Source organism: Pseudomonas sp. MHK4 (assembly GCF_054600775.1).
This window is the reverse complement of sequence record NZ_BAAIAK010000003.1, coordinates 54,835-111,337: the sequence shown is the minus strand read 5'-3', so window position 1 is coordinate 111,337 and position 56,503 is coordinate 54,835. Positions and strand designations below refer to the sequence as shown.

General features: G+C 59.9%; 51 protein-coding genes (2 of these 51 running past the window's edge). 23 read left to right on the top strand and 28 right to left on the bottom strand.

Translation table 11 applies throughout. The features are described from left to right. The 3 genes from ACYP2Q_RS09140 to ACYP2Q_RS09130 all read left to right on the top strand — a co-directional run. Nucleotides 1-552, top strand: partial view of a metallophosphoesterase gene (locus ACYP2Q_RS09140; protein WP_459730187.1) — the 3' portion only. The gene continues 183 nt to the left of window position 1, outside the view; the window shows 552 of its 735 coding nt (coding positions 184-735); its start codon lies beyond the left edge, outside the window; the stop codon is at nucleotides 550-552. A 282-nt stretch (nucleotides 553-834) separates the two neighbouring features. After that, nucleotides 835-1,992, top strand: a complete 1,158-nt coding sequence (locus ACYP2Q_RS09135) for a hypothetical protein (protein WP_459730186.1) — start codon at nucleotides 835-837, stop codon at nucleotides 1,990-1,992. 212 nt (nucleotides 1,993-2,204) lie between these two features. Further along, nucleotides 2,205-4,580: a TOTE conflict system archaeo-eukaryotic primase domain-containing protein gene (locus tag ACYP2Q_RS09130; protein ID WP_459730185.1), complete on the top strand. Its 2,376-nt coding sequence runs from the start codon at nucleotides 2,205-2,207 to the stop codon at nucleotides 4,578-4,580. A gap of 61 nt (nucleotides 4,581-4,641) precedes the next feature. On the opposite strand, the gene ACYP2Q_RS09125 is transcribed toward ACYP2Q_RS09130, so the two are convergent. The 7 genes from ACYP2Q_RS09125 to glyQ all read right to left on the bottom strand — a co-directional run bounded on the left by ACYP2Q_RS09125 (nucleotide 4,642) and on the right by glyQ (nucleotide 13,190). Further along, nucleotides 4,642-5,616, bottom strand: a complete 975-nt coding sequence (locus tag ACYP2Q_RS09125) for a plasmid partitioning protein RepB C-terminal domain-containing protein (protein ID WP_459730184.1) — start codon at nucleotides 5,614-5,616, stop codon at nucleotides 4,642-4,644. Continuing rightward, entirely contained in the window at nucleotides 5,616-6,524 is a 909-nt protein-coding gene (locus ACYP2Q_RS09120) for a plasmid partitioning protein RepB C-terminal domain-containing protein (RefSeq protein ID WP_459730183.1), read from the bottom strand. Before ACYP2Q_RS09120 ends, ACYP2Q_RS09125 begins: the two co-directional genes overlap by 1 nt. Beyond that, on the bottom strand, nucleotides 6,521-8,128 hold the full coding sequence (locus ACYP2Q_RS09115) for a recombinase family protein (RefSeq protein WP_459730182.1): 1,608 nt from the start codon (nucleotides 8,126-8,128) through the stop codon (nucleotides 6,521-6,523). The genes ACYP2Q_RS09120 and ACYP2Q_RS09115 overlap by 4 nt, the downstream gene beginning before the upstream one ends. Before the next feature lie 670 nt (nucleotides 8,129-8,798). Then, complete coding sequence (locus ACYP2Q_RS09110; protein ID WP_459730181.1) at nucleotides 8,799-9,578, bottom strand: lysophospholipid acyltransferase family protein; 780 nt, start codon at nucleotides 9,576-9,578, stop codon at nucleotides 8,799-8,801. Nucleotides 9,579-9,645: 67 nt separating this feature from the next. After that, the gene (gmhB, locus tag ACYP2Q_RS09105; protein WP_323607369.1) at nucleotides 9,646-10,179 is read right to left on the bottom strand and encodes a D-glycero-beta-D-manno-heptose 1,7-bisphosphate 7-phosphatase; all 534 of its coding nucleotides are present in this window, start codon (nucleotides 10,177-10,179) and stop codon (nucleotides 9,646-9,648) included. Between the two features lie 6 nt (nucleotides 10,180-10,185). Continuing rightward, nucleotides 10,186-12,240: a glycine--tRNA ligase subunit beta gene (glyS, locus tag ACYP2Q_RS09100; protein ID WP_459730180.1), complete on the bottom strand. Its 2,055-nt coding sequence runs from the start codon at nucleotides 12,238-12,240 to the stop codon at nucleotides 10,186-10,188. Continuing rightward, nucleotides 12,237-13,190: a glycine--tRNA ligase subunit alpha gene (glyQ, locus tag ACYP2Q_RS09095; RefSeq protein WP_003213601.1), complete on the bottom strand. Its 954-nt coding sequence runs from the start codon at nucleotides 13,188-13,190 to the stop codon at nucleotides 12,237-12,239. Before glyQ ends, glyS begins: the two co-directional genes overlap by 4 nt. A gap of 81 nt (nucleotides 13,191-13,271) precedes the next feature. Here glyQ and tag point away from each other — a divergent pair, with 81 nt between their 5' ends. Further along, a complete protein-coding gene (tag, locus tag ACYP2Q_RS09090; RefSeq protein ID WP_459730179.1) occupies nucleotides 13,272-13,829 on the top strand; it encodes a DNA-3-methyladenine glycosylase I in 558 nt (185 codons plus the stop codon). Nucleotides 13,830-13,869: 40 nt separating this feature from the next. Next, a complete protein-coding gene (locus tag ACYP2Q_RS09085; RefSeq protein WP_046818624.1) occupies nucleotides 13,870-14,757 on the top strand; it encodes a lysophospholipid acyltransferase in 888 nt (295 codons plus the stop codon). 68 nt (nucleotides 14,758-14,825) lie between these two features. Here the strand turns inward: ACYP2Q_RS09085 and ACYP2Q_RS09080 are convergent, their stop codons facing one another. The 5 genes from ACYP2Q_RS09080 to def all read right to left on the bottom strand — a co-directional run bounded on the left by ACYP2Q_RS09080 (nucleotide 14,826) and on the right by def (nucleotide 19,483). Continuing rightward, a complete protein-coding gene (locus tag ACYP2Q_RS09080; RefSeq protein WP_459730178.1) occupies nucleotides 14,826-15,140 on the bottom strand; it encodes a tetratricopeptide repeat protein in 315 nt (104 codons plus the stop codon). A 105-nt stretch (nucleotides 15,141-15,245) separates the two neighbouring features. Then, the gene (trkA, locus tag ACYP2Q_RS09075) at nucleotides 15,246-16,619 is read right to left on the bottom strand and encodes a Trk system potassium transporter TrkA (protein ID WP_046818627.1); all 1,374 of its coding nucleotides are present in this window, start codon (nucleotides 16,617-16,619) and stop codon (nucleotides 15,246-15,248) included. A gap of 22 nt (nucleotides 16,620-16,641) precedes the next feature. Next, on the bottom strand, nucleotides 16,642-17,952 hold the full coding sequence (rsmB, locus tag ACYP2Q_RS09070) for a 16S rRNA (cytosine(967)-C(5))-methyltransferase RsmB (protein WP_459730177.1): 1,311 nt from the start codon (nucleotides 17,950-17,952) through the stop codon (nucleotides 16,642-16,644). Then, the gene (gene fmt / locus ACYP2Q_RS09065) at nucleotides 17,949-18,908 is read right to left on the bottom strand and encodes a methionyl-tRNA formyltransferase (protein ID WP_459730176.1); all 960 of its coding nucleotides are present in this window, start codon (nucleotides 18,906-18,908) and stop codon (nucleotides 17,949-17,951) included. The genes rsmB and fmt overlap by 4 nt, the downstream gene beginning before the upstream one ends. 68 nt (nucleotides 18,909-18,976) lie before the next feature. Next, complete coding sequence (gene def, locus ACYP2Q_RS09060; RefSeq protein WP_046818630.1) at nucleotides 18,977-19,483, bottom strand: peptide deformylase; 507 nt, start codon at nucleotides 19,481-19,483, stop codon at nucleotides 18,977-18,979. A gap of 171 nt (nucleotides 19,484-19,654) precedes the next feature. On the opposite strand from def, the gene ACYP2Q_RS09055 reads away from it, so the two are divergent. From ACYP2Q_RS09055 to ACYP2Q_RS09045, 3 genes are all read left to right on the top strand, one after another. Further along, the gene (locus ACYP2Q_RS09055; RefSeq protein ID WP_459730175.1) at nucleotides 19,655-20,680 is read left to right on the top strand and encodes a LysM peptidoglycan-binding domain-containing protein; all 1,026 of its coding nucleotides are present in this window, start codon (nucleotides 19,655-19,657) and stop codon (nucleotides 20,678-20,680) included. An 80-nt stretch (nucleotides 20,681-20,760) separates the two neighbouring features. Then, complete coding sequence (gene dprA, locus ACYP2Q_RS09050; protein ID WP_459730174.1) at nucleotides 20,761-21,867, top strand: DNA-processing protein DprA; 1,107 nt, start codon at nucleotides 20,761-20,763, stop codon at nucleotides 21,865-21,867. 54 nt (nucleotides 21,868-21,921) lie between these two features. Then, entirely contained in the window at nucleotides 21,922-22,479 is a 558-nt protein-coding gene (locus ACYP2Q_RS09045; protein WP_459730173.1) for an L-threonylcarbamoyladenylate synthase, read from the top strand. Nucleotides 22,480-22,561: 82 nt separating this feature from the next. On the opposite strand, the gene ACYP2Q_RS09040 is transcribed toward ACYP2Q_RS09045, so the two are convergent. Further along, nucleotides 22,562-23,539 carry an NADPH:quinone reductase gene (locus ACYP2Q_RS09040; protein ID WP_459730172.1) on the bottom strand — a complete coding sequence of 326 codons (978 nt, stop codon included), beginning with the start codon at nucleotides 23,537-23,539 and terminating at the stop codon, nucleotides 22,562-22,564. Between the two features lie 163 nt (nucleotides 23,540-23,702). Between ACYP2Q_RS09040 and hemF the strand changes: the two genes are divergently transcribed. Both hemF and aroE read left to right on the top strand, forming a co-directional pair. Further along, on the top strand, nucleotides 23,703-24,617 hold the full coding sequence (gene hemF, locus ACYP2Q_RS09035; protein ID WP_459730171.1) for an oxygen-dependent coproporphyrinogen oxidase: 915 nt from the start codon (nucleotides 23,703-23,705) through the stop codon (nucleotides 24,615-24,617). 12 nt (nucleotides 24,618-24,629) lie between these two features. Further along, a complete protein-coding gene (gene aroE, locus ACYP2Q_RS09030) occupies nucleotides 24,630-25,457 on the top strand; it encodes a shikimate dehydrogenase (protein WP_459730170.1) in 828 nt (275 codons plus the stop codon). Between the two features lie 73 nt (nucleotides 25,458-25,530). Here the strand turns inward: aroE and ACYP2Q_RS09025 are convergent, their stop codons facing one another. From ACYP2Q_RS09025 to betC, 3 genes are all read right to left on the bottom strand, one after another. Then, entirely contained in the window at nucleotides 25,531-27,099 is a 1,569-nt protein-coding gene (locus tag ACYP2Q_RS09025) for a SulP family inorganic anion transporter (RefSeq protein WP_459730169.1), read from the bottom strand. A 151-nt stretch (nucleotides 27,100-27,250) separates the two neighbouring features. After that, entirely contained in the window at nucleotides 27,251-28,171 is a 921-nt protein-coding gene (gene choX, locus ACYP2Q_RS09020) for a choline ABC transporter substrate-binding protein (protein ID WP_459730168.1), read from the bottom strand. Between the two features lie 16 nt (nucleotides 28,172-28,187). Next, nucleotides 28,188-29,702 (bottom strand): choline-sulfatase, encoded by a 1,515-nt coding sequence (betC, locus tag ACYP2Q_RS09015; protein ID WP_459730167.1) that lies wholly within the window; start codon nucleotides 29,700-29,702, stop codon nucleotides 28,188-28,190. Nucleotides 29,703-29,816: 114 nt separating this feature from the next. Here betC and ACYP2Q_RS09010 point away from each other — a divergent pair, with 114 nt between their 5' ends. Next, the gene (locus ACYP2Q_RS09010) at nucleotides 29,817-30,767 is read left to right on the top strand and encodes a choline sulfate utilization transcriptional regulator (RefSeq protein ID WP_459730166.1); all 951 of its coding nucleotides are present in this window, start codon (nucleotides 29,817-29,819) and stop codon (nucleotides 30,765-30,767) included. Here the strand turns inward: ACYP2Q_RS09010 and ACYP2Q_RS09005 are convergent. Next, nucleotides 30,764-31,426: an NAD(P)-dependent oxidoreductase gene (locus ACYP2Q_RS09005; RefSeq protein ID WP_459730165.1), complete on the bottom strand. Its 663-nt coding sequence runs from the start codon at nucleotides 31,424-31,426 to the stop codon at nucleotides 30,764-30,766. The two genes, ACYP2Q_RS09010 and ACYP2Q_RS09005, sit on opposite strands and share 4 nt — an antisense overlap. An 83-nt stretch (nucleotides 31,427-31,509) precedes the next feature. On the opposite strand from ACYP2Q_RS09005, the gene ACYP2Q_RS09000 reads away from it, so the two are divergent. Then, a complete protein-coding gene (locus tag ACYP2Q_RS09000) occupies nucleotides 31,510-31,836 on the top strand; it encodes a DOPA 4,5-dioxygenase family protein (protein ID WP_459730164.1) in 327 nt (108 codons plus the stop codon). On the opposite strand, the gene ACYP2Q_RS08995 is transcribed toward ACYP2Q_RS09000, so the two are convergent. Continuing rightward, entirely contained in the window at nucleotides 31,837-32,238 is a 402-nt protein-coding gene (locus tag ACYP2Q_RS08995; protein WP_459730163.1) for a GFA family protein, read from the bottom strand. It lies immediately after the preceding gene. Between the two features lie 322 nt (nucleotides 32,239-32,560). Here ACYP2Q_RS08995 and ACYP2Q_RS08990 point away from each other — a divergent pair, with 322 nt between their 5' ends. The 9 genes from ACYP2Q_RS08990 to ACYP2Q_RS08950 all read left to right on the top strand — a co-directional run bounded on the left by ACYP2Q_RS08990 (nucleotide 32,561) and on the right by ACYP2Q_RS08950 (nucleotide 42,899). Beyond that, a complete protein-coding gene (locus tag ACYP2Q_RS08990; RefSeq protein WP_459730162.1) occupies nucleotides 32,561-33,868 on the top strand; it encodes a CitMHS family transporter in 1,308 nt (435 codons plus the stop codon). Between the two features lie 85 nt (nucleotides 33,869-33,953). Beyond that, a complete protein-coding gene (locus ACYP2Q_RS08985) occupies nucleotides 33,954-34,721 on the top strand; it encodes a TerC family protein (RefSeq protein WP_459730161.1) in 768 nt (255 codons plus the stop codon). A gap of 292 nt (nucleotides 34,722-35,013) precedes the next feature. Continuing rightward, on the top strand, nucleotides 35,014-36,672 hold the full coding sequence (locus ACYP2Q_RS08980; RefSeq protein WP_459730160.1) for a Na/Pi cotransporter family protein: 1,659 nt from the start codon (nucleotides 35,014-35,016) through the stop codon (nucleotides 36,670-36,672). Nucleotides 36,673-36,863: 191 nt separating this feature from the next. Beyond that, nucleotides 36,864-38,240 (top strand): M16 family metallopeptidase, encoded by a 1,377-nt coding sequence (locus tag ACYP2Q_RS08975; protein WP_459730159.1) that lies wholly within the window; start codon nucleotides 36,864-36,866, stop codon nucleotides 38,238-38,240. Nucleotides 38,241-38,304: 64 nt separating this feature from the next. Beyond that, nucleotides 38,305-39,333, top strand: coding sequence for a DUF5924 family protein (locus ACYP2Q_RS08970; protein ID WP_459730158.1), 1,029 nt, complete (start codon nucleotides 38,305-38,307; stop codon nucleotides 39,331-39,333). Nucleotides 39,334-39,387: 54 nt separating this feature from the next. Then, complete coding sequence (locus tag ACYP2Q_RS08965) at nucleotides 39,388-40,536, top strand: ABC transporter permease (protein ID WP_459730157.1); 1,149 nt, start codon at nucleotides 39,388-39,390, stop codon at nucleotides 40,534-40,536. Continuing rightward, the gene (locus ACYP2Q_RS08960; RefSeq protein WP_459730156.1) at nucleotides 40,533-41,336 is read left to right on the top strand and encodes an ABC transporter ATP-binding protein; all 804 of its coding nucleotides are present in this window, start codon (nucleotides 40,533-40,535) and stop codon (nucleotides 41,334-41,336) included. The genes ACYP2Q_RS08965 and ACYP2Q_RS08960 overlap by 4 nt, the downstream gene beginning before the upstream one ends. Nucleotide 41,337: 1 nt before the next feature. Continuing rightward, nucleotides 41,338-42,276: an MlaD family protein gene (locus tag ACYP2Q_RS08955; protein ID WP_459730155.1), complete on the top strand. Its 939-nt coding sequence runs from the start codon at nucleotides 41,338-41,340 to the stop codon at nucleotides 42,274-42,276. Continuing rightward, entirely contained in the window at nucleotides 42,273-42,899 is a 627-nt protein-coding gene (locus ACYP2Q_RS08950; RefSeq protein WP_459730154.1) for an ABC-type transport auxiliary lipoprotein family protein, read from the top strand. The genes ACYP2Q_RS08955 and ACYP2Q_RS08950 overlap by 4 nt, the downstream gene beginning before the upstream one ends. Nucleotides 42,900-42,982: 83 nt before the next feature. Here the strand turns inward: ACYP2Q_RS08950 and ACYP2Q_RS08945 are convergent, their stop codons facing one another. The 5 genes from ACYP2Q_RS08945 to ACYP2Q_RS08925 form a co-directional block, all read right to left on the bottom strand. Continuing rightward, on the bottom strand, nucleotides 42,983-44,212 hold the full coding sequence (locus ACYP2Q_RS08945) for a nucleoside recognition domain-containing protein (RefSeq protein WP_459730153.1): 1,230 nt from the start codon (nucleotides 44,210-44,212) through the stop codon (nucleotides 42,983-42,985). 192 nt (nucleotides 44,213-44,404) lie between these two features. Next, a complete protein-coding gene (gene gltP / locus ACYP2Q_RS08940; protein WP_459730152.1) occupies nucleotides 44,405-45,736 on the bottom strand; it encodes a glutamate/aspartate:proton symporter GltP in 1,332 nt (443 codons plus the stop codon). A 670-nt stretch (nucleotides 45,737-46,406) separates the two neighbouring features. Continuing rightward, nucleotides 46,407-46,871, bottom strand: coding sequence for an inhibitor of vertebrate lysozyme family protein (locus tag ACYP2Q_RS08935; protein ID WP_459730151.1), 465 nt, complete (start codon nucleotides 46,869-46,871; stop codon nucleotides 46,407-46,409). Nucleotides 46,872-46,873: 2 nt separating this feature from the next. After that, a complete protein-coding gene (locus tag ACYP2Q_RS08930) occupies nucleotides 46,874-47,038 on the bottom strand; it encodes a DUF1328 domain-containing protein (RefSeq protein ID WP_003170804.1) in 165 nt (54 codons plus the stop codon). A 71-nt stretch (nucleotides 47,039-47,109) separates the two neighbouring features. Next, the gene (locus tag ACYP2Q_RS08925) at nucleotides 47,110-47,397 is read right to left on the bottom strand and encodes a hypothetical protein (protein WP_459730150.1); all 288 of its coding nucleotides are present in this window, start codon (nucleotides 47,395-47,397) and stop codon (nucleotides 47,110-47,112) included. 432 nt (nucleotides 47,398-47,829) lie between these two features. On the opposite strand from ACYP2Q_RS08925, the gene algB reads away from it, so the two are divergent. Beyond that, nucleotides 47,830-49,176, top strand: coding sequence for a sigma-54-dependent response regulator transcription factor AlgB (gene algB, locus ACYP2Q_RS08920; RefSeq protein WP_459730149.1), 1,347 nt, complete (start codon nucleotides 47,830-47,832; stop codon nucleotides 49,174-49,176). Nucleotides 49,177-49,186: 10 nt separating this feature from the next. Next, nucleotides 49,187-50,977: a KinB sensor domain-containing domain gene (locus ACYP2Q_RS08915; protein ID WP_459730148.1), complete on the top strand. Its 1,791-nt coding sequence runs from the start codon at nucleotides 49,187-49,189 to the stop codon at nucleotides 50,975-50,977. A 7-nt stretch (nucleotides 50,978-50,984) separates the two neighbouring features. On the opposite strand, the gene ACYP2Q_RS08910 is transcribed toward ACYP2Q_RS08915, so the two are convergent. From ACYP2Q_RS08910 to ACYP2Q_RS08890, 5 genes are all read right to left on the bottom strand, one after another. Continuing rightward, the gene (locus ACYP2Q_RS08910) at nucleotides 50,985-52,598 is read right to left on the bottom strand and encodes an EAL domain-containing protein (RefSeq protein ID WP_459730147.1); all 1,614 of its coding nucleotides are present in this window, start codon (nucleotides 52,596-52,598) and stop codon (nucleotides 50,985-50,987) included. A 75-nt stretch (nucleotides 52,599-52,673) separates the two neighbouring features. Beyond that, nucleotides 52,674-53,453 carry an N-acetylmuramoyl-L-alanine amidase gene (locus tag ACYP2Q_RS08905; RefSeq protein WP_459730146.1) on the bottom strand — a complete coding sequence of 260 codons (780 nt, stop codon included), beginning with the start codon at nucleotides 53,451-53,453 and terminating at the stop codon, nucleotides 52,674-52,676. 102 nt (nucleotides 53,454-53,555) lie between these two features. After that, on the bottom strand, nucleotides 53,556-55,466 hold the full coding sequence (locus ACYP2Q_RS08900) for a GGDEF domain-containing protein (protein ID WP_459730145.1): 1,911 nt from the start codon (nucleotides 55,464-55,466) through the stop codon (nucleotides 53,556-53,558). Then, nucleotides 55,467-56,342 carry an endonuclease/exonuclease/phosphatase family protein gene (locus tag ACYP2Q_RS08895; protein WP_459730144.1) on the bottom strand — a complete coding sequence of 292 codons (876 nt, stop codon included), beginning with the start codon at nucleotides 56,340-56,342 and terminating at the stop codon, nucleotides 55,467-55,469. It abuts the gene before it with no gap. Between the two features lie 14 nt (nucleotides 56,343-56,356). Continuing rightward, nucleotides 56,357-56,503 carry the end of a thiol:disulfide interchange protein DsbA/DsbL gene (locus tag ACYP2Q_RS08890; RefSeq protein WP_459730143.1) on the bottom strand. Its footprint extends 495 nt past the window's final position, so the window shows 147 of its 642 coding nt (coding positions 496-642); its start codon lies off the right edge, out of view; the stop codon is at nucleotides 56,357-56,359.

Below are 56,503 nucleotides of genomic sequence, written 5' to 3'. Positions count from 1 at the left end.
GGACACCTCAGCCGCACGCTGGAAAAGTTGCGGGCGTTGCAAACCCCGCGCGTGCAAGTGCTCGAGCGCGATGAAGTGATCATCGATGGCGTGCGTTTTCTCGGCACGACGGCCTGGACGGACTACGCCGTGACGGGCAATGCCGCGCGCGCGCAACGACTGGCGCAGGCGCAGATGACGGATTTTCGCCGTATTCGCACCGCCGGTTACCGCCGGGTGCGCCCGGCCGATTTCATGGAACTGAACCATCAGGCGCTGACCTGGCTGCGAGAACGGTTGGCGGTGGCGTATGCCGGCCCCACGGTGGTGATCACGCACCATGCCCCGTCACTGCGTTCCCTGCAGAACAGTCCGTATGCCGGTACCGATCTCGACGCGGCGTATGCCAACGCGTGGGAACGGCTGATGGGGCCCACCATTAATCTGTGGGTGCACGGGCATGTGCATGAGGCCGAGGATTACGTCCTCGCGGGTACGCGGATGGTGTGCAACCCGCGCGGTTATCCCGGGGAAGCCACCGGCTTTGAGCCGGGGTTGCTCCTCACCGTCTGAGCCGGTCGGGGTGTGCCGGTGGCCATCAGGGGATTCGAACCGCCCTGCGCATAACCGGCAAAAGGTTAAACCCGGTTGGTGTGACCCAGCGGCGGGCATCCACTGGCGCCGATTGCACATTTTCGGAAGCCCTTACTGGCCGGCCCAGGCGATGTAACTCAGGTGCGCCCTTTTATGGCTCGCGGCTTTCCGTTGAAGGGTGAACCGGTGATATTGGCATGACGGTAAAACGGTGGAAATCAACGTGTGTTTTGCTAGCGGCTGAGCATTGAGGAGCCGATCATGGAGCAATATGATCGTGGTTTGCTGCTGGAGCAGGTCTGGACTGACCCCGTGTCAGTGGTCGCGCCCCAGTATGGGCTGTCTGACGTCGGACTCAAAAAGTTGTGTGCAAGACTGCAGATACCGACGCCCATGCGAGGGTATTGGGCAAAACGTAAAGCCGGTAAGCGCGTGCCGCCTCAACCCCCACTCCGGGATTACACCGGGCCTGCGCGCTACCTATGGCATCACGCTGTGGTGCCGGCCCCGCCATCCAAAGTGCCCGCCATCGAGTCGGTTGATCCCCGGCTGCAAACGGTCATCGAATATGAGCAACTGCCGACTCACCGGATACGCGTGGCAGAGCGGCTGACCAATCCCCATGTCTATGTCGTGCAGACGCGGGAGGCGTTGCGTCATCCCGTCTTGGATCAGCGTGGCATGCCCTTCCCCAGTCGTCGTCAGCGGGCACTGGATATGAAGGTTTCGGCTGCCATGCAGCCTCGGGCGCTTCGTATTGCTGACGCCTTGATCAAAGCCTTCGAGACCCGGGGGTATCCAGTGCTCATGGGTGATCGATGCAACGTCGAAATATTCGGGATACAGATTGGTCTGCGCTTTTTCGAGCCAACCAAGCGTTCTGAGGGCAGTCCACCGCCGCGTGCCTTGGCGCGAAATGAACGCATCCATTGGAGTTCGATATCGTCGCCGCAGTACGTTCCCACAGGCCAGCTTCATGTTCTGGGCGATGCAGGGTATGGCGGGAAAGTTATGGACTCCACCCATACGCCTGTTGAGCAGCAGCTCAACAAGCTGATCATCATGATGGTTCGGCGCGCCGTCGAGCTGTTGATCGGGCAGGAAGAGCGGGCCATTGCTGAAGTGGGGCGTCGGATACAACGCGATGAAGCCTTAGCCAAAAAGGCGGAGCAGGATGCCGAGCGAGAAAAACTACAGCGGCTTGAAGAGGACGCCCACTATTGGCGACGGGCCAATGCGCTTCGCGAGTATCTTGTCGAGTTAGAAAAAGTAACTTACGGTGCCGGAGCCCCGACGCAAGTGCAGTTTGCCTATTTACAGTGGGCTAAGGCCAAAGCGGATTGGCTTGATCCCCTTATCCATAAGTCGGACGGGCTGCTGGATCTGGAGATTACAATACCCAACCACTATGGCTGGTAGAGGGCGTTCTCCGTGGGGTGCCCGCGCATTTCACTCAGCACCGTCAGCCATTGTTTACGAGCGCCGCCACGTTTGGCTTAAAGGCCCACCACTCATAGCGTTGCTGGTCATGAACATCACTGTTTGGCCGCTGTAGACCATGGCGAAATTGGCTTCTCAGACCAACGTAGAAAATCGTGGAAGGACGAGACACGGGATTGAATAGAGACCCCATGACTGAATCTGATTCACTGGCACAGTTACAGGCAGAAAATGCCCGATTGATTGCTTTGCTGGAAGCCAATGCTATCGAGTGGCGTCTGCCAGTCGCCGTGTCCGTCGTGCCCATTTCAGTGATCGAGTTGCCCGCCCAGCATCTGGGAACCGAGGCCAAGCTCAAGCTGTTTCAGCGCTTGTTTCGAGGACGCACTGATGTGTACCCACAACGCTGGGAGAGCAAAGCCGGTAAGGCAGGATATTCACCGGCCTGTGCCAATGAATGGCGCCCAGGTGTTTGTCAGAAGCCGAAAATAAAGTGTGGTGACTGCAGCTTCCGCCAATTGGTACCGCTTAATGACCAGGTGCTTTATCGGCATTTGGCGGGCGAAATAGTCGCAGGCGTTTACCCCCTGCTAACCGATGACACCTGTTATTTCCTTGCCGTGGATTTTGACGAGGCCGACTGGCGTGAAGACTTGCTGGGCTTTGCCCAATCCTGTCACGAGCTGGGTGTACCCGTGGCTTTGGAAATCTCTCGCTCGGGCAATGGTGCTCATGCATGGATTTTTTTCGCCAAAGCGGTCACTGCCCAAGACGCTAGGCGGCTGGGCACGGCGATTATTAGCCATACCTGCGCTCGGACTCGACAACTAAAGCTGAGTTCGTATGACCGACTGTTCCCGAACCAGGACAGAATGCCGAAAGGCGGCTTCGGCAACCTGATCGCACTGCCCTTGCAAAAGAAAGCCCGCGAGCACGGATGCAGCGTCTTCGTGGACGATGAACTGAAACCGTATGCCGATCAGTGGGCATTCCTGGCCAGCATCCAGTCTATGGCTGTGGAGGATATCGATCCGGCCATCGTGTGTGCGACCGGTCATGCCCACCCTCTGGACGTAACGTTTGTCGCGGAGGAAGACCAGCCGGAGCCGTGGAAGACCCCCCGCGAACAACAGCTATCCTGCCCAATGCCGGCAACGTTGACCGTTACGTTGGCCAACCTGATCTACTTCGAAAAGACCGAGCTACCCCAGGCACTGGCTAATCGATTGATCAGGCTGGCCGCGTTTCAGAATCCAGAGTTTTATAAGGCGCAGGCGATGCGTCTGTCGGTCTGGAACAAGCCCCGTATCATCGGCTGTGCCGAGAACTTCCCCAAGCACATCGCGCTGCCTCGCGGTTGCCTGGATGCCGCGTTGGAGCTTCTGAACGATAACGGTATTGCCCCGATTGTTCAGGATGAGCGTTTTGCCGGAGAGCCGATCAACCTTAACTTCGCCGGTTCATTGCGGGAGGATCAGGAGACTGCTGTAGCGGCGATACTGCAACACGATGCAGGCATCCTGTGCGCCCCAACCGCATTTGGCAAAACCGTGGCAGCTGCCGCGCTGATTGCACGCCGGGGCGTTAACACGCTGGTGCTCGTCCATCGAACTGACCTGCTTCGACAATGGCAGGAGCGTTTGCAGATGTTTCTTGGCCTCGGCAAAGGTCTCGTCGGCACAATCGGCGGTGGTAAGGCCAAGCCGACTGGGGTCATCGATATAGCCGTGATGCAGTCGTTGTCACGGCAAGGAGAGGTGAGCGATCAGGTGAAAAATTATGGGCAGGTCATTGTTGATGAATGCCATCACCTGTCGGCATTTTCGTTTGAAGCGATCCTTAAAAGTGTTCGGGCAAAATACGTGCTTGGCCTGACAGCCACACCGGTACGCCGTGATGGACAGCACCCCATCATATTTATGCAGTGTGGGCCGATTCGACATACGGCAAGCAGGTCAACAAGTGCCCCGAGCGATTTGATGGTGGAAACTCGACTGTTGCCAGGCCAGATCCATGTGCCCGAGGGCGCGGGTATTCAGGAAGTATTCCGGCATCTGGCTGACAATATTGAGCGTACCCAGCGGGTCACGTTCGAAGTGGAAAAAGCCTTTAACGAAGGGCGTAAGGTGCTGGTGTTGACGGAACGAACTGATCACTTGAGCGCCATTGAAGCGGCACTCGTTGGTCGTGTGCAGAACCTGTTTACCTTGCACGGGCGAATGTCGAAAAAGCAGCGTTTGGCGCTAACGGATGAGTTGGCTGCTCTGTCTCCAGATGCCCCTCGGGTACTCTTGGCCACCGGTAAGCTGGTCGGGGAAGGCTTTGACCACCCTCCTTTGGATACCTTGGTGCTGGCGATGCCCATTTCTTGGAAGGGCACACTTCAGCAGTATGCTGGGCGTTTGCATCGGGAGCATGCGAGCAAAGCGGACGTGCGCATAATCGACTTCATCGATGCAGGGCATCCCGCGCTGATGCGAATGTGGGATAAGCGCCAAAGTGGGTACCGGGCGATGGGTTACCGACTTGAAGATACCTCCAGCTCAATGGAGCTGTTTCGAGCTTGAGCGATGAGTTCATGGCCTTCAAACGAGACTGCTCAAATCCTGAGCGTTCGGCTCAATCGATCTATTTTGTCGGTTCGGCAGCGGGATCCGGGAGAGCAGTTTCTAGTTCGTCACTTCCCCAAGGTAGTTCTGTCAGCTCGGCGATGGATTGGAATTCTTTCAGGTATTCAGGTTGGTGCTTGGCCAGCCACCGGACAACTGCAGCGTTGGCGAGAAGCTCGGTTAGATAGCCTTTGATGACCGTGAGATGAAGTACATCTGGCCCGTAGTCCTCCTCGACTGTTTTGATCTGCATTTGCAAGGCAGCAAGCTCACGCTCCAGACGAGCGATTGATTCCGCTGAAATTTGCTGATCTGGAAGGGACTTTCTTGGTACTGCCAGTTGGTCTGATGGCGTGGCAGCCAAAAGGGCTTTAGCAAGCAGGACTGAGAAATTTTTGTTTCCAATCATCAACTCCGCCGCTTCAATTTGTCTCAGTGGTTTCATCTGCCTTAGAAGATTGAATACGTTTGCTGGGCAGTCGGTGTCACCCAGAAGCATTATGGCTTCCGCACAAATGCCATTAAGCAGACGAAACTTCTGCTTGATTGTCTGTGGTGATAACCCAAGGGCTTTACCAAGTCGCTCCGCCGAGACCCCGCGCTCCATCGCGCGCACAATCATTTTGTTGCTTTGTACGGCAGAAAGTTTGTTCGTACGTTTGTTGTAGGAGTACGTGTCATCGTCAGTGGCCACGAGACAATCAACGTCTAACTCGCCCAAATCCTTTAGCGCCTCAATACGCAGATGGCCATCAAGTAAAAAATAATGCCCATTGCGGCCAGGAACTGGCGTAACAGCCGGAGGCTCGACCAATCCCACATCCTGGATCGAAGCGAGAATTTGTTGGTACTTGGTACTTTCTTTTACTGCTGGGCGGGAGATTTTAAGGGGTAGAATATTGGCCACTTTGACTCGAACGCACTCATCCAAAAAAGCATTGGTCGGAATGTGGTTCGGCTTGGGGTTAGTGGACTCGTGTGTTGGGTCAGGCATCACAACCCCCTTCCATTCCAAAGTCGGGCCTGTATCAGTTTCGGCAATGAGTTCAGATGCTCTGTATAAAGCAGCTTTTCGAAATCACTGACGGATAAGAGATCTTTGATAGCCTGAATGGCGAAAACTACCCGGTCATGGGTAAACGCTGCCTTTTTCACCATCAGGCGTTGTCGTTCGGCCTCCCGTTCGAACAGGCGTCTCAGGTCTGCGGGCGTTATTCTTTTCTTTTTATTCTGGCTACCTGCGCCTAGCGAGCTCCCCCGAACGAGCTTGTCCCTCTTGGCCCGCAGCTCGAGAAGGTGTCGTAGTTTCGTAATTTTCTTTCCTTTTATTCCGCGCTCGTAGGCGTCAGTAAGTACATTTTGAATGTCGCTTTCAGTACTGCGGGCTATGTCTGTGGCCATGCTCAGAGGAATCAGCCCAGTTTCAACCGCCGACAGGAGCTTTTCTTCTCCCCGTTCGAGAAGCCCAACAATCATGCTGACCCATGATGCCGTGGTGCCGATTATTTTTGCGATGTCCGCATCTGACTTGCCCCGCTCCTTCAAACGACCGACCTCGTTCATCAGATCTATCGGGCGGTGATGCCTTCGAGCTACGTTCTCCACCAAACTCATCACAAGACAGTCTTCTTCCACAGCATCAATCACAAATGCTGGAATCTCTTTGGCTTCCAGAGCGAGGAACGCTTCGAGGCGACCTTGCCCGCACACGAGGTCATAGTTGAGTGGCCCTTGGGGCGAGGCTTTTCGGCTTAGGGTGATAGGGCGCTTGAGGCCCACTGTTTTGATATTCTCGATCAGCTCGCGGTGAACCTTCTTGTTTCTCGTGCGAGGGTTCAGGATGTGGATTTGTGAGATGGGAATGAGTGCAACATGGTCACGTACAGTTGATGGGACGGTCATTGGCAAGCCTCTTTCAGGGAGCAACGCGCAGCAAGCCCATCCAGTACATCCAGCGTTGCGAAACGGTAACTGTCTATTAAGGGGCTGTTTTCTTCGGCCATTCTTTTTGGCCATGTCCCCATGTCTATACTGGGAACCAGGTAATAGTCCCGTACTTTAAGGTTTGCTTGTTCCATGCGCACAGCAATTGTGATGTCAGGGGCCAGGCTATTATCGAGTCTGAGTTTCCAGCGAAGCGTTCCAGCCGGTGTGGGTTGGCAACGGGCAATGACCACGGATGCAGTCCATTGATTGTTAACGGTCAGCAGGTCATTCTGATCGCTGAGATCGACTCTTGCCCCAACGAACTTCAAGTGGTTTAGAACATCTTCAAGAACCTGCGGATGCAGCTGTCTTAGAGACCGATTGATCTCCAAATATCGATAATCTCGATCTGGTGTATAACCGATAAGGGTGTAGGCACGTAAAAGGCCGCCGAAGCGATTTATATAGATAGTGCTGGAGGGCATGTTGTCCTGCTCGTCGATGAGCATCCCAGACAATGAGCCCGCCCGCTCTAATAGGGTACGAAGCAGCTCTAGCAGTTGTGCGTCATCCAGGCGGTGCGAGCGCTGTAAGATGATTTCGCGTACGCCGGCAAACACCTCCAGTGAAACAATGCCTTGGAATGCGCCATCACAGCGAACCCACTTGTCGGGTGGGTTGCGACTGATGCGTTTGCGTAGCTTGGAGGATGTTTTGTTGTAGACGTTGTTACCAATATATTTCTCGTTGGTCAGCACCTGGTGCACGCTGCCCCGGCTCCAAGGGCGATCAAAGTCGGTGACCAAACCTTCAGCGTTCAGCGCATGGGCAATCTCTCGTTCGCTCATCCCGTTGTGGATGAATTGGTGGTAGATGCGTTGAACCACTTCGATTTCCGCTTCGGGCCCGGGAATTAGGATGACCCTGTCGGTCTGGATGCTCTTTTGTTGGCCCCGTGAGAGTTCTGCCTTGAACTCGCTTTTCTCATCGATCAATGCCCGGCGTAACCCATAGCCTGCTGGCCCACCTTGGTGAAAACCCTTTTCAACGAGACGGCACTGACCAGCGAAGACTTTTTGGGACAATTCACGGCTGTACTCGCCAGCCATGGATCGTTTGATGCCTTTATATATAGTTGCTAGTGGTGAGCCGTCGTTTTCGAAGGGTTCTGCGCAGTACACCACCCTGATGCCGCTGCTGGTGCATAGGTATTCGTAGTGAGCACTCTCATCTGTGTTCTGAAAACGTCCCCAACGGCTGACGTCATAGACCAGAATGACCTGGAATTGAGTCCTTCCGGTTTGAACATCGTCAAGCAGTGTGCGCAATGCATCCCGACCGCCAATATCTAGGCCACTTTTCCCTTCATCACGATAGGTGGTAACGATTTCCATGCCATGGCTCATGGCGTATGCATGAATAGCCGCCGACTGGTTTTCGGTGGAGTAGCGTTGATGATCCGTGGACATGCGAACGTATTCCGCAGCCGGCACAGGACTGTCGGAGGAGTTTTCTGAAAATATCCGCGTGCTTGGAGAGGGCAAGCAGGCCTCCTTTGGGTCAGGAAAATCCTGGCCCATTCGATTCAGCCTAGGGACGATTTGTGACGTAACAGTGACGAGGCATGACCATCAGTCAGGTCGTGGGGAGGGCTCTCGATATTTTAAAGACGCTAAAAGGCGATGCTCATCAACTTATCGTAGGTGTCTATACGTACAGTTGTTTAAGGTTGATGTTCTTTACGACAGATATTGAGGGTTTAGCGCTGACGTACCTGCAATTACCAGCGTGCAGTTCTACTTGAATACGCAAAAATTTTAGTTTAAATTGATTTCATGTTTTGACAATCTGTCAATTTTATACCGGCTGTAATAGTTGGAGGATTAACATTGGCCGAAGTTAGGTTTTAGACGAATAACTTTTCCCGAAGTGGAAATTAACTTTGTCCAATCTTGTTGTATACCGCTGATATTCCAATGTGTCAAAGTCGGTCAACTTTGCTCACCTACACCCGGTTAACCCGCTAAACAAAAAAGGCCAACGTCATGCGTTGGCCTTTTTTGTGTCCGCAACAACAGTGGAACAGGCATAAAAAAACCGGCTATATCAGCCGGTTTTTTTGCGCCCGAAAAAAACTTATGCACGTTTTTCGGTTTTTTAAGCGCTTAAGAAATATCTATATAAATCATTAAGTTAGGAGCGGAATTCGCCGCTTTTCTCACAAACGGTACACAGCTTATCCACAGAAGCTCAGACAACCGCCTGATCGCTGGCAGCCGGCGCCTGCGGAGCTGGTGGCAGAGAGCCCATTTCCCGTTGCATCTGCTCGTTCCAGGCCTGGACCCGGTCGTTCAAATCGGCGATGGCGCGTGGTCCGCTACCTTCGGCATACATCGGGGCGCCGATGATCACGGTGATGACACCGTGCTTCTTCTTCCAACCGGTTTTCGGCCAGAACTTGCCAGCGTTGTGCGCAATCGGCAGCACCGGCAGCTCGGCATTCACCGCCAGCGCCGTACCGCCGCGGGAGAATTTGCCGATGGTGCCGTAGGGAACGCGTGTGCCTTCAGGGAAGATCAGTACCCAGACGTTATCCTTGAGCAATTCATCGCCTTTCTTGGCGACGTGCTTGAGCGCCGCTTTCGGGTTGTCCCGGTCGATGGCGATCGGGCGCAGCATGGCCATGGCCCAGCCGAAGAACGGCACGTAGAGCAGCTCGCGCTTGAGCACCTGGCTCAATGGCGAGAAATAGGCCGAGAGAAAAAAGGTCTCCCAGGTGCTCTGGTGGTTCGACTGAATCACGCAAGGCTGTGCCGGTACGTTCTCGGCACCCTTCACTTCGTAGCGAATGCCCAGGAACACCTTGCTCAGCCACAAGGCGCAACGGCACCAATAGACGTTGATGAAGCGATAGCGCGCCTTGAACGGCAAAAAGGGCGCGATAAAAAAACTCAGGCTGCACCACAGCAGGGAGCTGGTGCCCAGCAGCAGGTAAAAGAGGAAGGTTCTGATGGCCTGCAGTATCGACATGGCGACGTTTACCGTAACGGTTCAAGCGCACTCCCGAACATTCCTTGGTCAGGATTTCGAAAGAGCTCTAATTGTGGATAAGTTCTGCGGCAATCGCCGCCAGATCGTCGAAAATCAATGTGCCTACCGGAAGGGTCTTGCCCAAAGTCTTTTCGCCTTTCCCGGTCTTTACCAAAACTGGCTGAGAATCGACGGCTTTGGCGGCTTCCAGGTCACCGAGACTATCGCCGACGAACCATAGATTTGTCAGCGATACGTTGTAATGTGCGGCGATGCTTTTCAACATCCCGGGTTTTGGCTTGCGGCAATCGCAGCCTTCGTCCGGCCCGTGCGGGCAGTAGACGATAAGCCCGACTTCCCCACCCTGCTCGGCCACCAGCGAGCGCAAGCGCTCGTGCATGGCGTCCAGGGTGGCGAGGTCGTAATAGCCGCGAGCGATGCCCGACTGGTTGGTGGCGACTGCCACTGTCCAGCCGGCCTTGCTCAACTGCGCGATGGCTTCGATTGATCCGGGGAGTGGAATCCACTCCTCCACCGACTTGATGTAAGCGTCGGAGTCGTAATTGATCACCCCGTCCCGATCGAGAATCAGCAGTTTCAAACAGTCTTACCCCAGCAGCGAAATATCGGCGACGCCGAGGAACAGCCCACGCAGACGCGCCAGCAGTGCATAACGGTTGGCGCGGACATTGGCGTCTTCCGCGTTGACCATCACCGCTTCGAAGAACGCATCCACCGGCTCGCGCAAGGCGGCCAGGCGTGCCAGCGATTCACTGTATTGACGCGCCGCAGCCATAGGCTGGACAGCCTGGTCAGCCTGCTGGATCGCCGAGTACAGGGAGAACTCGTTGGCATTGTCGAAGTACTTCGCTTCCACCACGGTCGGCACCGAGCCTTCGACCTTGCTCAGCAAGTTCGATACGCGCTTGTTCACCGCCGCCAGGGCCGCGGCTTCCGGCAACTTGCGAAAGGCCTGTACCGCTTGCACGCGCTGGTCGAAGTCCAGGGCCGAGCCTGGGTTCAGGGCGCGCACCGACAGGTAGGTTGCCACGTCGACGCCTTCATCCTCATAACGCGCACGCAGGCGGTCGAAGATGAATTCCAGCACGGCGTCGTTGAGGCCGGCAGACTTGACCTTGGTACCGAACGCATTCACGGCGAAGGCCACGGCATCGTTCAGGTCCAGATCCAGTTGCTTCTCGATCAGGATACGCAGCACACCCAATGCGGCACGGCGCAGTGCGTACGGGTCTTTGCTACCGGTTGGCAGCATGCCGATACCGAAGATACCCACCAGGGTATCGAGCTTGTCGGCGATGGCCACGGCCGCACCGGTCAGGGTGGCTGGCAGTTCGGCACCGGCACCGCGCGGCATGTACTGCTCGTTCAGGGCCAGTGCGACGTCTTGCGGCTCGCCGTCATTGAGGGCGTAGTAGTAACCGGCGACACCTTGCATCTCCGGGAACTCGCCGACCATTTCGGTCGCCAGGTCGCACTTGGACAGCAAGCCTGCGCGGGCGGCCCACGAAGCGTTGCCGCCAATGCGCGCAGCGATGTAGGCAGCGAGCTTGGAAACGCGCTCGGCCTTGTCGTAGACGCTGCCGAGTTTTTCCTGGAACACCACGTTTTGCAGGCGCTGGTTGAAGTCTTCGAGCTTCTGCTTCTTGTCTTGCTTGAAGAAGAACTCGGCGTCGGTCAGGCGTGGACGAACCACTTTCTCGTTACCGGCGATGATCTGTTGCGGGTCTTTGCTTTCGATGTTGGCCACGGTAATGAAACGTGGCAGCAACTTGCCTTCGGCATCCAGCAGGCAGAAGTACTTCTGGTTGTCCTGCATGGTGGTGATCAGTGCTTCTTGCGGCACGTCGAGGAAACGCTCCTCGAACGAGCACACCAGCGGTACTGGCCACTCGACCAGCGCGGTCACTTCGTCGAGCAGGGCTGGCGGTACGATCGCCGTGCCTTCCTGGCGGGTGGCCAGCTCTTCGGTGCGCTTGCTGATGATGTCGCGACGCTCGTTGGCGTCGGCCAGCACGTAGGCGGCACGCAGGTCGGCCAGGTAGCTGGACGGCGAACCGATGCGCACGTTTTCCGGATGGTGGAAGCGGTGACCACGGGAATCGCGGCCAGACTTCTGGGCGAGGATGGTGCAGTCGATGACCTGGTCACCGAACAGCATCACCAGCCATTGGGTCGGACGCACGAACTCTTCCTTGCGCGCACCCCAACGCATGCGTTTCGGGATCGGCAGGTCGTTCAGCGAATCTTCGACGATGGTTGGCAGCAGGCTCGAGGTCGGCTTGCCGGCGATGCTCTGGCTGTAGCGCAGTTTCGGACCGCTCTGATCGATTTCGCTCAGGTCGACGCCGCATTTCTTGGCAAAGCCCAGTGCCGCTTGGGTCGGGTTGCCTTCGGCATCGAACGCGGCCTGACGTGGCGGACCATCGAGGTTGATGCTGCGATCCGGCTGCTGGGTGGCCAGCGACGTGATCAGCACCGCCAGACGGCGCGGTGCGGCATAAACGGTTTTGGTCTCGTAGTTCAGGCCGGCAGCTTGCAGGCCCTTGTCGATACCGGCAAGGAACGCCTCGGCCAGGGTGTTCAGGGCCTTGGGTGGCAGTTCTTCAGTGCCCAGTTCAACCAGAAAATCCAGAGCACTCATTGTGCAGCCTCCAGCTTGGCCAGTACTTCGTCACGCAGGTCCGGGGTCGCCATCGGGAAGCCCAGCTTGGCGCGAGCCAGCAGGTAGGCTTGCGCAACGGAACGCGCCAGGGTGCGTACACGCAGGATGTATTGCTGACGCGCGGTCACGGAAATCGCCCGGCGCGCATCCAGCAGGTTGAAGGTATGGGACGCCTTCAACACCATTTCGTAGCTCGGCAACGGCAGCGGCTGGTCGAGTTCGATCAGGCGCTTGGCTTCGCTTTCGTAGAAATCGAACAATTCGAACAGCTTCTCGACGTTGGCGTGTTCGAAGTTGTAGGTCGACTGCTCCACTTCGTTCTGGTGGAACACATCGCCGTAGGTCACTTTGCCGAACGGACCGTCAGCCCAGACCAGGTCGTAGACCGAGTCCACGCCTTGCAGGTACATGGCCAGACGCTCGAGGCCGTAAGTGATCTCGCCGGTCACCGGGTAGCACTCGATGCCGCCCGCTTGCTGGAAGTAGGTGAACTGGGTCACTTCCATGCCGTTGAGCCAGACTTCCCAGCCCAGACCCCAGGCGCCGAGGGTCGGCGATTCCCAGTTGTCTTCGACGAAGCGGATGTCGTGGACCAGCGGGTCCAGGCCGACGTGCTTGAGGGAGCCCAGGTACAGTTCCTGGAAGTTGTCCGGGTTCGGCTTGAGCACCACCTGGAACTGGTAGTAGTGCTGCAGACGGTTCGGATTTTCGCCGTAGCGGCCGTCAGTCGGGCGACGACTTGGCTGCACATAAGCGGCGTTCCAGGTTTCCGGGCCAATGGCGCGCAGGAATGTTGCAGTGTGGAAAGTGCCGGCGCCTACTTCCATATCGTAGGGCTGAAGTACCACACAACCTTGCTCGGCCCAGTATTGCTGGAGGGCGAGGATCAAGTCTTGGAAGGTACGCACGGCTGGCGTAGGCTGGCTCACGAAATTCACCTGTTTCTTGGGCTGCGATTTAAAGAGCGGGAGTATACCCGATTCATTGCTGCGCACGCCCCCTGGAGCCTTATGCCACGCTGCTTTTGGTGTTCCGAAGATCCGCTGTACATGGCTTATCACGATCAGGAGTGGGGCACGCCGCTACGCGATGCGCAGGGACTGTTCGAGTTGCTTTTGCTCGAAGGGTTCCAGGCCGGCCTTTCCTGGATCACTGTGCTGCGCAAACGCGAGCACTATCGCCAGGTGATGTACGGCTTCGACGTGCAGCGCGTGGCGCAGATGAGCGACACGGAAATCGATGAATTGATGCTCGACCCGGGCATCATCCGTAATCGCCTCAAGCTCAACGCGGCCCGGCGCAATGCCCAGGCCTGGATGGCGCTGGAGGACCCGGTGGCATTTCTCTGGTCCTTTGTCGGCGGTGTGCCGAAGATCAATCATTTCAAGGATCGCACCGAAGTGCCGGCCATTACCCCCGAGGCGCTGGAGATGAGCAAGGGCTTGAAAAAAGCCGGGTTCACCTTCGTCGGCCCGACCATTTGTTACGCCCTGATGCAGGCTTCGGGCATGGTCATGGACCACACACTCGATTGCGATCGCTACGCGCTGCTGGCGAACGGCGGTTAGAATAGCCGCCTCGCGCACAGCACAAGATCAGGAGTGACCTGTGGATAAGTTGAAAGGCGCCTTGCTGGTAGGCGCTCTGCGGCTGTTTGCCCTGCTCCCGTGGCGGGCCGTTCAGGCCGTGGGCTCGGCGATAGGCTGGGTCATGTGGAAAACCCCGAACCGTTCCCGCGATGTGGTACGGATCAATCTGTCCAAGTGTTTTCCCGACATGGACCCCGCCGAGCGTGAGCGCCTGGTGGGCCAGAGCCTCAAAGACATCGGCAAGTCCCTGACCGAAAGCGCCTGTGCCTGGATCTGGCCGGCCCAGCGTTCCATTGACCTGGTCCGCGAAGTGGAAGGCCTCGACGTATTGAAAGACGCGCTCGCTTCCGGCAAGGGCGTAGTGGGCATCACCAGTCACCTGGGCAACTGGGAAGTGCTCAACCACTTCTATTGCAGCCAGTGCAAACCGATCATTTTCTATCGCCCGCCGAAATTGAAAGCGGTGGATGAATTGCTGCAAAAGCAAAGGGTGCAGCTGGGCAACAAGGTCGCCGCTTCCACCAAGGAAGGCATCCTCAGCGTGATCAAGGAAGTGCGCAAAGGGGGTGCAGTGGGTATTCCCGCCGACCCCGAACCGGCCGAATCCGCCGGGATCTTCGTGCCGTTTTTCGCCACCCAGGCGCTGACCAGCAAGTTCGTGCCGAACATGCTCGCTGGCGGCAAGGCGGTCGGCGTGTTCCTCCACGCCCTGCGACTGCCGGACGGTTCAGGCTACAAGGTGATCCTGGAAGCCGCGCCCGAAGCGATGTACAGCACCGATACCGCCACCTCCTGCGCAGCCATGAGCCAGGTCGTCGAGCGTTACGTGCGGGCGTATCCGAGCCAGTACATGTGGAGCATGAAGCGCTTCAAGAAGCGTCCACCGGGTGAAGAACGCTGGTATTGAGTCGATTGGCATGATCTGTGGATAACTGTGAACTGTATGCCGAAGGCATTGGCTTGCGTTATCTCTGATCAGTGCGCCTGACGGTCGAGCTTCTTCAGGAACACCGTCATTTCCTTTTCGGCCTGCTTGTCGCCATGGGCGATGGCGGCCTCGATGCCTTGTTCCCAAGCCTGCCGCGCGGCTGCAAAATCGGTCAGGGCCAGATGGGCCTTGCCCAATAGCTTCCAGGCCGCCGAATATTTCGGATCGAATTCGACGCAGCGCTGGAAATGCTCCACCGCCTTGGCGTTTTCGCCCAGATCCAGATAACCCTTGCCCAGGCCGAAGCGCAGCAGGGAGTTATCCACACCCTTGGCGAGCATTTTTTCCAGGGATTCGATCATGGTGGATTCCTTGTCTTAGGGGTGTCAGGCGTTCATCCGGATTAGTGAGGCCGCCTTCGCGAGCAAGCCCGCGAAGAGGCCAGCCTGATCACCGAAAAATTCTGATCAGAAGAAGCTCAAACCCACATGGAACAGCTTTTCCACATCGCGAATATGCTTTTTATCCACAAGGAACAGGATCACATGGTCGCCCGCTGCGATCACGGTGTCATCGTGCGCGATAATGACCTCTTCATCGCGGATAATGGCGCCAATCGTGGTGCCAGGGGGCAAGCCGATGTTCTCGATCGCCTTGCCGATCACCTTGCTCGATTTCGCATCGCCATGGGCGATGGCCTCGATGGCTTCCGCCGCGCCGCGCCGCAGTGAGTGCACGCTGACGATATCACCGCGCCGCACGTGCGCCAGCAAGGTGCCGATGGTCGCCAGTTGTGGGCTGATGGCGATGTCGATGTCGCCGCCCTGGATCAGGTCGACATAGGCCGGGTTGTTAATGATGGTCATCACCTTCTTCGCCCCCAGGCGCTTGGCCAGCAGCGAGGACATGATGTTGGCCTCGTCATCGTTGGTCAGGGCCAGGAAGATGTCCGCGTCGGCGATGTTCTCTTCCAGTAACAGGTCACGGTCCGAAGCGCTGCCCTGCAACACCACGGTACTGTCGAGGGTGTCTGAGAGATGGCGGCAGCGTGCCGGGTTCATCTCGATGATCTTCACCTGGTAACGGCTTTCGATGGCCTCGGCCAGACGCTCGCCGATCTGTCCGCCACCGGCGATGACGATGCGCTTGTAGGTCTCGTCGAGACGGCGCATTTCACTCATGACCGCACGAATGTTCGCCCGTGCGGCAATGAAAAACACCTCGTCGTCCGCTTCGATCACCGTATCGCCCTGGGGCAGGATCGGCCGGTCGCGACGGAAAATCGCCGCCACGCGGGTTTCGACGTTCGGCATGTGTTCGCGCAGCTGACGCAGTTGCTGACCCACCAGTGGCCCGCCGTAGTAGGCCCGCACCGCGACCAACTGTGCCTTGCCCTCGGCGAAGTCGATCACCTGCAAGGCGCCCGGATGCTGGATCAGGCGCTTGATGTAGTTAGTGACCACTTGCTCGGGGCTGATCAGCACGTCCACCGGGATCGCTTCGTTGTCGAACAGTTCGGTGCGGGTCAGGTACGCCGCTTCACGGACGCGGGCGATCTTGGTCGGTGTGTGGAACAGGGTGTGGGCAACCTGGCAGGCCACCATGTTGGTTTCATCGCTGCTGGTCACGGCGACCAGCATGTCGGCGTCGTCGGCACCGGCCTGGCGCAGGATGCTCGGCAGCGAACCGCGACCTTGCACCGTGCGGATGTCCAGCCGGTCACCGAGGTCACGCAGGCGTTCGCCGTCGGTGTCGACCACGGTGATGTCATTCGCTTCGCTTGCCAGGTGCTCCGCCAGCGAACCGCCGACCTGCCCCGCTCCGAGGATGATGATTTTCATCCAGTCACTCCGTTGAATCCGTTTAACCGCGTGCGGCGGCGATCTTGATCAGCTTGGCGTAGTAGAACCCGTCGTGGCCGCCTTCCTGGGCCAGCAATTGCCGCCCATGGGGCTGCTTGATCCCGGCCGTCGTGGCCAGGTCCAGTTCGCGGGCGCCCGGTGTGCGCGCGAGGAAGGCCTCGATCACTTCGGTGTTTTCGGTCGGCAGCGTGGAACAGGTGGCGTACAGCAGGATGCCGCCCACTTCCAGGGTGTGCCACAGGGCGTCGAGCAACTCGCCTTGCAGCACCGCCAGCGCGGCAATGTCATCGGGCTGGCGCGTCAGCTTGATGTCCGGGTGACGGCGAATTACGCCGGTGGCCGAGCACGGTGCATCGAGGAGGATGCGCTGGAAAGGCTTGCCGTCCCACCAGGTGGCGGTGTCTCGGCCGTCGGCGGCGATCAGTTCGGCGCTCAGTTTCAGACGTTCAAGGTTCTCGCGGACCCGCACCAGGCGCTTGGCTTCGAGGTCTACCGCGACGACGCCGGCCAGTTTCGGTTCGGCTTCGAGGATGTGGCAGGTCTTGCCGCCTGGGGCACAGCACGCGTCGAGCACGCGCTGGCCCGGCGCCAGGTCGAGCAAATCGGCGGCCAATTGGGCCGCTTCGTCTTGCACGCTGATCCAGCCTTCTGCGAAGCCTGGCAGGCTGCGCACGTCGGCGGCTGCCTCGAGGATAATGCCGTCGCGGCTGTAGACGCAGGCGCTGGCGGCGATTCCAGCTCCTGTGAGCAGCCCAAGGTAGGCATCACGGCTGTGATGGCGGCGGTTGACCCGCAGGATCATCGGCGGGTGTGCGTTGTTCGCCGTGCAGATGGATTCCCACTGCTCGGGCCAGAAGGCTTTGAGCGATTTTTGCAGCCAGCGCGGGTGAGCCGTACGCACCACCGGGTCGTGTTCCAGCTCGCTCAGCAGGCTTTCGCTTTCCCGCTGCGCACGGCGCAGCACGGCATTGAGCAAGGCCTTGGCCCAAGGCTTTTTCAGCTTGTCGGCGCAACCCACGGTTTCGCCAATCGCAGCGTGTGGCGGGACGCGGGTATAGAGCAGTTGGTACAGACCGACCAGCAACAGCGCCTCGACATCGGCGTCGGCCGCCTTGAACGGTTTCTGCAGCAGCTTGGCCGCCAACGCCGACAAGCGCGGCTGCCAGCGAGCGGTGCCGAACGCCAGGTCCTGGGTGAAGCCGCGATCACGGTCCTCGACCTTGTCCAGTTGCGTCGGCAGAGAACTGTTGAGCGAGGCTTTTCCGTTCAGGACAGCGGCGAGTGCCTTGGCGGCGGCCAGACGCGGGTTCATTGAGCGTCCACCACTTGACCGAGCACGGTACCGAGGGCGAATTTCTCACGGCGGCTGTTGAACAGGTCGCTGAAGTTCAGCGCCTTGCCACCGGGCAATTGCAGGCGGGTCAGGCACAGTGCCTCCTCACCGCAGGCGACGATCAGCCCATCCTTGCTGGCGCCGAGAATTTCACCCGGTGCGCCCTGCCCTTCGGCAAGGGTCGCCGCCAGCACCTTCAACGCTTCGCCGTTGAGTGTGCTGTGGGTGATCGGCCAGGGGTTGAAAGCGCGAACCAGGCGCTCCAGCTCGACCGCCGGACGCGTCCAGTCGATGCGCGCCTCGTCCTTGTTCAATTTATGAGCGTAGGTGGCGAGGCTGTCGTCCTGCACTTCACCTTCCAGGGTGCCGGCGGCGAGGCCGGCAATTGCCTGGACCACGGCAGGCGGACCCATTTCGGCCAGACGGTCGTGCAGGCTGCCACCGGTGTCCTGGGCGCTGATCGGTGTGATGACCTTGAGCAGCATCGGCCCGGTGTCGAGGCCGGCTTCCATGCGCATCACCGTCACGCCGCTTTCGCTGTCACCGGCTTCGACGGCGCGCTGGATCGGCGCCGCACCGCGCCAGCGCGGCAGCAAGGATGCGTGGCTGTTGATGCAACCCAGGCGCGGAATATCCAGCACCACCTGCGGCAGGATCAGGCCGTAGGCAACCACCACCATCAGGTCCGGCTTCAGCGCGGCCAATTCAGCCTGGGCGTCTGCGTTGCGCAAGGTCGGCGGTTGCAACACCGCAATATTGTTCTCCAGGGCCAGTTGCTTGACCGGGCTCGGCATCAGCTTTTGCCCGCGGCCCGCCGGACGATCCGGTTGGGTGTAGACCGCAACGATCTCGTAAGGACTGTCGAGCAGGGCCTTGAGGTGTTCGGCGGCGAATTCCGGGGTGCCGGCAAAGACAATGCGCAGTGGCTCAGTCATGAAAGCTCTCGATTACAAAGCATCTTGAAAAGAAAAAGGCTTGCCGCGGCAAGCCTTTGAAGAGGGCATCAAGCGTTCTGGCGGTGAAGCTTTTCCAGTTTCTTCTTGATGCGGTCGCGTTTGAGCGTGGACAGGTAGTCGACGAACAATTTGCCGTTCAGGTGGTCGCATTCGTGCTGGATGCAAACGGCGAGCAGGCCTTCGGCGATCAGTTCGTAAGGCTGGCCGTCGCGGTCCAGGGCCTTGACCTTGACCTTTTGCGGGCGATCGACGTTTTCGTAGAAGCCCGGTACCGAGAGGCAGCCTTCCTGGTATTGCTCCATCTCGTCGGTCAGGGACTCGAACTCGGGGTTGATGAACACCCGTGGTTCGCTGCGGTCTTCGGAGAGGTCCATCACGACGATACGTTTGTGCACGTTGACCTGGGTCGCGGCGAGGCCGATGCCTGGCGCTTCATACATTGTTTCAAACATATCATCGACCAGCTGACGCACTTCGTCGTCCACTACGGTCACTGTCTTGGCGATCGTACGCAGGCGCGGGTCAGGGAATTCGAGGATGTTTAAAATGGCCATAAGCTTTGATTACTGCACGTGTGAAGTAAGGTCGGATCGATGGCCTGGCCGCTCCGAAGATGCAGGCTACCGGTGTAAAACGTAGCTCCCTTCTTTTCATCAGCAAGCCGGGAGCGAGCCACCGAGGGCTCTGCGTTTCACGCGAATGCACATAATAAAGGGATTCATCGCATGAGGAAATCACTACTCGCCCTGCTGCTCCTGGCCTCGGCCGGTTTTGCGCACGGGCAAGTGCAACTCAGGGAGGGTTTTGCACAGCAGTACACCGTGGCAACGGGCGACACACTCTGGGACATATCGGGAAAATATCTCCGTGAACCGTGGCAGTGGCCGCAACTCTGGCAGGCCAATCCACAGATTGAAAATCCAAATCTCATCTACCCCGGTGACACGCTATCGCTCGTCTACGTCAACGGTCAGCCGCGACTGACCCTCAATCGCGGCGCCTCGCGGGGCACCATCAAGCTTTCACCTCGGGTGCGCAGCCGCCCGGTGGCCGATGCCATCCCGAGCATCCCGCTGAAATCGATCAACAGCTTTTTGCTGAGCAACCGCATCGTCGACAAGGCCGAGGAATTCGACCAGGCGCCCTATATCGTTGCCGGTGATGCCGAGCGCGTACTCAGCGGCACCGGCGACCGTATCTTCGCCCGCGGCCACTTCGACCCGGCTCAATCGGTATACGGCATCTTCCGCCAGGGCAAGGTCTACACCGATCCGCAGACCCAGGAGTTCCTCGGTATCAACGCCGATGACATTGGCGGTGGCGAGATCGTCGCTACCGAAGGCGATGTCGCGACGCTGGCGCTGCAACGCACGACCCAGGAGGTGCGTCTCGGCGACCGCCTGTTCAGCGGCGAAGAACGCTCGATCAATTCGACCTTCATGCCCAGCGCTCCCGAGACCCAGGTCAATGGCCTGATCATCGATGTGCCACGTGGGGTCACGCAGATCGGTGCGCTGGACGTGGTCACCCTGAACAAGGGGCAACGCGACGGCCTGGCCGAAGGGAATGTGTTGGCGGTGATGAAAACCGGCGAAACCGTGCGCGACCGGATCACCGGCCAGCCACTGAAAATTCCGGATGAGCGCGCCGGCCTGCTGATGGTTTTCCGCACCTACGACAAGCTCAGTTATGGGCTGGTGCTCAATGCGTCACGTTCCTTGGCAGTGCTGGACAAGGTGCAAAATCCTTAGCTCGCTTCACAAGTTACCAACAGAGTTATCCACAGCTTATTCCCGTTTCGACGGGGGCTCATAACGATCAAGGATGATCCATGTCGATACCCGCTGTTACACCGGTTTCCCCTGCGGAACTGGAAGCCCGTTTACGCCTGCACCGTCTGCCCGAACTTGGCCCGGCACGTTTCAGGAAATTGCTGGAAGCCTTTGGTTCGGCGTCCAAAGCCATCAGTGCACCGGCCAGTGCGTGGCGAGCACTGGGCTTGCCGTTGGTGTGTTGCGAGGCCCGGCGCGCCCCGGAAATTCGTGACGGCGCCAGCCATGCATTGGCCTGGCTAGAGCGTCAGGGCCAGCATTTGCTGATGTGGGACCAGCCTGAGTACCCGGCGCTGCTGGCGCAAATCAGCGATGCGCCACCGCTGCTGTTCGTCGCGGGCGATCCGCAGATCCTGGAAAAACCGCAACTGGCGATGGTCGGCAGCCGGCGTGCTTCACGGCCAGGCATGGACACCGCCGCCGCGTTTTCCCGCAGCCTGGCCGGTGCCGGATTCGTCATCACCAGCGGCCTGGCTCTGGGGATCGATGCTGCGGCGCATCAGGCGGCACTGGACGTTGGCGGGCGAACGGTCGGGGTACTTGGCACGGGTCTTGAAAATTTTTATCCACAGCGCAATCGGCGCCTGGCGGACGCCATGATCGCGTCGGGCAGCGCGGTGCTTTCGGAGTTTCCGCTGGACGCCGCTCCCAGCGCCAGCAACTTCCCCCGACGCAACCGGATCATCAGCGGATTGTCCCTGGGCGTGCTGGTGGTTGAAGCCAGTGTTGCCAGTGGTTCATTAATCACGGCCCGGCTGGCGGCGGAGCAAGGGCGCGAAGTTTTTGCGATTCCAGGGTCGATTCATCATCCCGGCGCTCGCGGTTGCCATCAGCTGATCCGCGACGGCGCCGTGCTGGTGGAAACCATCGAGCATATCCTCGAGGCCTTGCGTGGCTGGCAGCAGCTGCCGTTTTCAATGGAAACACCGGCGGCGGCAACGAGCCATCCGCTGCTGACGCTGCTCCACGCCGCCCCCCACACCAGTGAAGCGCTGGCCGATGCCAGTGGCTGGACTTTGCCCAAGGTCCTGGCGACGTTGACGGAACTGGAAATGGACGGCCGCGCTGTCTGTGAAAACGGGCGCTGGTTTGCGCGGGTAAGCTAGGTTTTACAACGAAGAACGGTAAACTGCGCAGAGCCTTATTCTGGAGAGTTTTTCATGGTCAACAGTTGGCGTGTGCAGCAAGCCGCACGAGCAATTCGCGCAGGGGCGGTGATTGCCTACCCAACCGAAGCAGTCTGGGGGCTGGGTTGCGACCCGTGGGATGAAGAGGCAGTGGATCGTTTGCTGCTGATCAAGGGGCGGTCCGTGGAGAAGGGCCTGATCCTGGTCGCCGACAATATCCGCCAGTTCGACTTCCTTTTTGAAGACTTCCCCGAGCTATGGATGGACCGCATGGCCAGTACCTGGCCGGGGCCGAACACCTGGCTGGTGCCGCATCAGAACATGTTGCCGGAATGGATCACCGGTGTGCATGAAACGGTGGCGTTGCGGGTCAGCGATCACCCTCAGGTGCGGGATTTGTGCGCGTTGGTCGGGCCGCTGGTGTCGACGTCCGCCAACCCACAGGGCCGGCCGGCGGCGCGCACGCGGATTCGCGTCGAGCAGTACTTCCGGGGGCAGGTTGACCTGGTGTTGGGCGGGAACCTGGGGGGGCGCAAGAATCCGAGTGTTATCCGGGATCTGGCGACCGGGCATGTGGTGCGCCCGGATTGAGACCGAGGTGCGCCCATCGCCAGCAGGGCTAGCTCCCACACAGATCCAATGTGGGAGCTGGCCCTGCTGGCGATGGCGTCAGTCAAGGCAACAAAACAACCGACCCGGTCGTACGCCGCGCCGACAACTCGGTCTGCGCCTTCGCTGCGTCCGCCAATGCATAACGCTGGCTGATGTCCACTGTCAGCTTGCCGCTGATGATCATCTCGAACAGCTCATCGGCCATGCGCTGCAGGTTCTCGGCATTGTTGGCGTAGGTCGCCAGTGTCGGCCGGGTGACGTACAACGAGCCTTTGCCCGCCAGGATCCCCAGATTCACCCCGTCCACCGCCCCGGACGCATTACCGAAGCTCACCACCAGCCCACGAGGCGCTGCGCTGTCGAGCGAGGTCAGCCAGGTGTCCTTGCCGACGCCGTCGTACACCACCGGGACCTTTTTGCCGTCAGTCAATTCCAGTACGCGTTGCGCGACGTTTTCATGGCTGTAGTCGATGGTCGCCCAGGCACCATTGCCCTTGGCCAGCGCGGCTTTCTCTGCCGAACTCACCGTACCGATCAACTTCACGCCCAGGGCCTTGGCCCATTGGCAGGCAAGGGAGCCGACGCCACCGGCAGCGGCGTGGAACAGGATGGTTTCGCCACCCTTGAGTTCGTAGGTCTGGCGCAGCAGGTACTGCACGGTCAGGCCCTTGAGCATCACACCGGCGGCCTGCTCGAAACTGATGGCGTCCGGCAGGCGCACCAGGTTGGCCTCGGGCAACACGTGAACCTCGCTGTAGGCGCCCAACGGGCCGCTGCCGTAAGCCACGCGATCGCCGACCTTGAACCGGGTCACTTCGCTGCCAACCGCCTCGACCACGCCCGCGCCTTCCGAGCCGAGACCCGATGGCAGGGCCGGTGGCGGATAGAGGCCGCTGCGGTAATAAGTGTCGATGAAGTTCAGGCCGATGGCCTTGTTGCTCACGCGGACCTGCTGCGGGCCGGGCTCGGCAGGTTGGTAGTCCACATACTCAAGTACTTCGGGGCCACCGTGGGCACGGAACTGGATACGCTTTGCCATCTGCACTCTCCTGAGATCGTTGTACCAAGTGCGCTATCTGGCTCCGAAGCGTGATCTTCGTCAACTGCGACGAGCGCATTGGCGGTGTTATGCTACGCGCCCATTTGCGCAGGCTCAGCTCCGCTGGAGCGCCGCGTAGCTTTGCCCGATCCAAGGTGATGCCATGACTACCCGCACCGAGGCCGTAAAAGCCTACCTGCTCGATCTGCAAGACCGTATTTGCGCTGCCCTGGAGGCCGAAGACGGCGGCACGCGCTTCGTCGAAGATGCCTGGACCCGGCCTGCCGGCGGTGGCGGACGCACACGAGTGGTCGAAAATGGCACGGTGATCGAAAAGGGCGGCGTCAACTTTTCCCACGTCTTCGGCAGCGGTTTGCCGCCGTCGGCCAGCGCCCATCGGCCGGAACTGGCCGGGCGTGGCTTCGAGGCCCTCGGCGTGTCGCTCGTGATCCACCCGCACAACCCGCATGTACCGACTTCCCACGCCAACGTGCGGTTTTTCATCGCCGAGAAAGAAGGTGAAGAGGCGGTCTGGTGGTTTGGCGGCGGCTTCGACCTGACGCCGTACTACGGCAATGAAGAAGACTGCGTGCACTGGCACCGCGTCGCCGAGCAGGCCTGTGCGCCGTTCGGTGCGGACGTCTACTCGCGTTACAAGGCCTGGTGCGACAGTTATTTCCACATCAAGCATCGCCACGAGCCCCGGGGCATCGGCGGCCTGTTTTTCGATGACCTGAACGAGTGGGACTTCGACACCAGCTTCGCGTTCATGCGGGCCATCGGTGACGCCTACATCGACGCGTACCTGCCGATCGTGCAGCGCCGCAAGAACGCTGCCTACACCGCCAAACAGCGGGAGTTCCAGGAGTTCCGCCGTGGGCGCTACGTCGAGTTCAACCTGGTCTACGACCGTGGCACCCTGTTCGGCCTGCAATCGGGTGGCCGCACCGAGTCGATCCTCATGTCGCTGCCACCGCAGGTACGCTGGGGTTATGACTGGAAAGCCGAGCCGGGTAGCGAAGAAGCGCGCCTGACCGAGTACTTCCTGCAAGACCGCGATTGGTTGGCCCAGGCCTGAAGAGGAATGTTGATGGACCGTTATGTCGTTTTCGGTAACCCGATTGGCCACAGCAAATCGCCGCTGATTCATCGCCTGTTCGCCGCGCAGACCGGGCAAAAACTCGACTACAGCACTTCGCTGGCGCCCCTCGATGATTTTTCCGGCTGTGCCCGGGCGTTTTTCCTCGAAGGTCGTGGCGCGAATGTGACGGTGCCGTTCAAGGAAGACGCCTTTCGCCTCGCGGACAGCCTGACGGCTCGGGCGCAACGGGCCGGTGCCGTGAACACCCTGAGCAAGCTGGACGACGGCACCTTGTTGGGCGACAACACCGATGGCGCCGGGCTGGTGCGGGATTTGACGGTCAACGCCGGGTTCAGCCTCAAGGGCAAACGCATCCTGCTGCTGGGGGCCGGTGGCGCTGTGCGCGGTGCGCTGGAGCCGTTGCTGGCCGAGCAGCCGGCTTCGGTGATCATCGCCAACCGTACGGTGGACAAGGCCGAGTTGCTGGCGGAACTGTTCTGCGATCTGGGCCCGGTAGCGGCCAGTGGTTATGACTGGCTGCAGGAGTCGGTGGACCTGATCATCAATGCGACGTCCGCGAGCCTGACGGGCGATGTGCCGCCGATTGCGCCAAGCCTGATCGAGCCGGGCAAGACGCTGTGCTACGACATGATGTACGGCAAGGAGCCGACTTCGTTCTGCCGCTGGGCCAGCGAACACGGCGCGGCAGTGTCGATGGATGGGCTGGGGATGTTGGCCGAGCAGGCGGCGGAGGCGTTCTTCCTGTGGCGTGGAGTGCGCCCGGATACGGCGCCGGTGTTGGCGGAGCTTCGTCGGCAATTGACACAATCCCTGTAGGAGCGGGCTTGCCCGCGAAGCTTTTGGCGTACTCAAGGACGCCTTCGCTGGCAAGCCAGCTCCTACAAGGGTTTCAATCCTCAAAGCGGATCGGGCATTTTTCTGCCCCTTCCAGCTTTCTCAGCTCCTCCACCACCTGCGGCCGGGCCCGGCGCAGGGTCAGGCTGCGGTCCTGGCGCAATAGCCGCCGCGCTTCCTGGTGCAGCATCTCCACCCCTGAATAGTCGATGAAGTTGATCTGCTGCGCCTCGATCACCACGCGTGCCCCGTGCATGCGTTGCAGGCGTACTTGCAGGTAATGGCTGGCGCCGAAAAAGATCGAGCCGCCGACCCGCAGAATGTCTTCATCGCCGTCGCGTAAATGCTGCACCCGTGGTTGCGAGGTGCGTTTGAGGTAAAAGAACAGCGACGCCAACACCCCGGCATAGATCGCCGTCTGCAGTTCCAGCAGCAGCGTGGCGATACACGTCAGGCCCATCACCACGAACTCGGCGCGGCTGACCCGCAGCAACGCACGAATACCCCGATGGTCCACCAGGCCCCAGGCGATCAGTAAAATGCTGCCGGCCATGGCCGGAATGGGAATGTGGGCGATCAGGCTCGCGCCAAAAATCGCAAACAGCGCCACCCACAAGGCTGAAAAGATCCCCGCCAATGGCGAACAGGCTCCCGCTTCGTAGCTCAGGCCCGAACGGGTGAACGAGCCGGCCGAGAGCGACCCGGAAAAAAACGCACCGACGACGTTCGAAAGGCCTTGGGCGCGAACTTCCTGGTTGGCGTCGAGTAGTTGCTGCGAACGTGCCGATATCGAGCGGGCAATCGACAAACTGGTGACCAGCCCCAGCATGCCGACCGCCACGGCGCTGGGCAGCAGGCGCAGGATCAGGTCGAGGTCCAGTGGCAGCGAACTCAAAGGCGGCAACTGGCCGGTGAAGGCGCTGACCAACTGCACATGACCGAACATCGATGGCCAGAGCCAGACCAGCACGGCAGCCAGTACCAGGGTTATCAACAGGGTCGGCCAGCGCGGCAGGCACAGCTTGAGGATCACGCCTACCACGACGGTGGCCAATCCGAGCATGAGCGAGGGTTTATCCACTTCCCCCAGGTGTCTGAACAAGGTGATGAAGCTGTCCAGGGCGGTGGCCTGGCTGGGCAGGTCCAGACCCAGCAGGTTGGGCAACTGGCCGACGGCAATCACCACCGCCGCGCCGAGGGTGAAGCCAAGCACCACCGAATGCGAGACGAAATTGACCAGCGCACCAAAGCGCAGCAATCCCAGCAGCCACTGGAAAATCCCGGCCAGGAAGGTCAGCAACAGGATCAGGGTAACGTAGTCCTGGGTCGCCGGAACGGCCAGGGGACTGACGCTGGCGTACAGGACGATGGAGATGGCCGCCGTAGGACCGCAGATCAAATGCCAAGACGAGCCCCAGAGGCAAGCGATCAACACCGGGATAATCGCCGCATACAAGCCGTACTCCGGTGGAAGGCCGGCAATCAGTGCGTAGGCGATGGATTGCGGTAACGCGAGAATTGCGCCACTAAGGCCGACGACCAGGTCACGACCGACGCTGGCGCGGGTTTGCCGGGGTAACCATGATAGGAATGGGAAGAGTGAATGGCGGCTGGGAAGGGCCATGGGTCCTCTCGGGTTGGGTTTTGCATAAGGGTATCAGCACCAGACACTGTAGGAGCGAGCTTGCTCGCGATGGAGGTTAACGATAACGCAGGTTGTCCAGAGCCCCGCGTTGTCCTCAGGTTTTTCGCGAGCAAGCTCGCTCCTACAGGGTTCAAAGCCTGGCTTTTACAGCAGGCAACGCATCCTTGCCATCCACGGTCTTCACCCCATCGAGCCACTTGTCCAGCACGGCGGGATTGGCCTTTATCCACGCCTTGGCCGCATCCGCGTTGCTGACTTTTTTGTTCACCACCTCGGCCATGATGCTGTTCTCCATTTCCTGGGTGAAGCTCAGGTTGGTGAGCAGCTTGCCGACGTTCGGGCAGGCTTGTGCATAACCTTTGCGGGTCAGCGTATGGACGCTTCCGGTATCACCGAAGTATTTCTCGCCACCCTTCAGGTAATGCATTTTCAGTTGTACGTTCATCGGGTGCGGCGTCCAGCCGAGGAAGGTCACGAACTTCTGCTTCTTCACCGCCCGGGACACTTCCGCCAGCATGGCCTGCTCGCTGGATTCCACCAGTTTCCATTGACCCATGTCGAAATCATTTTTCTTGATGATCTCTTGCAGTGAGATGTTGGCCGGTGCGCCAGAGCCGATGCCATAGATCTTGTGGTCGAACTTGTCGGCGTACTTGTTCAGGTCGGCAAAGTTATGCACACCCGCGTCCCAGACGTAATCCGGTACAGCGAGGGTGAACTCGGTGCCATCGAGGTTCTTCGCCAGTTGCGTGACGTCACCGGTGGCGACGAACTTGTCGTAGAAGCCCTGCTGCGCCGGCATCCAGTTACCAAGGAAAACATCCACCTGGCCATCCTTGAGCCCGCCAAAGGTGATCGGCACAGCTAGGGTGTCGACCTTGGCCTTGTAGCCCATGCCGTCCAGCAGAAACCCGGTGATGGCATTGGTCGCGGCGATGTCGCTCCAGCCCGGATCGGCCATCTTCACCGTCTCGCAACTCTGATCGGCATACACCGAGGCACTGCCCAGAGCCAGGAGCCCGACCGTCAGTACTGTGGATAACCTTTGCATGGACTTCCCCTTGAGATTATTGGTTTTGGCAGGGTTGTGGATAACGTGCTTTACGCTCCAGATCGTCGAGGTCGATGTGGTTGCGCATGTACTGCTGACTGGCATCCACCAGCGGCTGGTGATCCCAGCTCTTCAGCTTGCCGATGGTCAGGGCATCGGCGACGAAACGCCGACGCCGCTGGCTCGCGAGCACCTGTTGGTGGATCGCCGGAATGTCCCATTTAGCCCGTGCTTCGGCGAGAAAATCGTCGAACAGCTGGCGATATGGCGGCGACTGGCTGAGTTCTTCCAGCTCCCGCGGGTCATTGTTCACATCGAAGAGTAGGCAAGGGTCGTCTTCGCTGTAGATGAATTTGTAGGCGCCACGGCGAATCATCATCAGCGGGCCGACGGTGCCTTCGGCCATGTATTCACCGAATACTTCGTCGTGACCGCCCTGCCCTTGCAGGTGCGGCACCAGCGAACGGCCATCGAGCGGCAAGCCCGGTTCGAGGGCGCCGCCAGCCAGTTCGACAAAAGTCGGCAACAGGTCGGCGGTGGAGACCGACGCGCTGACCCGGCCTGCGTCGAACTGCCCGGGGGCACTTATCAATAGCGGCACACGAGCGGCCATTTCGTACCAGTGCATTTTGTACCAGAGGCCACGTTCGCCGAGCATGTCGCCGTGGTCGCCGGAGAATACGATGATGGTGTCATCGATCAACCCGGTATCCTCGAGCGTTTGCAGGAGTTTGCCGACGTTGCTGTCGATATAGCTGCAGGCACCGAAATAGGCACGGCGCGCGTCGCGAATTTTATCCACAGGCAATGGCTTGTCCCACAAGTCATAGACCTTGAGCAAGCGCTGTGCGTGCGGATCGAGTCCGGCTTGGTCCGGTGTAACAGGCAACGGGATGTCGGCGTCGTCGTACAGGTCCCAGAACGCCTTGGGAATGGTGTACGGGTCGTGGGGGTGAGTCATCGAGACAGTCAGGCAAAACGGCTGGTCGCCATCCTCGCGGATGTGGTCGAACAGGTACTGCTGGGCCTTGAACACCACTTCTTCGTCGAAATCCAGTTGATTGGTGCGCACGCAGGGGCCTGCCTGCAGTACCGACGACATGTTGTGGTACCAGGTTGGACGCACGTCCGGTTCATCCCAGTTCACCGCCCAGCCATAGTCGGCCGGGTAGATATCGCTGGTCAGACGTTCTTCATAACCGTGCAACTGGTCCGGGCCACAGAAATGCATCTTGCCCGACAGCGCGGTGCGGTAGCCGAGGCGGCGCAGGTAGTGGGCATAGGTCGGCACATCGGCAGGAAAATCCGCTGCGTTGTCATAGGCGCCGATCTTGCTCGGCATCTGACCGCTGACCAGGGTAAAGCGCGAGGGCGCGCACAGCGGGCTATTGCAGTAAGCGCTGTCGAACACCACCCCGCCGGCGGCGAGGCGGCTCAGATTGGGCAGCTTGATGGGCGATGGGCCGTAGATGGGCAACATTGGCGCGGCCATTTGATCGGCCATGATGAAAAGAATGTTCTTGCGCTTCATGTGTTCGCGGCATTCCATAGTGGATGTTTATGCGAGAGTGCTGGGATCGAGGATGTAACCCGCACACTTTGCGGTAAAGCCCATGGCCGGCAATGACTAGGATAAGCACAGCTTATGTATGACGCACTTGGTGACCTTTCTCTGGATTTGCTCCGCGCTTTTGAATCGGCGTCCCGTCAGCGCAGCTTCACGGCGGCGGCGGTCGAGCTGGGCACCACGCAGCCGGCGATCAGCCAACAGATCAAGCGCCTGGAAGAGCAACTGGCGACACGATTGTTCGACCGCATTTATCGCGGCATCGAACTGACTGAGGCCGGGACCATCCTGTTCGAGCAGGTTCAGCTGGGTTTGCAGAATATTGCCGCGGGATTGGCGGCGATCAGCGCCCAGCATCAGCATGAAGTGTTGCAGGTCGCCACCGATTTCGCCTTCGCCGCCTACTGGCTGATGCCCCGGTTACACCGCTTTCATGCGGCCAATCCACAGGTCGACGTCAGCCTGGTGACCAGTGAACGCAGCCATAACATGCTGCGCAGCGACATCGACGTGGCGGTTCTTTTCGGTGATGGCCGCTTCAAGCAGGGCGAGAGCCATTGGCTGTTCAGCGAGGAGGTATTCCCGGTGTGCAGCCCGCAGTTGTTGATTGATCGTGCCCTGCCCTTGCCCGCCCAATCGTTGCTGGAGTTTCCACTCCTGCACCTGCGGGGCGAGAACAGCAGTCACTGGTTCGACTGGAGCGGTGTCTTTCGCGAGTTGGGAATCACCTCGCCCCCGGCTCCCGGCCAATTGCGTTTCGACAATTACACCTTGCTGATTCAGGCCGCCATTGGCGGTCAGGGCGTGGCCATTGGCTGGCGGCACCTTGTGGATAACTTGCTGGCCCAAGGTTTGTTGTGCCGGCCGATTGCCGAAACGGTGATTTCCAGGTTGGGTTACTACGTGGTGTTGCCACAGCGCAAACGGCGTGGGGCGTTGATTAAGCAGTTTGTCGATTGGTTGATGGCTGAGCAGGCCAGCAGTGCGCAATCCTTGAATGGCGTGGCGCTGCCCTCCATTGCCGTTTAGCTGTCGGTCGCGATGAAATTGACGTGCTCGCCGATATGCAGGTTTAGCTGCAACTCATCGGCGATCCCTACCGCCGTGCGGGCCAGGCGTGCGAGCGGCTCCGCCAGCCCCGGCTCAAGGCTGCTGCTGACCTGGCTGAAATGCTCGATAGTCAACCCCGGCACCCCGCGCGGGGCGTTCACCAGCGTCCAGTGCAAGGCACTGCTTTGCAGTGCTTCGCGGATTTCTTCGGCGGCGTGGAGCTGCAACCCGTCCTCGAACTCCGGATCGTCCAGAATCTCGAAATCACCCACCAGAAACAACCGCGCAATGCCCGCCGCCTGCATGCTATCGATCAGCGCATCCACCGCCAGCACCTGCTCGACCGGGCCGGGCACTATGGTTTTTTCCACGTGCTCACTGTTGAATGGCAGCCCCGGTGCGTCTAATAAACAGACGACCGCCGAACTGCCAGCCACACTTTGCTTCACGCGCTCGGCATCGAACAGGTCACCCGACTTGGTGCGCAAACCCGGACGCGGCGCCAGCGCCGTCAGGTCATCGAGAATGGCGATCACTTCATGCTGGCGCCGCAGCATTTCAGCCATCAGCGCACTGCCCAGGCTACTCATGGCACCATAAAGCACCACTTTCACTACTGGGGTTTCGGCATTTTTCATGGCTGAGCTCCGTTGATTCCGGGGTATATGGCGTGTGACCTGCTGGAAACGGTGAGGGTTCGACTCGATATAGAGGGATTCAGATGCAACGGATCAAGGGCTATCACGCCCATGTGTATTTCGACGCCAGCACCATCGACCAGGCGCGGGCCCTATGTGAGCAAGCCGCGCAGTTGTTCCCGTTGAAGATGGGCCGCGTTCATGAGCGCCCCGTCGGCCCGCACCCGGACTGGAGCTGCCAGTTGGCGTTCGGCCCCGAGCTGATTGGCGATGTGCTGCCTTGGCTGGCGCTCAACCGCAAGGGGCTGGTGGTGTTCCTGCACCCGGACACCGGCAACGACTTGCTGGATCACCGCGATCACGCGATCTGGATGGGCGCGGTCCGGCCGCTGGACCTGACTATTTTTTGATCAGAGCGTTTCTTCGGCTTCGCCCGGCAAATGCTCGTCCAGGCGCAGCCACGGCAGGCGGCTGTCAGTCCAGATGTGCCGTTCGGCCGGGGCCTGTTCCGGGTGGTCGAGGGTGGCGATGGTCACGTCGATGCTGTCCGGGCTCAGGTGGGTCACCAAGGCCAGTTGCGCCCCGCAGTGGCCGCAGAAATAGCGCGCGCAGGTGGGCGAAGAGACGTACCGCGCGGGTGTCCCGGCCAGCCATTGAAAGGCAGCCGCCGGGACGGTGATCCACGTAGTCACGATCCCGCCGCTGACTCGTCGGCAAATCGAGCAATGGCAATGGGCGATATCGTGCAATGGCCCGCTGAATTGATAGCGCAGTTGCCCGCAGTGGCAGCCGCCGGTATGACAGACCTTCATCTTGTTTTCCTCCCGAGTCCATATCGATGTGCCAGAATCCCGTCCGACGACCGGTTGCACATCCGGTCAATGCTTTCATCGGCGAAAGCTGGCTGAAAGCTTCCCCGATTAGGATCGCCCTCACTGCCGGCAACAGACCGGTTGGCTATAGCGAATGTTCGATTGTTCGCCCGGCCCATTTAACAACAACAATGGTGACCCTGATGTCCTCTTCTATCCGCCGCTTTGCTGCAACTCCGCCCGTACGCCTCGTGCTTCCCGTTCTGCGCTGATCCCGCCGGATCCGCCCATTCCCTAGCCGCGCTACGCCTGGAGTATTCCCATGCTGACTTTCCTTGGCTTCGCCATGGTCATCACGTTCATGTTCCTGATCATGACCAAGCGCCTGTCCGCGTTGATCGCCCTGATCATCATCCCGATCGTTTTCGCCCTGTTCGGCGGTTTCGGCCCGAAAATCGGCCCGATGATGCTCGAAGGCATTACCAAGCTCGCGCCTACCGGCGTGATGCTGATGTTCGCGATCCTGTATTTCGCCCTGATGATCGACTCCGGCCTGTTCGACCCTGCCGTGCGCAAGATCCTCAAGATGGTCAAGGGCGACCCGTTGAAAGTGTCGGTCGGTACCGCGGTACTGGCGCTGGTCGTTTCCCTCGACGGTGACGGGGCGACCACCTACATGATCTGCGTGGCCGCCATGCTGCCGCTCTACAGCCGCATCGGCATGAGCCCGCGGATCATGGCCGGCTTGATCATCCTCGCCGGTGGCGTGATGAACATGACCCCCTGGGGAGGCCCGACCGCCCGTGCCGCCAGTGCGCTGCACGTGGACCCGTCGGCCATCTTCGTACCGATGGTTCCAGCGATGGCCGCCGGTGTCCTGGCCATCCTCGCCATTGCCTACTTCTACGGCAAGCGTGAGCGTGCGCGTTTGGGGGAATTGCACCTGGTGGGCGACGAGATCGACCACAGCGAAATCACCGTTTCGCAATTCCCGGATGCCCGTCGTCCAAATCTGATCTGGTTCAACGGCGCCCTGACCCTGGCCCTGATGTGCACCCTGATCGCCGGCCTGTTGCCGCTGCCGGTGCTGTTCATGGTGGCGTTCAGTATTGCCATGATCGTCAACTACCCTTGCCTGCAACAGCAAAAAGATCGCGTCGCGGCCCACGCCGGTAGCGTGTTGGCGGTGGTCGGGCTAATCTTTGCCGCGGGTATCTTCACCGGTATCCTGTCGGGCACCGGCATGGTCGATGCCATGTCGAAGAGCCTGCTGGCGGTGATTCCGGACTTCCTCGGCCCGTACCTGGCGGTAATCACGGCGTTGGTGAGCATGCCGTTCACCTTCTTCATGTCCAATGATGCTTTTTATTACGGTGTTTTGCCGGTACTGGCCGAAGCCGCCAGCCATTACGGTATTACTGCGGTGGAAATGGCACGTGCCTCGATCGTCGGTCAGCCCGTCCACCTGTTGAGCCCGCTGGTACCATCGACTTATCTGTTGGTGGCCCTGGCCGGCATCGATTTTGGTGATCACCAGCGTTTCACCCTGAAATGGGCAGTGCTTGTTTGCATGTGCATACTGGTTGCTGCATTGCTGATGGGGATTTTTCCGCTGTTCAGCACTCTATAAGCCCAAGACTCACCATTTCGGGTCCAGGCTTCGCGGTTTGAAGTCGGGGCCCTTTTTGGTTTAACAATCGCTCAAAGGAATACACATGGAATGGCTGACCAACCCTGAAATCTGGGTTGCCTTCTTTACCCTGACCGCCCTGGAAATCGTCCTGGGTATCGATAACATCATCATGATTTCGATCCTGGTCAGCCGCATGCCCAAGCACATGCAACAGCGCACCCGGATTTTCGGCCTGGCGCTGGCCATGGTCACGCGGATTCTGTTGCTGCTGTCGATCACCTGGGTCATGCGCCTTACCGCCGACCTGTTCGAAGTGTTCGGCCAGGGTATCTCCGGGCGTGACCTGATCCTGTTCTTCGGTGGCCTGTTCCTGCTGTGGAAGAGCTCGCAAGAGATGTACCACGCGCTGGAAGGTGAGGACGAAACCGACGACGAGCCAAACCTCAAGGGCGGCAACTTCCTCTACACCATCATCCAGATCGCGATCATCGACATCGTGTTCTCCCTGGACTCGGTGATCACCGCCGTCGGCATGGTCTCCCACGTACCGGTCATGATTGCGGCAATCGTCGTGGCGGTGCTGGTGATGATGCTGGCTTCGGGCACTATCAGCGCGTTCATCGACAAGCACCCTTCGCTGAAGATGCTGGCGCTGTCGTTCCTGTTGATCGTCGGTATGGTGCTGATTGCCGAATCCCTGGACGTGCACGTGCCAAAAGGATACGTCTACTTCGCCATGGCGTTCTCGCTGGCCGTGGAAGCGATCAACATCAAGATGCGCACCGCGATTGCGAAAAAGAAGAAGCAGCAGGACCCGGTGAAACTGCGCAAGGACATTCCGGGGCAGTAACCCGAACCCTGTAGCTGCGCAACACCTGTGGGAGCGGGCTTGCTCGCGAAGACGGAGTGTCAGTCGACATCATTGTTGCCTGATACACCGCTTTCGCGAGCAAGCTCGCTCCCACATTGGTTTTCGCTGATCCTTTTTCATGACAGTTTTGTTTCAATCGTTTCTTTAGCTATGCGATGCTGGCGCCCAGACCGTTAGCCAACTACAGCTTAAGTACAGAACCTAGAACGTAGAACGTCGCGCGGCACCGCTAACTTGCCCCTTTGGGGCGCTACCACCACAGGGGGCCTGCATGCTCACCCTGCTCAATTTGCTCTCAGCCGTGGCCTTGCTGATCTGGGGCACGCACATCGTCCGAACCGGCATCCTGCGGGTTTACGGCTCCAACCTGCGCCACGTCATCGGCCAGAACATGTCCAAGCGCTGGCTGGCGTTCATCTCGGGAATCGTCGTGACCGCGATGGTCCAGAGCAGTAACGCCACGGCCATGCTCGTCACCTCGTTTGTCGGCCAGGGCCTGATGGCGCTGACCCCTGCCCTGGCAACCATGCTTGGGGCCGATGTCGGTACGGCCTTGATGGCACGGGTGCTGACTTTCGACTTGTCATGGCTCTCGCCACTGCTGATTTTTGTCGGGGTGATTTTCTTCCTGTCGCGCAAACAGACGCGGCTAGGGCAAATGGGCCGTGTCAGCATTGGCCTGGGCTTGATCATCCTGGCGCTGCAACTGATCGTCGAGGCGGCCGCACCGATCACTCACGCCCAAGGGGTGAAGGTGATTTTCGCCTCGCTGACCGGCGATATCCTGCTCGACGCCCTGGTCGGCGCATTGTTCGCGATGATTTCCTACTCCAGCCTGGCGGCGGTCCTGCTGACCGCGACCCTGGCTGGCGCCAGCGTGATTAGCCTGCCGGTGGCCATCGGCCTGGTGATCGGGGCCAACATCGGCAGCGGCGTTCTCGCGTTCCTCAGCACCAGCATGCAGAACGCCGCCGGTCGCCAGGTGGCGTTGGGCAGCCTGTTGTACAAGCTGATCGGCCTGTTGCTGATCATTCCGGTGCTCGACCCCCTGGTGCACTGGATCGACAGCCTCGACTACAGCTCCCAGGAGATGGTCATCGGCTTCCACCTGCTCTACAACACGGCGCGCTGCCTGATCCTGCTGCCCAGCGTCGGGCCGATGGCCAGGTTCTGCGCGTGGATACTACCGGAGCGCCCGCAAACCAACGGCATGGCCAAGCCCCGGCACCTGGACCCGACAGCCTTGGTCACGCCAAGCCTGGCGCTGGCCAACGCCGCCCGGGAAACCCTGCGCATGGGCGATCTGATCGACAACATGCTCGAGGCCATGCTCGATGTGCTGCACGGCAAGCAAACCGCCGTGACCCAGGAAATGCGTCGGCTGACCGATGATGTCGAGGCGCTCTACAGCGCGATCAAGCTGTATCTGGCGCAAATGCCCCGGGAAGACCTCAGTGACCAGGACAGCCGGCGCTGGGCGGAAATCATCGAACTGGCGATCAACCTCAAGCTCGCCAGCGACCTGATCGAGCGCATGCTGCGCAAGGTTCAGCAGCAGAAAACCTCGCAGCGCCGGTCGTTTTCCGAGGTGGGCCTGGAAGAGTTGGCCGGGCTGCACAGCCAGTTGATTTCCAACCTGCGCCTGGGCCTGTCGGTCTTTCTCAGCGCCGACAAGGAAAGTGCCCGCCAGTTGTTGCGTGAGAAACGTCGTTTTCGCGCACAGGAACGCCGCCTGGCCCACGCGCATGTCAGCCGTTTGCAACGTAAGATCGTGCAGAGTATCGAGACCAGCTCTCTGCACCTGGAGTTGATTGCCGACATGAAGCGTCTGAATTCGCTGTTTTGCAGCAGTGCTTACGTAGTATTGGAAACGTCCGACACCGGAGCGCTGGCGGTGGATGATTTGGCTGACATCACGCATTCGCCTTGAACGTCTGGCAAAGTGATTAGTCAGTAACATTGATTCAGCCTCTAGGCCGTCATTGCGGGCAAGCCCGCTCCCACAGGTTTCGAGTTGATCACAGTGGATGGATCAACCCGCTTCAGTGTGGGAGCGGGCTTGCCCGCGATAGCGGATTGAAGGACGAAACGGATCTCCGATTGGTTGCCGGGAAGCTCGTTATGCGTTGTCTGTTGTTCGCCTGTCTGTTGCTTGGTTCACTCCCTTCGTTCGCCCTGGATCGCTTCCAGGTCGAGGGCTACACCCTGCGCAACGGTTTGCAGATGTTGCTCAAGCCCGGCACCGAGCGCGGGCACGTGGCGATCCGGTTGGTGGTCGGGGTCGGCCTGGATGATTTCGGCTGTGCCGAGAAAGAACTGCCGCACCTGCTCGAACACTTGCTGTTCAGCGGCATCGACGCCAGCGGCGAAGGCGGCCTGGAGGAGCGCATGCAGGAGTTGGGTGGCGAGTGGAACGCTTTCACCAGCAACGCCGACACCACCTTCGTGATCGAAGCCCCGGCGAAAAACCAGCGCAAAGTCCTGGATTTGCTGCTGGCGCTGCTGACCCAGACCCATTTCGACGAGGACGCGATCAACGCCGCCAAGCAAGTGGTCGAGCGTGAAGACGGCGGGCACTACACGCACCTTCAACGCTGGCTGGATCGCCAGGACCTGGGCCATACCGCCAGCAATCAACTGGCCGTGGAACTGGGCCTGAAATGCCCGGAGCGCGCGGAAGTCGATCACCTGACCCGCGAACAGCTGGAGAACGTGCGCAAGGACTGGTACGCGCCCAACAACATGACGCTGATCGTGGTCGGCGACCTCGACCGTTTACTGCCGGCCTATCTGGATCGCACTTATGGCGAGCTTGCCCCTATCACCCCGACAGAGCACCCACCCCTGCCCCAGATCCAGGCCAGTGCCGCCCATGAACGCAGCCTGATCCATGGTTTCGTCGGTGGCGGGGCCAAGCTGCACTGGCTGGTACCGGAGCCGGTGCTGGACGATCAGCACGACGAAACCTTCGACCTGCTCAAGGACTACCTGGACTGGGCGCTCTATCGCCAGCTGCGCCTGGCGCACGGTTTGTCCTATGGCCCATGGGCCGAGCGCGAGGTGTTTGGCGGCGTTGGCTTCATGAGTCTGAATGCCGACCTGGAACGCGATGACGTGCCCGAAGCGTTGGAGGTGCTGGATGAATTGAAGGCCGGTTTGCTCAAGGACGGTCTCAACGCCGAGACCTTCAATCGCCTCAAACAGGCCGCCATCGCCCGCCAGTCCTGGGCGGTGCAAGGTAACAGCGCACTGGCCGATTACTACTGGAGTGCCCTGGGCGACTACGAAGACGGCCGTTTCGCCAACCCGGTAAAAGAGTTGCAAGCGGTCACGCTGGCGGAGGCGAACAAGGCCATGCGCGAACTGCTCCTGCAACCGGGCTATGTGCGGATCGAAAAACCCTTGGTCAGTTATGACCAATTGATGTGGGCGATTGCCGGGCTGTCGGGGTTGTTGCTGTTGAGCCTGGCGGCATGGCGTTTTCATCGCAGAAAGTAAGCACTTTCGCTGATGAGGCGGTAACCTGTCAGGGATTTTTCCTACGACTACTGTGAACCGCCGAATGCCGACCCTGACCCTTTTCGTCCAGCGCATCCTCGAATTGATGAAGCGCTACCCCGGGGTCATTGCGCTCGGTGGTTTTGTCTCCGGGATCGGCAGCTTCATCCTGGTGGATCGCCAGCAGGGCCTGGCGAGCTGGATCACCACCATCATGCTGATCAGCTGGGTCTGGCTGATGCTGGAAAACAGCCTGACCAAGCTGTTCACCCGAATTTTCAAGCGGGAAATTCCCCAGCCCCTGCTGCGTTATGCGACGCAGATGATTCACCAGGAGAGCCTGTTCTTCGTCCTGCCGTTCTTTTTCATCACCACGACCTGGAACAGCGGCCAGTTGTTCTTCACCGGGTTGCTGGGCATCGCGGCGCTGATTTCCATCATCGACCCGCTCTACTACAAGTGGCTGGCGCCGCGGCGCTGGGCGTTCCTGGCGCTGCACACCCTGACCCTGTTCGCCGCCCTGCTCACCGCGCTGCCGGTGATCATGCACCTGACCACCGCGCAAAGTTTCAAGTGGGCACTGGGCATCGCCGTGCTGTTGTCGTTTCCGAGCCTGGCGTCGATCTTTCCGATCCGCACCGTGCGCAACGCCCTGGCGATCCTGAGCATTACCCTGGGTATCGGCGGTGTCGGTTGGGTGCTGCGCTCGTGGGTGCCGCCGGCCACCCTGTGGATGACCGACGTGGCCATCAGCACGCAGATGCAGGATCGCACCCCCGGCGCCAGCCTCGACGAAGTCAGCGCCGAGCAGATCCGCGGCGGCGGCCTCTATGCCTACACGGCGATCAACGCGCCGCGCGGCCTGGATGAACGCATCTATCACGTCTGGCAATTCAACGGCAAAGAGGTCGATCGCATCCCGCTCGATATCCACGGCGGGCGCAAGGAAGGCTACCGGGCCTGGACCCATAAGCAGAATTTCCCGGGCAACCCGGCAGGCAAATGGCAGGTTCGGGTGCTGACCGAAGACGGCCAATTGATCGGTGTATTGCGCTTCAAGGTGGCTGAGAGCACACCGGTCAAAGAAAAGTAAGGCAGTTCGTGTTATTACGTAGCTCTGCGTAACAGCCGAAAAAGCACGGAGCTTATGACCAGCAGCACAGTGGCCGGCAATGCCCAATTGGACACCTCGCACTCCCCGCCGCAGATTCGGGTGACGGGAGACTGGACGCTCGCCCATTACGCCGACCTCAAGCACCTGAGCGAAAAGCTCGAAGGCCAGTACGACGACAGCACCCGCATCGATCTCAACGGTCTCGGCGCCCTTGATACGGCCGGCGCCTCGCTGCTGGTGGAGCTGCTGGGTTCAGAGCGCCTGGGCCGATCCGCCCAACATCCCGATTGCACCCTCTCCTCCGCCGATCGCGCGTTGTTGCAAACCGTCTATCAGTCGCTGACGGATTTCTGCGTGCCAATCAAGGAACCGGAAATCAGCGTCGGCATTCAATTGCTGACCCGTATTGGTCGCGCGGTCGACACGGTCTGGCAGGACACCCTGCAACTGCTGGGGTTCGTCGGCCTGATCCTGGAAACCATCGTCCGTGGCCTGTTTCGTCCCAAGCGCTGGCGCATCACGCCGATGGTGGCGCACATCGAACAGACCGGCCTCGACGCCGCCCCCATCGTTGCCCTGCTGACCTTTCTGGTCGGCGCCGTGGTGGCGTTTCTCGGGGCGACGGTGCTGGCCACGTTCGGCGCCAGCGTGTTCACGGTGGACCTGGTGGCGTTTGCCTTCCTGCGCGAATTCGGCGTGCTGCTGACCGCGATCCTGATGGCCGGGCGCACCGCCAGTGCGTTCACCGCGCAGATCGGCTCGATGAAGGCCAACGAGGAAATCGACGCCATCCGTACCCTGGGCCTCGACCCGATGGAATTGCTGGTGGTGCCGCGGGTCCTGGCCTTGCTGGTCGCGTTGCCGATGCTGACCTTTCTGGCGATGGTCTCGGGGATTATCGGCGGCGGCGTCGTCTGCGCAGTATCGCTGGATATTTCGCCGGCGATGTTCCTGTCGCTGCTGCAATCGGACATCGGCGTTCAGCATTTTCTGGTGGGGATCGTCAAGGCACCGATCTTCGCCTTCCTGATTGCTGCGATCGGCTGCCTGGAAGGCTTCAAGGTCAGCGGCAGCGCCGAGTCTGTCGGCGCCCACACCACCTCCAGCGTGGTGCAGTCGATTTTCGTGGTGATCGTGCTCGACGCCGTGGCCGCGCTGTTTTTCATGGAGATGAGCTGGTGAGTCGAGTACCCCGAGCCCCCGCCGAGGCGGTGATCGAAGTCCGTGGTCTGTGCAATCGTTTCGGCAGCCAGAGCGTGCACGAGAACCTCGATCTGGATCTGTACAAGGGCGAGATCCTTGCCGTGGTCGGCGGTTCCGGCAGCGGTAAATCGGTGCTGCTGCGCAGCATTGTCGGTTTGCGCCAGCCCAGCGAAGGCGTGGTGAAAGTCTTCGGCAAAAACCTGCCGACCCTGCCCGAGCACGAGCGGTCGCTGATCGAACGGCGCTTCGGCGTGCTGTTCCAGAAAGGCGCCCTGTTCTCCTCGTTGACCGTGACCGAGAACGTCGCCCTGCCCTTGATCGAACATGCAGGCCTGAGCCGCGACGATGCCGAGCACCTGGCGGCGGTGAAACTGGCCCTGGCCGGCTTGCCGCTGTCGGCGGCGGACAAGTACCCCGCGTCCCTGTCCGGCGGCATGATCAAGCGTGCGGCCCTGGCGCGGGCCTTGGCGCTGGACCCGGACATCCTGTTTCTCGACGAACCCACCGCCGGTCTCGATCCGATTGGTGCCGCGGCCTTCGATCAACTGATCCTGACCCTGCGTGATGCCCTGGGCCTGAGCGTTTTCCTGGTGACCCACGACCTCGATACGCTCTACACCATCACCGACCGGGTGGCGGTGCTGGCGCAGAAAAAAGTGCTGGTGGCCGATGCCATTGACGTGGTCTCGGAAACTGACGACGCGTGGATTCACGAATACTTCCATGGCCCTCGCGGCCGCGCGGCGCTGAATGCCGCTCAACAGCTCAACGAGGTCTGACATGGAAACCCGAGCCCATCATGTATTGATCGGCCTGTTCACCGTGATCGTGGTGACCGGCGCCCTGCTCTTCGGCCTGTGGCTGGCCAAGTCCAGTGTCGACACCGAGTTCAAGGATTACGAGGTCGTGTTCAACGAGGCGGTCAGCGGCCTGTCCAAGGGCAGTTCGGTGCAGTACAGCGGGATCAAGGTCGGTGACGTGGTGACCTTGCGCCTGGACCCGAAGGACCCGCGCCGGGTGCTGGCGCGGATCCGCCTGGGTGGCGATACCCCGATCAAGGAAGACACCCAGGCCAAACTGGCGCTGACCGGGGTCACCGGGACGTCGATCATCCAGTTGAGCGGCGGTACGCCACAGAGCCCGACGCTCAAGGGCAAGGACGGAAAACTGCCGACCATCATCGCTTCGCCCTCGCCCATCGCCCGCCTGCTCAATGACAGCAACGACCTGATGGCCGGGGTGAACACCTTGATGCACAACGCCAACCTGATGTTTTCCACGGAAAACATCGAGCGCATCAGCAAGACCCTGGAGCATCTGGAGCAAACCACCGGGGTCATTGCCGACCAGCGCGGCGACATTCGTGTGGCCATGCAGCAACTGTCCTCGGTCGGCAAGCAGGCCAGCACCATGATGGAACAGACGTCGGCGCTGATGCGTAACGCCAATGGCTTGCTCAATGATCAGGGCAAGCAGATGTTCGGCAGCGCCGAACAGGCCATGAAGTCGCTGCAACAAAGCACCGCGACCATCAACCAACTGCTGAGCACCAATCAGGAGTCGCTCAACAACGGCATGCAGGGTCTCAATGGCCTGGCACCGGCGGTGCGTGAACTGCGTGAAACCCTCACCTCGTTGCGTGCCATTTCCCAACGCCTGGAATCCAACCCCAGCGGCTACCTGCTGGGCCGTGACAAGAGCAAGGAATTCACCCCATGAAGCTGACCCGCCTCGCCCTCCTCGCCGGCTTCACGCTGATCAGCTCGTGCTCGATCCTGCCCAAGTCAGAACCCTTCGATCTCTATCGATTGCCGTCGGCGCAAAGCAGCTCATCGGCCAGTCACGTCACGCCGCAGCGCTGGTCGTTGCGCCTGAACAAGCCCCAGGCCAGCGAAGCGTTGAACAGCCCGAACATTGCCGTCATCCCTCAGGGCGACGTGATCAGCAGCTACAAGGGCTCGCGCTGGAGCGACCCGGCGCCGGTGTTGCTGCGTAACCGGCTGCTCGATGGCTTCCAGCGTGATGGTCGGGTGACGCTGCTGAGTACCGATGACAGCAACTTCCATGCGGATCTGGAGCTGGGCGGCAGCTTGCAGGCGTTCCAGACTGAGTATCAGGGCAGCAGCGCCAGTGTGGTCGTGCGCCTGGATGTTTTGCTGGTGCGCGGGTATGACCAGCACATCCTTGCCAGCAAACGCTTTGAAGTGCGCCGGCCGTTGAGCGATGTGCAGGTGCCGGCGGTGGTGGCCGGGTTTGGCCAGGCCAGTGATCAGGTGACGGCGCAGGTGGTGGCGTGGGCGGTTGAGCAAGGACAGAAATTATCGCCGCCTGCGATATTTTGAAGGTCCTGCGGACCTTATCGCTGGCAAGCCAGCTCCTACAGGGACCTTTGTAGGAGCTGGCTTGCCAGCGATAAATGTTGGATTCACCCAAAGAACCAGTAACAAACCCCGATCGCCCCCAGCACACCGGCCAATTCCGCCAACAACGCACACCCCACCGCATGCCGCGCTCGCTGGATACCCACCGCGCCGAAGTACACCGCCAGTACATAAAACGTGGTTTCGGTACTGCCCTGAATCGTTGCCGCCACCAGCGCCGGGAAGCTGTCCACGCCGGAGGTTTTCATGGTTTCGATCAGCATCGCGCGGGCGGCGCTGCCGGAAAATGGCTTGACCATCGCGGTCGGCAGCGCATCGACGAAACGCGTGTCCCAGCCGGCCCATTCCACCAGGTGCCGAATCCCGTCCAGACCGAAATCCAGAGCTCCGGACGCCCGCAGCACGCCCACGGCGCAGAGCATCGCCACCAGGTACGGCAGCAGGTTCTTCGCCACATCGAAACCTTCCTTGGCGCCTTCGACGAACGCTTCGTAGACCTTGACCTTGCGTAGCGCGCCGATCAGCAAAAACAGCATGATCAAGCCAAATAGCGTCAGGTTGCCAAGAATCGACGACAGTCCAGCCAGCGCGGTGGCTGACATCGTCCCCAGCAGCGCCATGAAACCACCGAGGGCCAGGGCGCCGGGAATCAGATACGCCAGCACCACCGGGTCCCAGATGCGCAGGCGTTGCATGAAGGCCACGGACAGGAAGCCGACGATGGTCGAGCAACTGGTGGCGAGCAGGATGGGAAGGAACACCAGCGTCGGGTCGGGCGCGCCTTGCTGGGCGCGGTACATGAAGATCGTCACCGGCAGCAGGGTCAGGGAGGAGGCGTTGAGCACCAGGAACAGGATCTGCGCGTTACTGGCGACCGTTGCGCTGGGATTGAGCTCCTGCAGGGCCTTCATGGCCTTGAGGCCGATCGGCGTGGCGGCATTGTCCAGGCCCAGGCCGTTGGCGGCGAAGTTCAGGGTAATCAGGCCGATGGCGGGGTGGCCGGGCGGGACCTCCGGCATCAAGCGCAAAAACAGCGGGCCCAAGGCCTTGGCCAGCCATTCGACGATCCCGGCTTTTTCGGCGATCCGCAGAAAGCCCAGCCACAGGGTGAGCGTGCCGAACAGCAGGACCATGACCTCGACGGACAACTTGGCCATGGCGAAGATGCTTTCCACCATCGCCGCGAAGATCCCGGCGTTGCCGCCGATCAGCCATTGCGCCAGCGCCGACACGGCAGCCACGATGAAGAAGCCAAGCCACAGGCCATTAAGCATCAGTCAAATCCCCCAAAAGATGCGCGAATGATAGCGGGGTGACCAGAAACGACAAACCCCGGATTTCTCCGGGGTTTGTGTATACCTATTACAGACTCTTGTAGGAGTCGGCTTGCCGGCGAAGGCGTCATCATTGGCGATGCAAGGCTCGAAGGCCCCTTCGCTGGCAAGCCAGCTCCTACAGGTTGTGCGTCAGTTGCTGGAGGTTTCGCCAGCCGGCAGCTTTTCCTTGCTGCGCCAGTGCGGCAGGGAGTTCCAGTAGCGCTGGCCCTTGGCGTCGTCGTACATGCCTTCCCAGCGGGAGATGACCAGCACGGCCAGGGCATTGCCGATCACGTTCAGAGCGGTACGCGCCATGTCCATCACGCGGTCGACACCGGCGATGAATGCCAGGCCTTCGAGCGGGATACCGACGCTGCCCAAGGTTGCCAGCAGCACCACGAAGGACACGCCCGGAACGCCGGCAATACCTTTGGAGGTGACCATCAGGGTCAGTACCAGCAGCAATTGCTGGCTGATCGACAGGTCGATGCCGTACAGCTGGGCAATGAAGATGGCTGCGATGCTCTGGTACAGGGTCGAACCGTCCAGGTTGAACGAGTAACCGGTTGGCACCACGAAGCTGCAAATGGCTTTTGGCGCGCCATAGGCTTCCATTTTCTCGATCACGCGCGGCAGCACGGTTTCGGAGCTGGCGGTGGAGTAGGCCAGTACCAGCTCATCCTTGAAGATGCGCATCAGCTTGATCACCGAGAAGCCGAACAGGCGAGCGATCAGGCCCAGCACCACGAAGGCGAAGAAGGCGATGGCGAAGTAAACCAGGATCACCAGTTTGGCCAGCGGAACCAGCGACGCGAAGCCGAAGTTGGCCACGGTCACTGCGATCAGTGCGAACACGCCGATCGGGGCGTAGTTCATGATCATGTGAGTGACCTTGAACATGCTTTCCGAAACGCCCTGGAACATTTTCACCAGCGGCTCGCGCAGGTCCGCCTGCAGGCTCGACAAACCGAGACCGAACAGCACGGAGAAGAAGATGATCGGCAGCATTTCGCCGCGAACCATGGCCGCGAAGATGTTCGACGGGATCAGGTTGAGGATGGTTTCGATGAACGCGTGTTCATGCTGAACTTCGGCCGCCGTGGCCTGGTACTTGGAAATGTCCACAGTGCCCAGGGTGCTCATGTCGATGCCGGCACCCGGATGGAAAAGGTTGGCCAACAGCAGACCGACCACGATGGCGATGGTGGTGACGATTTCGAAGTAGATGATGGTCTTGAAACCGATGCGCCCCAGCTTCTTGGCGTCACCGACGCCGGCAATGCCGACGATCAGGGAGGAAATGACGATCGGGATCACGATCATCTTGATCAGACGGATAAAGATATCGCCCGCTGGTTGCAGGACGTTGCTGATCCACCAGGCTTTTTCGGCACTGAAATGGTTGAGCAGCGCACCGATTGCAATCCCCAATACCAGACCGATGAGGATCTGCCAGGCGAGGCTAAGCTTTGCCTTCTTCATATCTTTACCCTTACTTCAGTTTGACTCGGACAAATGCATGAGCGGATTCGCTTGTGGCGAAAACGTCAGGGCACTTGCCCCCGTATAAGGAGCCCCGGAGCGCTTGTTAGTGGCTCTCTGGCAGGCGAAAAAAGGCGCAACTATTCCGATGCAAGGAAGCGACGTCTAATGCCGTAAACGCCTACCCTATGCCGAATCGGCATGAGGTTTTTCTAGTGAAACGCGCGTCCCAACCGGTTCGAATGCGACATATTGGCAGGCAAAAGTGCCGTGAACCGGCCATCACAGAGCAAGTTGGATGTTTTTTGATCAGCTGGGAGGGGCTTCGAAAAGACGGAAAAAGCCCTGATGTGCGCCGAGGCCCGGGCACAAAAGCAAGGCGATTTTTCTCGATGTACGGTCGCTCATTGAGCGCCGTGAACGTAAAACATTGGTTTTTCCAGTACAGCGCCTTGAGCCATAAGCTCTACGCAAGTCCGTCGAACCTCCGTCGGCTGGCGAACTTGCGTGGCAGCTTTACCCTGACCCGGCCCTTGCGCAGGCACTCCCTGTACCCGTAGCTCACTCCGCCCCTGAAACAGGCAGAACGTCCCGACCCCTTGGTCATGCGCCTGCCTTCCTCAGGTGGCGCAGCGGCAAAGAAGCGGTGAGCTTCTTTCGCGTCTTCGAATCAGTACCACTTTGGATCTTTTTTCAGCTGCTCCATTAACAAGTCCTGCATGCCCTGGTCCGGTTCTCCGAGGAAACGGTAGTTGGCATGCCGCGTGGGCGACTTGTCGGCCGGCAATCCTGCCGGTACTTCGACCAGCATGGCGTAAGCCTCTTTTTTGTCGAAACTGACGGCAACGATCAGGCGTTCGCTGGTGCAGCTGGCTTGGGATTGGCACAGCGGCCCCACCAGATATTTGTCGCCATCCTCTTCAACGGCGTTCATTTGTTGGGCATCGCCGGACAGGTTCATCACCCATTCCGGCAGGCGTTCTTCCTTCTTTACCACGCCTTGCCAGGTTTCGCGGTACTGCGGGTCAGCGTTCAAAAGCTCGTTGACCCGTGCCTGCCCATCATTGGCGGCGATTGCCATGGCACTACCGCCCAGTAGCAGGGCGGCTGCCAGTGTCTTTAACGAAACGCTCATGTTCACCCTCGGCCGCGACGGCCAAAGAAGAAGGAAGCGATGAACATCACCAGGAACACGACAAAGAGAATCTTGGCGATACCCGTGGCGGTGCCCGCGATACCACCGAAGCCCAGGACTGCGGCGACAATGGCAATGATCAAGAATGTGATTGCCCAGCTCAACATGGTGATTCTCCTTACGTTTCTATTTAAAGGTGCTGCATTCCCGGCGCGACGAGCGCACCAAGTCGATATGCCTAGAACACCCAGCGTTCCTGACGGGGCATCTCATCGGCGGGCTGCGCCTGGTCGACGTCCATCATTCTCATCGGGGTGTTGTCTGCCAAACCGCTGCCTGCCGCGCTGAAGTGGGTTTGGGTCGGATGTTCAAACGATACGCTCGGGGCTTCTGGCTGCTGGCTCTGTTCCCAAAGAAGGAACTGTTGACCGGCAAACAGGGTGATCAACAGTGCAAGTACCGCAAACAGGCCTTGCTGAACATGCAGTGGCGAGAGATGCAATTGGGCGGCACGTTGACGATTCATCCTGAAGCTCCTCCCACGCTGGGGATATCTGGTTGAGGGCTTTTGTTGTTGCCCTGCGTTAATCAGGTTATTGCAGCCTGCATGCCAGCTTTTTTCCTTTAAAAAATCTTTTAAAAACAATAAGTTATCTTCAAGCCACAAAGACGGCCCGACGCATCCTGCACGATGAGCCCTCGTGGGGTCGTGCGTAATGCACGACTCATTGCAAAGACGTCGCAATATTTTTGAATTGAGAGGAGGGCGCAGCTGTCAGAAATGGACGCAAGGCATCTCTGGTTCGGGTTTTCTTTCAAAGACGCGCAAACCCGGGTGCTGAAGAGAGGGGACAGGAGATAGCTACCCTGCCATGGCAGGAATGGATCAGAATGAACCATGCAACTTGCCCGATTTTTCCGTGACTAAACAAGATCATTCATTAAGGAGCGTAGGAAAATGGAATCCGCCACTGAGCACCAAGGCCGCATTCTTTTGGTGGATGATGAGTCTGCCATCCTGCGAACCTTCCGCTATTGCCTTGAAGATGAAGGCTACAGCGTGGCGACCGCTAACAGCGCCGCGCAAGCGGAAGCCTTGCTGCAACGTCAGGTCTTCGACCTGTGCTTCCTGGATTTGCGCCTCGGAGAGGACAACGGCCTGGACGTCCTGGCGCAGATGCGCATCCAGGCGCCATGGATGCGCGTGGTGATCGTCACCGCGCATTCTGCCGTGGACACTGCCGTGGATGCGATCCAGGCCGGTGCCGCCGACTATCTGGTCAAGCCGTGCAGCCCCGATCAGTTGCGCCTGGCCACCGCCAAGCAACTGGAAGTGCGGCAGCTGTCGGCACGCCTGGAAGCTCTGGAAGGTGAGATACGTAAGCCCAAGGATGGACTGGACTCACACAGCCCGGCGATGAAAGTCGTGCTCGAGACCGCCCGCCAGGTAGCCGGTACCGATGCCAACATCTTGATCCTCGGCGAGTCCGGCACCGGTAAAGGCGAATTGTCCCAGGCGATTCACGGCTGGAGCAAGCGCGCGAAGAAATCCTGCATCACCATCAACTGCCCGTCGCTGACTGCCGAGCTGATGGAAAGCGAGCTGTTCGGCCACAGCCGGGGCGCCTTTACCGGCGCCAGCGAAAGCACCTTGGGACGGGTCAACCAAGCCGATGGCGGTACCTTGTTTCTTGACGAAATCGGCGATTTTCCCCTGGTTTTGCAGCCAAAGCTGCTGCGTTTCATTCAAGACAAGGAATACGAGCGGGTAGGGGATCCGGTCACTCGTCGAGCCGATGTGCGCATTCTCGCGGCCACCAACCAAAACCTCGAGGACATGGTCCGCGACGGCCGTTTCCGCGAGGACCTGCTGTATCGTCTCAACGTCATTACCTTGCACCTGCCGCCGCTGCGCGAACGCCGGGAAGACATTCTCAACCTCGCCGACCGGTTTCTGGCCCGGTTCGTCAAGGAATATGCGCGCCCGGCACGGGGCTTCAGCGAAGAGGCCCGTGAGGCGTTGCTGGGTTACCGCTGGCCGGGAAACATTCGCGAGTTGCGTAACGTGGTGGAGCGCGCGAGCATTATCTGCCCGCAGGAACGGGTCGAGATCACCCACCTGGGCATGGCCGAATCACCGGTCAATAACGCCCCGCGCATTGGTGCGCCGTTGAGCCTGGATGAGCTGGAAAAGGCCCATATCGGTGCCGTCCTCGCCACCGCGGGGACTCTGGATCAAGCCGCCAAGACCTTGGGGATCGACGCTTCGACGCTGTATCGCAAGCGCAAGCAGTACAACCTGTGAGTCAGGGGCGATGAAACTGACGATGAAGTTGCAGACCCGGCTGTTCCTCAGCATTTCCGCGCTGATCACCGTCGCCCTGCTGGGCCTGCTGCTGGGTCTTGTCAGTGTGCTGCAGATGGCCGGGAGCCAGGAAGCGCTGGTGCGCAGCAACTTCGTCACCCTGGATCTGGGGCTCAAGCTGCGCCAGACCCTGGGCGATCAGTTGATCATCATGCTCAGTGAAAAAAACGATCCGGCCGCCTTCGAGGCATCCAGACAGCGTTACCTTGAGTTGCTGGAAGAAGGCATTGCCCAGGAGCCGTCCGACGTAGGCCTCGATCACGGGTTCAAAAAGGCCAAGGCTGACTATCTGAGCTTTATTCGCGCGTATGAGGCGTCCGCTGACCCGACGCGGGTGCTCAGCGGCAACGATGAGCTGACCGAAAAATTCAATTTGCTGCGCAATGGCTTGATCATTGAACACAAGCGGGCGCTTGACGATATAAGCACCGTCGAACGCAAGGCCCGTGAGCGTGCGCTGCTCATCGCCGGGCTGCTTGGCCTGGTCGGGCTGGCGGTGTTGATCATCGGCTTCGTGACCGCACATGCCATCGCCCGGCGCTTCGGCGAACCCATCGAGGCCCTGGCGCAGGCCGCGGATCATATCGGTCAGGGTAATTTCGACGTCACGCTGCCGGTGTCCTCGGCCGTGGAACTGAACCAGCTGACCCGGCGCTTCGGGATCATGGCCGAGGCGCTACGCCAACATCAGGCCACCAACGTCGATGAACTGCTGGCAGGACAGCAGAGACTGCAGGCGGTACTCGACGGCATCGACGACGGCTTGTTGATGATCGACCGCCAGGGGCACCTGGAGCACCTCAACCCGGTAGCGCAGCGTCAGTTGGGCTGGGACACCGATCGGCTCGGGCGAGGCCTGGGGGAGGCGCTGGAGCACCCTGAACTCGATGAGCAGCTGCAGCTGGTGTTGCGTGGGGGTACGCTGGAGCGAGTGCCGGATGACCTGAGTATCGAGGTCGATGGCGAGACGCGGTTGCTGACTTATAGCCTGACGCCGGTCATTCATACCCAGGGGCAGATTCTCGGTGCGGTGATGGTGCTGCACGACGTGACCGAGCAACGGGCCTTCGAGCGGGTGCGCAGCGAGTTCGTCTTGCGCGCCTCCCATGAATTGCGCACACCCGTGACCGGCATGCACATGGCATTTGGCTTGTTTCGCGAACGCGCGCATTTCCCGCAAGAGTCCCGTGAAGCCGACTTGCTGGACACCGTCAACGAAGAAATGCAGCGGCTGATGCAGCTGATCAACGACTTGCTGAATTTCTCTCGCTACCAGAATGGCTTGCAGAAGCTCACCCTGGCGCCGTGCTCCATCGAAGATTTGCTGGAGCAAGCGCAGGTTCGCTTTAACGACGGTGCGCAAGAGAAGGGCGTCGAGCTCCTGGTAGAAGTCCAGGGGCCCTTGCCAAGGTTGCAAGCCGATCAGCCGCAACTGGACCGGGTGCTCGATAACCTGATCGATAACGCGATGCGCCATACCGCCAGTGGCGGACTGATACGCCTGCAAGCCAGGCGGCATGGGGATCGGGTCATCATCAGCGTCGAAGATAATGGTGAAGGCATTGCCTATGGGCAGCAGGGGCGGATCTTCGAGCCCTTTGTCCAGGTCGGTCGAAAGAAAGGCGGGGCCGGGCTCGGTCTGGCGTTGTGCAAGGAAATCGTGCAGCTGCATGGTGGCCGGATGGGCGTTTATTCGCGTCCGGGGCAGGGCACTCAGTTTTATATGACGTTGACGGTGTAAGCGCTTTTTACGCTTCGTCATCCAGGCGTCGGCCGGCCAGTCGGCGACCTCGGGTAATCAGCTCGATGAACTGCACCGCACTCAGTGCGTGAGCGAATAGCCAGCCTTGGCCGAATTTCACCCCCTCACTGCTCAGGAGCGCTGCCTGGGCTTCATGCTCGATACCTTCGGCAATCACCTTCAAGTGCAGTGACTGGGCCATGTGAATGATATGCGGGGCGACACCGCTGCTCGCCGCGTCGTGGCCCAGCGCATCGATGAAAGCCTTGTCGATCTTGAGGCAATCCACCGGCAGGGTTTGCAGGTAGGCGAGGCTGCAATAACCGGTGCCAAAGTCATCGATCAGTACCTGATGCCCGACATCCCGCAAGGCTTGCAGGTTTTCCCGGGCCACCACCACATCGATCAATCCGCGTTCGGTGACTTCGAAGGCAATCTGCTTGGCGGCGACCCGGTGCAGGGTCAACAGGCGGGCCATCACCTGGCCGATCCGCGGCACCATGACATCACAGGCCGCCAGGTTGACCGAGATATACAACTGCGGATTGGCGCGCAGCAGTTGCCCCAGTTGCTCGAGCAGGCGTTGCAGGACAAAGTCGGTCATCTGGCGGATCTGCCCGGTGTTCTCCGCCATCGGAATGAACAGGTCGGGACTGGTCAGGGTGCCATCCGGCCTGCGCCAGCGCAGCAGGGCCTCAGCCCCGACACAGTTACGGCTGTCGAGGTCGAAGATCGGTTGATACAGCACCTGCAACTCGCCTCGACGAATGGCGCCCGTCAGTTCAGCGTCCAGTGACTGGCGTTGCCGCACCAGCAAGAACACCAGGAAACCCACGCACAGTGCCAATAGCACACAGGCGGGTAGCAGCCACCACCACACAGGTGGTATATGCGTGCCGCTGCGCGGGCTGATCAGTACCAGCTGGTATTCCGGGTTGTCAGTGGGCATGCGGTAAATCAACTTGGCCGGGGTGACTTGCAGCGCATCACGGGTTTTCGGCGGCCAATGGCCGGTCGGTGGCCAGGCTTGCGCGATGCCCAATACCGGAATCGCCCGGGTGCCATGGTCAAGTACCACCAGCAGGCTGCTACCCGGCGACAGGTCGACCATGTCGGTCAAATGGCCGCGAGAGGTCGCTACCCGGAAATTGCCCCGACCGAGCATCAGCGCGGCGCGGTTTTCATCGGGCTCGGTGGTGGTGTTCAACCAGTAGCTGTAGGTGGGGCCTTTGATGTCCGGTGGCCTTATCAGGGACAAGCCTTCCTGGCGCGGACGGTTGGAGCAGATTCGCGAGTCGTCCATGTAGGCCGCCTCATAGACGAAGCGATAATTGAAGCTGACCTGCTGCAGGGTCGCGATCATGTCGTCGTCGCAGCTGCGCAGTGGCTGGGCTTCCAGGTCATCGAGACTTTCGCGCAATTGCCCAAACAGTTGCTCCAGTCGGGCGAGGAAGCGTTCGCCTTGGGCGTTCATTTCCCAGCTTTCGTTTTGCTCAACCTGGTGAATGGCGACGAAGTAGCTGCCGGCCATCATCAATGTAGCGCTCAAGACAGCAGCCAGCATCGCCAGAAACCAAGGGCGATAGAACCAACTTCTGAGTGTCTCTCGAGCTACAGTCATTATGGAATATCCGACGGATTACCAATGAGTTATAGCTGCTGTTTGAGAAACGTGCTGACCGTCGGGCGATCGTCATTATTTTGTCTGAATTAATACCTGAAGCATCGCAGCTGTTTGTGCGTCCGGCGTACCGTCATAGCGCGACGGTCGGAAATGCATCTGGAAGGCCGCCAGGACATGGCGGGTAGCGACGTCCAGCTCACCGGTTTGCGGCGTGTCATAACCGAAGCGGGCCAATTGTGTCTGGAACCAGCTGATGCTTGGCAGCTGTGTTTCGAAGCGGATTTGCTGGCGCGCTACGGCTTGCTCATTCGGCCAAATGCCGATCCCTTGCTCGGCCAGGCGCTTCCAGGGAAACAGGGGCCCCGGATCAAGCTTGCGTAAGGGTGCGATGTCGCTATGGCCGACAATGTTGCGCGGGCTGATGGCGTAGCGCTGGCTGATGTCCTTGAGCAGGACGATCAGGGACTGCACCTGCGCTTCGGAGTAGGGGTACCACAGGCGCCCGGTCGGGGTGTCCTTGAAGCCTGGATTGACGATTTCGATGCCGATGGAGCTGGAGTTCATCCAGGTCCGACCTTGCCACTGGCTTTCCCCGGCGTGCCAGGACCGCAGATTTTCATCCATCAGCTTGTAGATGGTCGCGTTCTTGTCGTCGCCGACCAGGTAGTGGCTGCTGACTTCGCCGTGGGTCAGCAGTTGCAGCGAGCGGTCCAGCGATGCCGAGGTGTAGTGGAGTACGACGAACTGAATACGACTGTCGTGGTTGGCCGAAGCATGACTGGTGTCGTAGCGGGGACCGCTGGCGCAACCGGCCAACAGAATCAGTGACACGAGGAGGGCAAGATATTTCATGGGAAAGCCAACGCACAAAAGACAGTAATGCAACAGTGTAACGTACTGTCTTGTGCGTGTTGGCTCATCGCAACGATTTGAACAAAAAGCAGCGACAAGCGTTCAGCCCATCTCCACCCGGTTGCGCCCGGCATGTTTTGCCCGGTAGAGCGCCTGATCGGCTCTTTTGAGCACCAGATCGCTGTGCTCACCGGCTCTGAATGCCGCCAGGCCTATGGAGAGGGTGACCGTTACCGGCTCACCCCGGAAATGAAATGGGCAGGCTTCGATAGCGGCGCGCAGTGTTTCCAGGAGTTTTTTGCCGTTCGCCGGGACGGTGGACGGCATCAGCAGGACAAACTCCTCGCCGCCAAACCGCGCAATGAAATCCGTTCCGCGCAGGCGCTTGCGCAGCACGCTGGCAATGATTTTCAGTACCTTGTCGCCCGCCAGGTGCCCGTAATTGTCATTGATGCGCTTGAAGTGATCGAGGTCGAGCATGGCCAGCAGCAGCGTGTTGCCGTGCTGCTGCCATTGGCCGATCTCATGCTCCAGGCGCTCGCTCCAGGCCGCGCGGTTGGGCAGGCCGGTCAGCGGGTCGATCAGGGCTTTCTGGCGTTGCTCTTCGAGGTGCTCGCGAAAGCCCTGGGCTTCCTGTTCCATGTGGGCAACCCGTTCGGCCAGGCTTTGCAGGCGGGCCGCCACCTCCTGCTCGCGTTCGTCGCGCTGCTGGCGGTGCTGGTCCATGGTGCCGAGCAAGCCTTCCAGATGGTTTTCCAGGACGTGCTTGAGGTCATCCAGGTCGGCTGCTTCCTGCACGCTGCTCTGCAGGCCGTCGACCTGTTCGCGAATCTGCGTGTCCATCGCATGGGCGGCGGATCGGCTGTCGGCATGGCCGGCGCTGGCAGCTTGCAGGTTGCTCTGGAAAGATTCCAGGCGTTCGTTGAGCCGCTGCAGATAGGCTTCGAATTCGTGTTGCCCACTGTCGGAAATGGCCAGCATCAAAGTCGCCAGATCGTCGAGGATCGGCAGCAGTTCATACCAGTTCAATCCATTTTTCAGACGTTCACGCATTGATTCGGCTTGCGGGCGATGCCGCTCGGGTAGCGTCAGGTCGTCGAGCAAGCCCAGCAAGGTGTCTTCAATGTGCTTGGCGACCGAACTGTACGATGGCTCGGGCGAATCGGGCAGGGCGTAGAGCATGTCCTGCTCGGGCAGCCTTGTATCGATGGCAGCCAGGGTCTGGGCCATGGGCTCGGGCAGCGGCAAGGTGTCGAGCAACAGGGCCGGGCTCAATTCGTCGGGATTGAGTGCTTGTTCAGCCTGAGGCGTGGCTGTGACAGGCGCTTGCTGCGCCTCAAGGTCTGGCGCAGCAGATTCAGGCGGTATGTCCGGGGTCAGCTCTGGCACGGTGTCGGCCACGACGGATGGAGTCGCAACTACAGGCGCCAGAACAGTTTCGCCCGTCTGCGCGAAAGGTGCCTGTTGCGAGGGGGCGGCTTCTTCGGCGTCACGTTGACCGAACAGCCGCTGCAACAGGCCCGGGCGTTCGGGTTCCGCCGGGCTCTCCAGTTGGCTCAGGGCCTTGCCTTGCAGCCCGCTCAGTTCACCGAGCAGCAACGGCATCTCGCGCGCCTGGCTGACGCGGCTATCCAGTTGCTTGGCAAAGCGCTTGAGGGGGCGGCTGACTTCCCGGGGCAGTGGCAATGTTTGCAGCTGCGTGACCAGGGCGTTGAGGGCGGCGCTGGTCTGGTTGATCCGGGTTTCCCGACGCTGCTCGGAGTCGAGTACGGCTTTTTCCAGGCGTGGCAGCAGGGCGGCGAGACCGGCGTCCATGTCGTCGGTGCGCACCACTTCGCGCATTTCCTTCATGCATTGGTCAACGACGCGGTCGGTGCCCTCCGCTGCCAGCGTGCTGCGCACCAGCCCCCGGCGCAGCAGGTCGAGCCGGGCGTCCCAGCGACGCTCGAGCTTTTCCTGTTGTTCGATGCTTTTAAGGTATTTCTCTTTCCAGCGCTGTGCTTCTTCGCTCATTCATGGGATCCGCGGGGGGGCAGGACTCAACGCGGGCAATGCATCGGCCGTGAGCGAACCCGGCAGACGAATCTCTACCGCGACCGGCAGGTGATCGGAAATGGGTTGCGCCAGCACCTCGACCTTTTCCAGGGTCAGGCTCGGGCTCAGCAGAATATGGTCCAGGCAGCGCTGCGGGCGCCAGCTGGGGAATGTCGCATCCAGTTGCGGGGCCAGCAGGCCAAGGTCGCGCAACGGAGAGTTCTGCAGCAAATCACTGGCGTGGGTGTTCATGTCCCCCATCAAAACCTGGTGCTTGTAGCCACCGATCAGCTCGCGGATGTAGGCCAGTTGCAGGCTGCGGGCGCGAGCGCCGAGTGCCAGGTGCATCATGACCACCACCAGCGCTTCCGCGCCTTCGCCGAAGCGCACCAGAATCGCTCCGCGACCTTTCGGCCCGGGCAGCGGATGATCTTCGATCGCCCACGGACGCAGGCGACTGAGTACACCGTTACTGTGCTGGCCCAGGCGACCGAGGTTGCGATTGAGTTGTTGATACCAGTAGGGGAAGGCGCCGAGCTGGGCCAGATGTTCGACTTGATTGACGTAGCCAGAACGCAGGCTTCCGCCATCGGCTTCCTGCAGGGCGACCAGATCGAAGTCGCCCAGCAGGTTGCCGATCTTCTGCAGATTGTCGGCACGCCCGGTATGCGGCAACAGGTGTTGCCAGCCCCGGGTCAGGTAATGCCGATACCGCTCGGTGCTGATACCGACCTGGATATTGAAGCTGAGCAAGCGCAGACGGCTGTCTGCGGGCAGGCCCGTCGATTCCAGGTGATGCTCGTTGACCCGCGGATCATGCAGGCCAACGACTCTTTCGGTTCCCCAGCGGCGCATGGCAGGCGCCTCGCTTAGTTGGCGGCAGCCTTGTTAGCCGCTCGCTCTTGGTCGACCAGTTTATCGGCCAGTTGCAGGGCTTGCTCGGCACCGCCGGCAGAGCCCACGTCAAAACGATACTTGCCGTTGACGATCATGGTGGGTACGCCAGAGATTTCATA

Coding starts and splice junctions, on each gene's coding strand:
- ACYP2Q_RS09135 (WP_459730186.1), top strand. CDS start 835: ATGGAGCAATATGATCGTGGTTTGCTGCTGGAGCAGGTCTGGACTGAC.
- ACYP2Q_RS09130 (WP_459730185.1), top strand. CDS start 2,205: ATGACTGAATCTGATTCACTGGCACAGTTACAGGCAGAAAATGCCCGA.
- ACYP2Q_RS09125 (WP_459730184.1), bottom strand. CDS start 5,616: ATGCCTGACCCAACACACGAGTCCACTAACCCCAAGCCGAACCACATT.
- ACYP2Q_RS09120 (WP_459730183.1), bottom strand. CDS start 6,524: ATGACCGTCCCATCAACTGTACGTGACCATGTTGCACTCATTCCCATC.
- ACYP2Q_RS09115 (WP_459730182.1), bottom strand. CDS start 8,128: ATGGGCCAGGATTTTCCTGACCCAAAGGAGGCCTGCTTGCCCTCTCCA.
- ACYP2Q_RS09110 (WP_459730181.1), bottom strand. CDS start 9,578: ATGTCGATACTGCAGGCCATCAGAACCTTCCTCTTTTACCTGCTGCTG.
- glyS (WP_459730180.1), bottom strand. CDS start 12,240: ATGAGTGCTCTGGATTTTCTGGTTGAACTGGGCACTGAAGAACTGCCA.
- tag (WP_459730179.1), top strand. CDS start 13,272: ATGCCACGCTGCTTTTGGTGTTCCGAAGATCCGCTGTACATGGCTTAT.
- ACYP2Q_RS09080 (WP_459730178.1), bottom strand. CDS start 15,140: ATGATCGAATCCCTGGAAAAAATGCTCGCCAAGGGTGTGGATAACTCC.
- trkA (WP_046818627.1), bottom strand. CDS start 16,619: ATGAAAATCATCATCCTCGGAGCGGGGCAGGTCGGCGGTTCGCTGGCG.
- rsmB (WP_459730177.1), bottom strand. CDS start 17,952: ATGAACCCGCGTCTGGCCGCCGCCAAGGCACTCGCCGCTGTCCTGAAC.
- fmt (WP_459730176.1), bottom strand. CDS start 18,908: ATGACTGAGCCACTGCGCATTGTCTTTGCCGGCACCCCGGAATTCGCC.
- def (WP_046818630.1), bottom strand. CDS start 19,483: ATGGCCATTTTAAACATCCTCGAATTCCCTGACCCGCGCCTGCGTACG.
- ACYP2Q_RS09055 (WP_459730175.1), top strand. CDS start 19,655: ATGAGGAAATCACTACTCGCCCTGCTGCTCCTGGCCTCGGCCGGTTTT.
- dprA (WP_459730174.1), top strand. CDS start 20,761: ATGTCGATACCCGCTGTTACACCGGTTTCCCCTGCGGAACTGGAAGCC.
- ACYP2Q_RS09045 (WP_459730173.1), top strand. CDS start 21,922: ATGGTCAACAGTTGGCGTGTGCAGCAAGCCGCACGAGCAATTCGCGCA.
- ACYP2Q_RS09040 (WP_459730172.1), bottom strand. CDS start 23,539: ATGGCAAAGCGTATCCAGTTCCGTGCCCACGGTGGCCCCGAAGTACTT.
- hemF (WP_459730171.1), top strand. CDS start 23,703: ATGACTACCCGCACCGAGGCCGTAAAAGCCTACCTGCTCGATCTGCAA.
- aroE (WP_459730170.1), top strand. CDS start 24,630: ATGGACCGTTATGTCGTTTTCGGTAACCCGATTGGCCACAGCAAATCG.
- ACYP2Q_RS09025 (WP_459730169.1), bottom strand. CDS start 27,099: ATGGCCCTTCCCAGCCGCCATTCACTCTTCCCATTCCTATCATGGTTA.
- choX (WP_459730168.1), bottom strand. CDS start 28,171: ATGCAAAGGTTATCCACAGTACTGACGGTCGGGCTCCTGGCTCTGGGC.
- betC (WP_459730167.1), bottom strand. CDS start 29,702: ATGAAGCGCAAGAACATTCTTTTCATCATGGCCGATCAAATGGCCGCG.
- ACYP2Q_RS09010 (WP_459730166.1), top strand. CDS start 29,817: ATGTATGACGCACTTGGTGACCTTTCTCTGGATTTGCTCCGCGCTTTT.
- ACYP2Q_RS09005 (WP_459730165.1), bottom strand. CDS start 31,426: ATGAAAAATGCCGAAACCCCAGTAGTGAAAGTGGTGCTTTATGGTGCC.
- ACYP2Q_RS09000 (WP_459730164.1), top strand. CDS start 31,510: ATGCAACGGATCAAGGGCTATCACGCCCATGTGTATTTCGACGCCAGC.
- ACYP2Q_RS08995 (WP_459730163.1), bottom strand. CDS start 32,238: ATGAAGGTCTGTCATACCGGCGGCTGCCACTGCGGGCAACTGCGCTAT.
- ACYP2Q_RS08990 (WP_459730162.1), top strand. CDS start 32,561: ATGCTGACTTTCCTTGGCTTCGCCATGGTCATCACGTTCATGTTCCTG.
- ACYP2Q_RS08985 (WP_459730161.1), top strand. CDS start 33,954: ATGGAATGGCTGACCAACCCTGAAATCTGGGTTGCCTTCTTTACCCTG.
- ACYP2Q_RS08980 (WP_459730160.1), top strand. CDS start 35,014: ATGCTCACCCTGCTCAATTTGCTCTCAGCCGTGGCCTTGCTGATCTGG.
- ACYP2Q_RS08975 (WP_459730159.1), top strand. CDS start 36,864: ATGCGTTGTCTGTTGTTCGCCTGTCTGTTGCTTGGTTCACTCCCTTCG.
- ACYP2Q_RS08970 (WP_459730158.1), top strand. CDS start 38,305: ATGCCGACCCTGACCCTTTTCGTCCAGCGCATCCTCGAATTGATGAAG.
- ACYP2Q_RS08965 (WP_459730157.1), top strand. CDS start 39,388: ATGACCAGCAGCACAGTGGCCGGCAATGCCCAATTGGACACCTCGCAC.
- ACYP2Q_RS08955 (WP_459730155.1), top strand. CDS start 41,338: ATGGAAACCCGAGCCCATCATGTATTGATCGGCCTGTTCACCGTGATC.
- ACYP2Q_RS08950 (WP_459730154.1), top strand. CDS start 42,273: ATGAAGCTGACCCGCCTCGCCCTCCTCGCCGGCTTCACGCTGATCAGC.
- ACYP2Q_RS08945 (WP_459730153.1), bottom strand. CDS start 44,212: ATGCTTAATGGCCTGTGGCTTGGCTTCTTCATCGTGGCTGCCGTGTCG.
- gltP (WP_459730152.1), bottom strand. CDS start 45,736: ATGAAGAAGGCAAAGCTTAGCCTCGCCTGGCAGATCCTCATCGGTCTG.
- ACYP2Q_RS08935 (WP_459730151.1), bottom strand. CDS start 46,871: ATGAGCGTTTCGTTAAAGACACTGGCAGCCGCCCTGCTACTGGGCGGT.
- ACYP2Q_RS08930 (WP_003170804.1), bottom strand. CDS start 47,038: ATGTTGAGCTGGGCAATCACATTCTTGATCATTGCCATTGTCGCCGCA.
- ACYP2Q_RS08925 (WP_459730150.1), bottom strand. CDS start 47,397: ATGAATCGTCAACGTGCCGCCCAATTGCATCTCTCGCCACTGCATGTT.
- algB (WP_459730149.1), top strand. CDS start 47,830: ATGGAATCCGCCACTGAGCACCAAGGCCGCATTCTTTTGGTGGATGAT.
- ACYP2Q_RS08915 (WP_459730148.1), top strand. CDS start 49,187: ATGAAACTGACGATGAAGTTGCAGACCCGGCTGTTCCTCAGCATTTCC.
- ACYP2Q_RS08910 (WP_459730147.1), bottom strand. CDS start 52,598: ATGACTGTAGCTCGAGAGACACTCAGAAGTTGGTTCTATCGCCCTTGG.
- ACYP2Q_RS08905 (WP_459730146.1), bottom strand. CDS start 53,453: ATGAAATATCTTGCCCTCCTCGTGTCACTGATTCTGTTGGCCGGTTGC.
- ACYP2Q_RS08900 (WP_459730145.1), bottom strand. CDS start 55,466: ATGAGCGAAGAAGCACAGCGCTGGAAAGAGAAATACCTTAAAAGCATC.
- ACYP2Q_RS08895 (WP_459730144.1), bottom strand. CDS start 56,342: ATGCGCCGCTGGGGAACCGAAAGAGTCGTTGGCCTGCATGATCCGCGG.